At 53.4% G+C, this 57,671-nt stretch carries 55 protein-coding genes (2 of these 55 running past the window's edge); 48 read left to right on the top strand and 7 right to left on the bottom strand.

Annotated features, from left to right (window positions below; translation table 11 throughout):
- Positions 1–292, top strand: the end of a protein-coding gene (gene pheS / locus KNP81_RS00590) for a phenylalanine--tRNA ligase subunit alpha (protein WP_214717486.1). It extends 731 nt beyond the left edge of the window; the window shows 292 of its 1,023 coding nt (coding positions 732–1,023); its start codon lies off the left edge, out of view; its stop codon occupies positions 290–292.
- A gap of 12 nt (positions 293–304) precedes the next feature.
- Complete coding sequence (gene pheT / locus KNP81_RS00585; protein WP_214717481.1) at positions 305–2,680, top strand: phenylalanine--tRNA ligase subunit beta; 2,376 nt, start codon at positions 305–307, stop codon at positions 2,678–2,680.
- Positions 2,681–2,721: 41 nt separating this feature from the next.
- Here the strand turns inward: pheT and KNP81_RS00580 are convergent, their stop codons facing one another.
- The 3 genes from KNP81_RS00580 to rnhC form a co-directional block, all read right to left on the bottom strand.
- On the bottom strand, positions 2,722–3,744 hold the full coding sequence (locus KNP81_RS00580) for a PTS sugar transporter subunit IIC (RefSeq protein ID WP_034796886.1): 1,023 nt from the start codon (positions 3,742–3,744) through the stop codon (positions 2,722–2,724).
- A 327-nt stretch (positions 3,745–4,071) separates the two neighbouring features.
- Entirely contained in the window at positions 4,072–4,884 is an 813-nt protein-coding gene (locus KNP81_RS00575; protein ID WP_021065650.1) for an alpha/beta fold hydrolase, read from the bottom strand.
- Between the two features lie 72 nt (positions 4,885–4,956).
- Positions 4,957–5,868 carry a ribonuclease HIII gene (rnhC, locus tag KNP81_RS00570; RefSeq protein WP_214717479.1) on the bottom strand — a complete coding sequence of 304 codons (912 nt, stop codon included), beginning with the start codon at positions 5,866–5,868 and terminating at the stop codon, positions 4,957–4,959.
- A gap of 123 nt (positions 5,869–5,991) precedes the next feature.
- On the opposite strand from rnhC, the gene KNP81_RS00565 reads away from it, so the two are divergent.
- The 7 genes from KNP81_RS00565 to KNP81_RS00535 all read left to right on the top strand — a co-directional run bounded on the left by KNP81_RS00565 (position 5,992) and on the right by KNP81_RS00535 (position 14,049).
- Complete coding sequence (locus tag KNP81_RS00565; RefSeq protein ID WP_128122213.1) at positions 5,992–6,393, top strand: hypothetical protein; 402 nt, start codon at positions 5,992–5,994, stop codon at positions 6,391–6,393.
- On the top strand, positions 6,393–6,914 hold the full coding sequence (locus tag KNP81_RS00560; RefSeq protein ID WP_021065653.1) for an NfeD family membrane protein: 522 nt from the start codon (positions 6,393–6,395) through the stop codon (positions 6,912–6,914). Before KNP81_RS00565 ends, KNP81_RS00560 begins: the two co-directional genes overlap by 1 nt.
- A gap of 3 nt (positions 6,915–6,917) precedes the next feature.
- Positions 6,918–8,432: a flotillin lipid rafts scaffold protein FloT gene (locus KNP81_RS00555; protein WP_214717471.1), complete on the top strand. Its 1,515-nt coding sequence runs from the start codon at positions 6,918–6,920 to the stop codon at positions 8,430–8,432.
- A 143-nt stretch (positions 8,433–8,575) separates the two neighbouring features.
- Positions 8,576–9,547, top strand: a complete 972-nt coding sequence (locus tag KNP81_RS00550; protein ID WP_029595199.1) for a BMP family lipoprotein — start codon at positions 8,576–8,578, stop codon at positions 9,545–9,547.
- A complete protein-coding gene (locus KNP81_RS00545; RefSeq protein ID WP_214717469.1) occupies positions 9,544–11,187 on the top strand; it encodes a methyl-accepting chemotaxis protein in 1,644 nt (547 codons plus the stop codon). Before KNP81_RS00550 ends, KNP81_RS00545 begins: the two co-directional genes overlap by 4 nt.
- Before the next feature lie 155 nt (positions 11,188–11,342).
- Positions 11,343–11,912, top strand: coding sequence for a helix-hairpin-helix domain-containing protein (locus KNP81_RS00540; RefSeq protein WP_214717467.1), 570 nt, complete (start codon positions 11,343–11,345; stop codon positions 11,910–11,912).
- A 1-nt stretch (position 11,913) separates the two neighbouring features.
- Positions 11,914–14,049, top strand: coding sequence for a ComEC/Rec2 family competence protein (locus KNP81_RS00535; protein ID WP_214717462.1), 2,136 nt, complete (start codon positions 11,914–11,916; stop codon positions 14,047–14,049).
- Positions 14,050–14,108: 59 nt separating this feature from the next.
- Here the strand turns inward: KNP81_RS00535 and KNP81_RS00530 are convergent, their stop codons facing one another.
- Positions 14,109–14,273, bottom strand: a complete 165-nt coding sequence (locus KNP81_RS00530) for a YqzM family protein (RefSeq protein WP_016508105.1) — start codon at positions 14,271–14,273, stop codon at positions 14,109–14,111.
- Between the two features lie 90 nt (positions 14,274–14,363).
- Between KNP81_RS00530 and holA the strand changes: the two genes are divergently transcribed.
- Both holA and KNP81_RS00520 read left to right on the top strand, forming a co-directional pair.
- Positions 14,364–15,374, top strand: a complete 1,011-nt coding sequence (gene holA, locus KNP81_RS00525; RefSeq protein ID WP_286038505.1) for a DNA polymerase III subunit delta — start codon at positions 14,364–14,366, stop codon at positions 15,372–15,374.
- 9 nt (positions 15,375–15,383) lie between these two features.
- The gene (locus KNP81_RS00520; protein WP_214717460.1) at positions 15,384–15,818 is read left to right on the top strand and encodes a GNAT family N-acetyltransferase; all 435 of its coding nucleotides are present in this window, start codon (positions 15,384–15,386) and stop codon (positions 15,816–15,818) included.
- A 30-nt stretch (positions 15,819–15,848) separates the two neighbouring features.
- Here the strand turns inward: KNP81_RS00520 and rpsT are convergent, their stop codons facing one another.
- On the bottom strand, positions 15,849–16,109 hold the full coding sequence (gene rpsT / locus KNP81_RS00515) for a 30S ribosomal protein S20 (protein ID WP_021065661.1): 261 nt from the start codon (positions 16,107–16,109) through the stop codon (positions 15,849–15,851).
- A 220-nt stretch (positions 16,110–16,329) separates the two neighbouring features.
- Between rpsT and lepA the strand changes: the two genes are divergently transcribed.
- The 5 genes from lepA to hemW all read left to right on the top strand — a co-directional run bounded on the left by lepA (position 16,330) and on the right by hemW (position 22,904).
- Positions 16,330–18,153 (top strand): translation elongation factor 4, encoded by a 1,824-nt coding sequence (gene lepA / locus KNP81_RS00510; protein ID WP_214717459.1) that lies wholly within the window; start codon positions 16,330–16,332, stop codon positions 18,151–18,153.
- A 101-nt stretch (positions 18,154–18,254) separates the two neighbouring features.
- A complete protein-coding gene (gene serC / locus KNP81_RS00505; protein WP_214717450.1) occupies positions 18,255–19,331 on the top strand; it encodes a 3-phosphoserine/phosphohydroxythreonine transaminase in 1,077 nt (358 codons plus the stop codon).
- Complete coding sequence (locus KNP81_RS00500) at positions 19,309–20,472, top strand: 3-phosphoglycerate dehydrogenase family protein (protein WP_214717448.1); 1,164 nt, start codon at positions 19,309–19,311, stop codon at positions 20,470–20,472. The genes serC and KNP81_RS00500 overlap by 23 nt, the downstream gene beginning before the upstream one ends.
- A gap of 12 nt (positions 20,473–20,484) precedes the next feature.
- Positions 20,485–21,669: a DUF1015 domain-containing protein gene (locus KNP81_RS00495; protein ID WP_214717446.1), complete on the top strand. Its 1,185-nt coding sequence runs from the start codon at positions 20,485–20,487 to the stop codon at positions 21,667–21,669.
- 65 nt (positions 21,670–21,734) lie between these two features.
- Positions 21,735–22,904 (top strand): radical SAM family heme chaperone HemW, encoded by a 1,170-nt coding sequence (hemW, locus tag KNP81_RS00490; protein WP_214717444.1) that lies wholly within the window; start codon positions 21,735–21,737, stop codon positions 22,902–22,904.
- 38 nt (positions 22,905–22,942) lie between these two features.
- Here the strand turns inward: hemW and KNP81_RS00485 are convergent, their stop codons facing one another.
- Complete coding sequence (locus KNP81_RS00485) at positions 22,943–23,548, bottom strand: DUF1054 domain-containing protein (RefSeq protein ID WP_214717442.1); 606 nt, start codon at positions 23,546–23,548, stop codon at positions 22,943–22,945.
- 191 nt (positions 23,549–23,739) lie between these two features.
- On the opposite strand from KNP81_RS00485, the gene hrcA reads away from it, so the two are divergent.
- The 6 genes from hrcA (at position 23,740) to KNP81_RS00455 (ending at position 30,131) form a co-directional block, all read left to right on the top strand.
- Positions 23,740–24,762: a heat-inducible transcriptional repressor HrcA gene (hrcA, locus tag KNP81_RS00480; protein ID WP_214717440.1), complete on the top strand. Its 1,023-nt coding sequence runs from the start codon at positions 23,740–23,742 to the stop codon at positions 24,760–24,762.
- Between the two features lie 17 nt (positions 24,763–24,779).
- On the top strand, positions 24,780–25,352 hold the full coding sequence (gene grpE, locus KNP81_RS00475) for a nucleotide exchange factor GrpE (RefSeq protein ID WP_214717439.1): 573 nt from the start codon (positions 24,780–24,782) through the stop codon (positions 25,350–25,352).
- A 29-nt stretch (positions 25,353–25,381) separates the two neighbouring features.
- Entirely contained in the window at positions 25,382–27,205 is a 1,824-nt protein-coding gene (gene dnaK / locus KNP81_RS00470; RefSeq protein WP_029595211.1) for a molecular chaperone DnaK, read from the top strand.
- 109 nt (positions 27,206–27,314) lie between these two features.
- The gene (gene dnaJ, locus KNP81_RS00465) at positions 27,315–28,424 is read left to right on the top strand and encodes a molecular chaperone DnaJ (RefSeq protein WP_058763959.1); all 1,110 of its coding nucleotides are present in this window, start codon (positions 27,315–27,317) and stop codon (positions 28,422–28,424) included.
- Positions 28,425–28,442: 18 nt separating this feature from the next.
- Positions 28,443–29,381 carry a 50S ribosomal protein L11 methyltransferase gene (gene prmA / locus KNP81_RS00460; protein ID WP_214717438.1) on the top strand — a complete coding sequence of 313 codons (939 nt, stop codon included), beginning with the start codon at positions 28,443–28,445 and terminating at the stop codon, positions 29,379–29,381.
- A gap of 3 nt (positions 29,382–29,384) precedes the next feature.
- Positions 29,385–30,131, top strand: a complete 747-nt coding sequence (locus tag KNP81_RS00455) for a 16S rRNA (uracil(1498)-N(3))-methyltransferase (RefSeq protein ID WP_214717434.1) — start codon at positions 29,385–29,387, stop codon at positions 30,129–30,131.
- Positions 30,132–30,219: 88 nt separating this feature from the next.
- Here KNP81_RS00455 and KNP81_RS00450 read toward each other — a convergent pair whose 3' ends face one another.
- The gene (locus KNP81_RS00450; RefSeq protein WP_214717432.1) at positions 30,220–33,879 is read right to left on the bottom strand and encodes a S8 family serine peptidase; all 3,660 of its coding nucleotides are present in this window, start codon (positions 33,877–33,879) and stop codon (positions 30,220–30,222) included.
- Positions 33,880–34,218: 339 nt separating this feature from the next.
- On the opposite strand from KNP81_RS00450, the gene KNP81_RS00445 reads away from it, so the two are divergent.
- The 26 genes from KNP81_RS00445 to KNP81_RS00320 form a co-directional block, all read left to right on the top strand.
- A complete protein-coding gene (locus KNP81_RS00445) occupies positions 34,219–34,863 on the top strand; it encodes a class I SAM-dependent methyltransferase (protein ID WP_214717431.1) in 645 nt (214 codons plus the stop codon).
- Entirely contained in the window at positions 34,860–35,327 is a 468-nt protein-coding gene (locus KNP81_RS00440) for an S-ribosylhomocysteine lyase (RefSeq protein WP_021065678.1), read from the top strand. Before KNP81_RS00445 ends, KNP81_RS00440 begins: the two co-directional genes overlap by 4 nt.
- Positions 35,328–36,266, top strand: coding sequence for a PLP-dependent cysteine synthase family protein (locus tag KNP81_RS00435; RefSeq protein ID WP_214717429.1), 939 nt, complete (start codon positions 35,328–35,330; stop codon positions 36,264–36,266).
- Positions 36,232–37,389, top strand: coding sequence for a bifunctional cystathionine gamma-lyase/homocysteine desulfhydrase (locus KNP81_RS00430; RefSeq protein WP_214717427.1), 1,158 nt, complete (start codon positions 36,232–36,234; stop codon positions 37,387–37,389). The genes KNP81_RS00435 and KNP81_RS00430 overlap by 35 nt, the downstream gene beginning before the upstream one ends.
- A gap of 132 nt (positions 37,390–37,521) precedes the next feature.
- Positions 37,522–38,400, top strand: a complete 879-nt coding sequence (gene rarD / locus KNP81_RS00425) for an EamA family transporter RarD (RefSeq protein WP_021065681.1) — start codon at positions 37,522–37,524, stop codon at positions 38,398–38,400.
- 91 nt (positions 38,401–38,491) lie between these two features.
- Complete coding sequence (gene deoC / locus KNP81_RS00420) at positions 38,492–39,157, top strand: deoxyribose-phosphate aldolase (protein ID WP_029595219.1); 666 nt, start codon at positions 38,492–38,494, stop codon at positions 39,155–39,157.
- Between the two features lie 77 nt (positions 39,158–39,234).
- The gene (gene rpsU, locus KNP81_RS00415) at positions 39,235–39,429 is read left to right on the top strand and encodes a 30S ribosomal protein S21 (RefSeq protein WP_029334745.1); all 195 of its coding nucleotides are present in this window, start codon (positions 39,235–39,237) and stop codon (positions 39,427–39,429) included.
- Between the two features lie 33 nt (positions 39,430–39,462).
- The gene (locus KNP81_RS00410; RefSeq protein ID WP_021065683.1) at positions 39,463–39,912 is read left to right on the top strand and encodes a GatB/YqeY domain-containing protein; all 450 of its coding nucleotides are present in this window, start codon (positions 39,463–39,465) and stop codon (positions 39,910–39,912) included.
- Between the two features lie 136 nt (positions 39,913–40,048).
- A complete protein-coding gene (locus KNP81_RS00405) occupies positions 40,049–40,561 on the top strand; it encodes an NfeD family protein (protein WP_214717425.1) in 513 nt (170 codons plus the stop codon).
- The gene (floA, locus tag KNP81_RS00400) at positions 40,558–41,538 is read left to right on the top strand and encodes a flotillin-like protein FloA (RefSeq protein WP_214717423.1); all 981 of its coding nucleotides are present in this window, start codon (positions 40,558–40,560) and stop codon (positions 41,536–41,538) included. The genes KNP81_RS00405 and floA overlap by 4 nt, the downstream gene beginning before the upstream one ends.
- A gap of 5 nt (positions 41,539–41,543) precedes the next feature.
- Complete coding sequence (locus tag KNP81_RS00395) at positions 41,544–41,978, top strand: hypothetical protein (protein WP_214717414.1); 435 nt, start codon at positions 41,544–41,546, stop codon at positions 41,976–41,978.
- 134 nt (positions 41,979–42,112) lie between these two features.
- Positions 42,113–43,069: a PhoH family protein gene (locus tag KNP81_RS00390; RefSeq protein WP_031199860.1), complete on the top strand. Its 957-nt coding sequence runs from the start codon at positions 42,113–42,115 to the stop codon at positions 43,067–43,069.
- A gap of 18 nt (positions 43,070–43,087) precedes the next feature.
- Positions 43,088–45,169: an HD family phosphohydrolase gene (locus KNP81_RS00385; protein ID WP_021065688.1), complete on the top strand. Its 2,082-nt coding sequence runs from the start codon at positions 43,088–43,090 to the stop codon at positions 45,167–45,169.
- The gene (gene ybeY, locus KNP81_RS00380; protein WP_029595223.1) at positions 45,147–45,623 is read left to right on the top strand and encodes an rRNA maturation RNase YbeY; all 477 of its coding nucleotides are present in this window, start codon (positions 45,147–45,149) and stop codon (positions 45,621–45,623) included. Before KNP81_RS00385 ends, ybeY begins: the two co-directional genes overlap by 23 nt.
- Positions 45,620–45,970: a diacylglycerol kinase family protein gene (locus tag KNP81_RS00375; protein ID WP_214717412.1), complete on the top strand. Its 351-nt coding sequence runs from the start codon at positions 45,620–45,622 to the stop codon at positions 45,968–45,970. Before ybeY ends, KNP81_RS00375 begins: the two co-directional genes overlap by 4 nt.
- 35 nt (positions 45,971–46,005) lie before the next feature.
- Complete coding sequence (gene era, locus KNP81_RS00370) at positions 46,006–46,914, top strand: GTPase Era (RefSeq protein ID WP_029595225.1); 909 nt, start codon at positions 46,006–46,008, stop codon at positions 46,912–46,914.
- A gap of 3 nt (positions 46,915–46,917) precedes the next feature.
- Positions 46,918–47,667 carry a DNA repair protein RecO gene (gene recO, locus KNP81_RS00365; protein ID WP_021065692.1) on the top strand — a complete coding sequence of 250 codons (750 nt, stop codon included), beginning with the start codon at positions 46,918–46,920 and terminating at the stop codon, positions 47,665–47,667.
- Positions 47,668–47,955: 288 nt separating this feature from the next.
- A complete protein-coding gene (gene glyQ, locus KNP81_RS00360; RefSeq protein WP_370447070.1) occupies positions 47,956–48,849 on the top strand; it encodes a glycine--tRNA ligase subunit alpha in 894 nt (297 codons plus the stop codon).
- Positions 48,842–50,896: a glycine--tRNA ligase subunit beta gene (glyS, locus tag KNP81_RS00355; RefSeq protein WP_214717411.1), complete on the top strand. Its 2,055-nt coding sequence runs from the start codon at positions 48,842–48,844 to the stop codon at positions 50,894–50,896. Before glyQ ends, glyS begins: the two co-directional genes overlap by 8 nt.
- 21 nt (positions 50,897–50,917) lie before the next feature.
- Positions 50,918–51,547 carry a transcriptional regulator CcpN gene (gene ccpN / locus KNP81_RS00350; RefSeq protein WP_021065695.1) on the top strand — a complete coding sequence of 210 codons (630 nt, stop codon included), beginning with the start codon at positions 50,918–50,920 and terminating at the stop codon, positions 51,545–51,547.
- Positions 51,534–52,382: a pyruvate, water dikinase regulatory protein gene (locus KNP81_RS00345; protein WP_214717409.1), complete on the top strand. Its 849-nt coding sequence runs from the start codon at positions 51,534–51,536 to the stop codon at positions 52,380–52,382. The genes ccpN and KNP81_RS00345 overlap by 14 nt, the downstream gene beginning before the upstream one ends.
- Positions 52,383–52,489: 107 nt before the next feature.
- Positions 52,490–54,310 (top strand): DNA primase, encoded by a 1,821-nt coding sequence (gene dnaG, locus KNP81_RS00340; protein ID WP_353048062.1) that lies wholly within the window; start codon positions 52,490–52,492, stop codon positions 54,308–54,310.
- 35 nt (positions 54,311–54,345) lie between these two features.
- Positions 54,346–55,440: an RNA polymerase sigma factor RpoD gene (gene rpoD, locus KNP81_RS00335; protein ID WP_021065698.1), complete on the top strand. Its 1,095-nt coding sequence runs from the start codon at positions 54,346–54,348 to the stop codon at positions 55,438–55,440.
- A gap of 132 nt (positions 55,441–55,572) precedes the next feature.
- Positions 55,573–55,911 (top strand): cytochrome c550, encoded by a 339-nt coding sequence (gene cccA, locus KNP81_RS00330; RefSeq protein ID WP_021065699.1) that lies wholly within the window; start codon positions 55,573–55,575, stop codon positions 55,909–55,911.
- A gap of 97 nt (positions 55,912–56,008) precedes the next feature.
- On the top strand, positions 56,009–56,725 hold the full coding sequence (locus KNP81_RS00325) for a tRNA (adenine(22)-N(1))-methyltransferase (RefSeq protein WP_214717404.1): 717 nt from the start codon (positions 56,009–56,011) through the stop codon (positions 56,723–56,725).
- Positions 56,725–57,671: the 5' portion of a Nif3-like dinuclear metal center hexameric protein gene (locus KNP81_RS00320; RefSeq protein ID WP_214717402.1), read on the top strand. It continues 166 nt past the right edge of the window; only the first 947 of its 1,113 coding nucleotides appear in the window; it begins with the start codon at positions 56,725–56,727; its stop codon lies beyond the right edge, outside the window. Before KNP81_RS00325 ends, KNP81_RS00320 begins: the two co-directional genes overlap by 1 nt.

Here is a 57,671-nt window from a genome sequence, read left to right as displayed (position 1 = left end):
TCGTCTCCGTCCAAGTTTCTTCCCGTTCACGGAGCCGTCGGTCGAAGTCGACATCTCTTGTTTCAAGTGCGGCGGCAAAGGCTGCAACGTCTGTAAGAAGACAGGCTGGATTGAGATTCTTGGTAGCGGGATGGTGCATCCACGCGTGCTTGAGATGGCAGGCTATGATTCGACGAAGATGTCTGGATTCGCATTCGGAATCGGTGTCGAACGGATGGCGATGTTAAAACATGGGGTGGACGATATCCGTCACTTCTATACAAATGATTTACGCTTCATCGAGCAATTCTAAGGGGGATCACACATGTTATTATCAAAAAAATGGTTGAATCAATATATTGATGTATCCGATTTGAGCGGACAAACGCTCGGCGACTTAATTACAAAAAACGGGATTGAAGTGGAAAGCGTCGTCAGCCGGTCGGAAGGCTTGTCGGGACTCGTCGTCGGGCATGTCCTCGCTTGCGAGAAGCATCCTGAGGCCGACAAATTGAACGTGACGACGGTCGATATCGGTGCGGACAGCCCGGTTCAAATCGTCTGTGGCGCGCCGAACGTCGCCGCCGGTCAACACGTCATCGTGGCGACGGTCGGAGCTCGTCTCCCAGGACTAAAAATCAAGAAAGCGAAGCTGCGCGGCGTCGAGTCGCAAGGGATGATTTGCTCGCTCGAGGAACTCGGGTTCGAGAAAAAACAAATTCGCGAAGACGAGCAGGACGGCATTCACACGTTCCGCGAACCGGTCGAAGTCGGTGCGGACGTCATCCGCCTGTTAGACCTCGACGATGAAGTGATCGAGCTCGGATTGACACCGAACCGTTCGGATTGCTTGAGCCTTTATGGGATCATTCATGAAGTCGCGGCCATCCTCGAGCGTCCATACACATTACCGACTGCCGACGTGACGACAGATGTCGCGAACACGGTCAGCGTTCGTCTCGAGACAGATAACTGTCCGTACTATGCGACACGCCGTGTCGACGGAGTCGTCATCGGTGACTCGCCGCAATGGTTGAAAAACATCTTGATCGCAGAAGGTGTTCGCCCAATCAACAACGTCGTCGATGTGACGAACTACGTCATGCTCGAGCTCGGTCAACCGCTTCATGCGTTCGATACGGCGAAACTCGGAACGACGATTGCTGTTCGCCAAGCGCATGACGGGGAAGAAATCGTCACACTCGATGACGTGACGCGAACGCTCGATACCTCGATGATGGTCATCACGAACGGCGAGCAGCCTGTCGCCATCGCTGGCGTCATGGGGGGGGCGAACACCGAAGTCGATGCGACGACGTCGAGTATCATCCTCGAGTCGGCCTACTTCGCACCGGCATCGGTCCGTAAGACGAGCCGTACGCTCGGTTTACGCTCGGATTCGAGTGCCCGCTTTGAAAAAGGAGTCGACCCGGAACGGTTGCAATTGGCCCTTGACCGTGCGGCCGAACTCATCGTCGAAGTGAGCGGTGGCACAATTAGCGACATCGTCGTCGCTGGGGACAAAGAATCTGCGGCTCGGACGATTGATGTCTCGGTCGCTTATATCAACCATCGACTCGGAATGGACCTCGAGCAAGCGACGATTGTCCGCATCTTGGAACGTCTCGGTCTCGATGTGACCGGGGACGAGACGTTGACGGTCCACGTACCGTCGCGTCGCCCGGACTTGGAGTTGCCGGCTGACATCACGGAAGAAGTGGCACGCCTCTACGGCTATGACAGTCTTCCGTCGAGCCTTCCGGCGTCACACTCGAAAGGTTACCTCCCGAAAGAAAACGTGTTGCGCCGTCGCGTCCGTCGCGTCCTCCAAGGCGCAGGGTTGTCGCAAGCGATCACGTACTCGCTCACGAGCGTCGGGAACGCCTCGCGCTTCAGTGGAGCCGACTTGACGCAAGTGAACTTGGCAATGCCGATGAGCGAAGAGCGTTCGGTACTCCGGACATCGCTCATCCCAGGTCTGTTGGAGGCGGCTCGTTACAATACGTCGCGTCAACAAGCGAACGTGCGATTGTATGAGACAGGGCGCGTCTATGTCGAACAAGGCGAGACGTTGCCACGTGAAACGGAACGCGTCGCCGGCGTATTGACAGGACTTTGGTACGATCACCGTTCACAAGGTACACGTGTCCCGGTCGACTATTTCGTCGCCAAAGGAGCCGTTGAGACGCTCTTATCTGCGCTACGTGTCGAAGCGACGTATGAGGCGGCCGTGATTGCGGATATGCACCCAGGTCGTACCGCAAACGTGCTCATCGATGGACGTGTCATCGGTTACGTCGGACAAGTCCACCCAGGCGTATCCAAAGACGTGTATGGATTGAAAGAAGTGTACGTGTTCGAACTCGACTTGGACGTGTTGCAACAGTCAGCCGAGCTCATCTATGAAGACGTCCCACGTTTCCCATCCATCACACGTGATTTGGCGCTCGTGTTGAAACGGGACATCCCGGCCGGTCAAGTCGAAGCGACCATCAAACAGGCGGCAGGACCGCTCTTGATTGACCTCGCCTTGTTCGATGTCTATATCGGGGAGAACGTAGGAGTCGATGAGAAATCAATCGCCTTCTCGCTCAAGTATCAAGATCCGACCCGCACCCTTCAAGATGAAGAAGTGACGGCGTCGTATGAAGCGATTCTCACTGCCGTTCAAGCGGCGCACGGTGCGGAAGTTCGCGCATAACCTAAAAAGGTGTCCAACACGTGTGGACACCTTTTTTGAGTTTACTGGACTTCAAGCGCCAAGTCGCCAAACTTTGTCCAACCGACGAGGCATGTCACTTTATACAAGACGAGCGTGATGACGGCTGGAAGGACGACTCCCGTTCCAACGAAGATGAGAAACGCGTCCATTCCTTGCGCGGCAAGGATGTTGAGCGGCGCAATCAATGAGTTGAGCCCAAGTCCCGCTATTTCATAAGGGACTTCGAGTGAGAAGACGAGCGTCGCAATCGGCGCGCTGATCATCGCCGCGATGAAAGGCGGCATGACGACGCGAGGGTTTTTGACGACGTTCGGGAACTGGACTTTCGGTGTGACGAAGAACGAGGCTACCAAACCGCCCGGATCTGTTTGACGATATGCCATGAGCGTGAAGCCGACGAACTGGGCCGTACATCCGATCAACGCGGCGGCACTGGCGACCGGGTCGAGTTGAAGCGCGATGGCGAGTGCGGCCGATGAAGCAGGTGACATGAGCATGACACTAAATACGAGCGCGATGACGAGTGATGTCGCGATTGGTGACGTATTGACCGAAGCGGTGATGCTGGCGCTGATTGAGTTGATGAGCGGTGTCGTGACGGCTGCTGCGCCGACTCCGACGATGCCGCCTCCAAGGACAGCCGTGACCGGGACGACCATCATATCAAATTTCGTTTTCCCGAGGACACGTTTGCCTAACCAGACCGCAGCCGCTGCTGCAATCAAGGCGCTGATCGGTTGACCGGGCACGAGGACGAGCCCGCTCTCGGTCGCTTGGAGCGCCGCACCACCAACGGTTGCCGCAATCATCGAGCTGAACAAAATGAGCGTATTGCCGCCGAGCTGATAAGCGACACCGGCACCGAGTGCCGGGGCGAGCAATGATTTCGCGACTTGCCCGATCAAGACGAGTGTCTCGATGCCGGCCATCTTCCCAATCGTTTCAATCAAGAGTCCAACCCCGAGCGTGACGAGGACGGCGCTTGCCATTCCTGCTGATATTTTGATCATTCGGTCCATTGCGTACTGTTTCACTTCCATCATCTCCTCTATGTGTGTCAATCCAATAAAAAAACCTATCCGGATGGGATAGGCGCGTCGGTCATACCATGAGCGCCTCGTCCGAAACCATCGAAACAAGGGCCCAAAAATTCGTCTCGGTCATCGAGTCGATTTTCAGTCCCTCAGTCGAATAATAATCAGTAGGCCGTGTTGCGCATGGGTTTTCATCATTGCCAGCTCCTCCGTTTGTTAAGATTTGTCTAAGAGTAACACTATATTTTTCAATAATCAATATTTTCTGAAAATTAATTTGAAAAAAATTGAAAACCGCTCAAAAAGAAAGACGACCCAATGAAGGATCGTCTCGTATTAAGACGTGCTGGCTGCAAGTGAGCCAACTTGTTGATCGATGAATGCCATCGAGATTGAATTGAAATGATCGGGTTGGTCGACGTTGACGACATGGCCCGAGTCAGTGACGACTTGGACACGAGCCGTCGGCTGATGTTTCGCGGTCCGTTCGACGGCTTCGAGGAACATGTAGTCCTCGTCACCCATAATATAGAGAATCGGTACGTTCGTCTCGATCGAAGAGAAATGACGAAGCAACGGATTCATATTCTCGGTCATCTTGAACCAGCGGATGAACTCGCGTTGACACAGGTTGGCCGCATCGCGGACGAACATCATGCGTGATTTCTTATGACGCTTCTTCGGTAATAAAATCCACGCGAACAGCTGATATAGCCACATGTACGGCACGAAGCTCTGTACGAGGCTACCGAGGCGAATCAACAACGTCGAGCGGACGTTGAACTTGACGATGGCCCCGCCGAGCACGACTGAAGCGATTCGTTCCGGATGGTGCTCGAACATCGCTTGAATGACAATCGTCCCGAGCGATAGGCCGACCATGTGGCCTTTTTCAATCTGTAAGTGATCCATGACCTCGACGACGTCTTCGACAACGACATCGAGCGTATACGCGTTCAGCGGTTGATTCAACGACTGTTCTGCGTTGTAAGAGCCCCCATGTCCGCGTAGGTCGAGCAGGAGCACGTTATATTTCTTTTTGAACGGCCGAATTTGCCGATACCAATGCGACAGACTTCCACCCGCGCCATGGATGAAGATGACCCAAGGGTGGTCGTCGCTTAATGTGTACGTTTTATAATGCAACATGAACGCTATCCTCCAAAAATTTTTAAGTTCATTAAACCCTAAAAACAATATACCATATCTACAAATGTAGAACTATCGTTTCAACTCGCTCAACCGGATTGCTTTTTTCGTGTTGGCGAAGTGAACTTTCGCGACCTCGTTCAAACAGGATTGACCATAACGAAGAATCAAATCGGCCGCGACTTGGTCGACTTTGGCGCCGGCGCCTTTCGGTAACGTGACCCCGAGTGTCGCACTTAACTTGTCCATTTCTTTTAAGAACAAGGCGCGAGCGAGAATCGAGGCGGCGGCCACGGCGACATGCAGTCCTTCCGCTTTCGTCGAGAAATAGACGTCGTCTTTGACGACTGCTTTTTCGGACCGAAGGTGGTTATAGTAGATGTTCTTTTCAGCGAACTGATCGATTAAAATGGCGTCCGGTGTCGCATCGAGCTTCTGTAATAAGGCCGACAAGGCGGCGTTATGGGCGATGGCCGTCATTTTGCCTTGTGTCATCGTCCGTTGCATTTTATTATACGCCGGATTGTGTAACGTCGCCTTCTGATAGGTGATGGTGACGTGCAAGTCTTTGGCGATTCGGACGATCTCTGTGTCCGACAGCAGTTTGGAGTCTTTGACCCCGAGCTCTTTGACGAGAGCGATTTTCTCTTTTGGCACGTAGGCGGCGACGACGACGAGCGGTCCGAAATAATCACCTTTTCCGACTTCGTCGCTCCCGATGACAGACCAGTCCGAAAAGCCTTCCGGCAGAACATTTTTCGGAACGCTCGGTTCTTTTTTAATGCTCGTTCCCCATTTGGCGGCTTCCGTGTCGGCATCGCGTCCCTGGAACATGACTTTACCCGAATTGTAGACCGTAATCACACACTGAGGTGTTTTGGCACTGAATCGTGCGTGTGGCGGAGGATTGACTGAATGGGCCCGATAACTCGCGATGAGTTCCTCCTGGGCGGTAGCTGATAATTTAATGACTTGATTGCCCAATGTGAGCACTTCCTTTCTAACGCTAGCAAATCAATCTTACATTTTTTTTAGATATTTTGAAACCAAAGTTTCGCTCTAAACGTATAGACAAGTGAGTAAAGAAAGAAGCGAGGTGAGTCGGAGATGTGGTGGCGCGATGACACGGATGAAGATGAGGCAGAATCTCTCTATAAACATATTCTCGAGCTAGAAGCTCGGATTGCAAAACTGATCGCCCATCAAGTCAGGGTGCGTCGCTTGCTCATGCAGGATTCGTCGGAAGCGGCGACCGAGCAAATCATTGCGTTACAAGCGGAAGTCGATCACTATTTGTCACTTCTGCGACAAGAACGGATGGAGGCGGTCGACCGCTATGATCGCTTACGTCTCGAGCAGACGTTAGGACGGGTCCGACAGTCGGTCGATCAGCCGACCCGACCGTTGGCAGAGTGGGACACGATTGAACAGGCGCTCGCGCTCGAAGTCGAACATTTGCGCCGCGTCCTTTCGTACGAACGACAGCGTCGCGCCGAGGAGGAGTGGTAATGGAATCGTTAGATCAGCTGTATTGGTGGGTACTCATCATCGCGGGTCTCGGTACATTCGTGTACATGATTTTTTCAGATGCATTCGATGTATTTGATGGTTGGTTCAATCCCGCCGTCATCTTATCCTTTTTAGCACTCGGTGCGGGAATCGGATTGATTTTAAATGCGCTTGCCCACGTGTCGCCGATGATAGGGCTTGCCGTCGCCCTCGTCGGTTCATTCGCGCTCACGACGCTCCTGTACTTATTCGTCCTCTTGCCGCTATCGAACGCGGAAGAATCAATCGGGATGACCGATGAATCCCTCGTCGGCCTGATTGGTCGCTTGACGGTCCCGGTCCCAGAAGGTGGGTTTGGAGAAGTGCTCGTCGAATCGGTGACGGGATCCGTACTGAAAACGGCCAAGAGTGTCGACGGAAAAGCCATCGATACGACACAACGCGTCGTCATCATCGAAGTCGAACGAAACATTGCGGTCGTCATGGAGTATGACGAACCGACAATCCGAAAGGAGTTTTAACGTATGAACACAGCCATTTTAGCCAGTATTATCGTCGGGGTGATTTTGCTCGCCTTGATTTTCGTCTTCGTGTTGAAGTATCGCACGGTCGGACCAGATGAGGCGCTCATCGTCACCGGCAGCTATTTAGGAAAAAAGAACGTCCATAGCGACGCTTCGGGCAACCGCGTGAAGATTATCCGTGGGGGCGGAACGTTCGTCTTGCCGGTGTTCCAGCAGGCTGAACCACTCAGTCTTCTCTCGAGCAAGCTCGAAGTGACGACGCCGGAAGTGTATACCGAGCAAGGTGTACCGGTCATGGCGGACGGGACGGCCATCATCAAAATCGGCGGCTCGATCAGTGAGATTGCCACGGCGGCCGAACAATTCCTCGGCAAACCGAAAATCGAACGCGAGAACGAGGCGAAAGAAGTGCTCGAAGGTCACCTCCGTTCAATCCTCGGTTCAATGACAGTTGAAGAGATTTATAAGAACCGTGATAAGTTCTCACAAGAAGTGCAACGCGTCGCCTCACAAGACTTGGCCAAGATGGGTCTCGTTATCGTCTCGTTCACCATCAAAGATGTTCGTGACAAGAACGGCTATCTTGAATCACTCGGGAAGCCGCGAATCGCGCAAGTGAAACGAGATGCCGATATCGCCACGGCCGAAGCGGACAAAGAGACGCGCATCAAACAAGCAGAAGCGATGAAGGACGCGAAGAAAGCAGAACTTGAACGTGCTTCAGAAATCGCGGAAGCCGAGAAAGAGAATCAGCTTCGCATCGCGGCGTATCGCCGTGAACAAGACGTCGCCAAGGCCCGCGCCGACCAAGCGTATGAACTTGAAGAGGCCCGCGCCAAACAAGAAGTCACCGAGCAACAGATGCAGGTCCAAATCATCGAACGTCAAAAGCAAATCGAGCTCGAAGAGAAAGAAATCATGCGTCGTGAGAAGCAGTACGATTCAGAAGTGAAGAAGAAAGCCGACGCCGACCGTTACGCAATCGAGCAGTCAGCCGAAGCCGACAAGGCACGTCAAATCGCCGCAGCCGACGCCGAGAAGTACCGCATCGAAGCGGAAGCGAAAGCCGACGCCGAACGGGTCCGCCTCGCCGGTGTGGCCGAGGCCGATTCGGAACGGGCCAAAGGGGAAGCTGAAGCCGATATTATCCGCTTGACGGGTCTCGCTGAAGCCGAAGCGAAACAAAAGATTGCCGAAGCTTTCGAGCAGTATGGTCAAGCCGCCATCCTCGACATGGTCGTCAAGATGCTTCCGGATTATGCGAAACAAATCGCAGCACCGCTTGGCAATATCGACAAGATTACGGTCGTCGATACGGGCAGCGGCAAAGACGGCGGAGCCGGCAAAGTCACGGGTTACGCCACCGACTTGATGGCATCGCTGCAACAGACGCTCAAAGCGTCGTCAGGAATCGATATGAAAGATTTACTCGACAACTTTGCTGGAAAAGGCAACGTTCAGCCGAGTGCGAATCGCGAGTTGAGCGAGTCAACGTTCGCCGCGACGGAAGAATAAGTAGGGAGCCACAGACAAGTCATCGTCTGTGGCTTTTTTTGTTTCACTCAAATTCCCCTAAATTTGAAACGAAAGGCTTCAAACTCAATCGGTTTCTGACGATAAGTGAGATGTCAGACCATTATAGAGAGGAAGTAGCGATTATGAAGAAATCACTCATCATCGGCTTGTTGGCCGCATGTGTGACTTGGTTGCCAGGTTGTCAGTCTGTGATTGACCAACCGGAAGCAACCGTTGAAACCCGTCAATCGATGGGCGTCGTCTTGTCTGATGTTGGTCTCGGGGACCAGTCATTCAGCGATGCTGCGATGCGCGGCATGGGACAACTCCGTGAGACGGGGGAATGGTTCGTCGATTACCGTGAGTTGGATGAGACGGAAACGTACAAGGCCGGGTTCGAACAGCTCGTCGCCGACGGACATGACGTCATCATCGGGCTCGGGTTCGCTTGTCAAGAGGACTTGGAAGCGGTAGCGGCCGAACATCCGGAGCAACAGTTTGCGTTGATTGATGCCGTATCGACGTTACCGAACGTCATGTCCGTGACGTTCAAAGAGACGGAAGGCAGTGCGCTAGCCGGGGCAGTCGCGGGGCTCGAGACGGAATCGAACAAAATCGGATTTATCGGGGGCGTTGACAACGAACTAATTCAAAAGTTTGGGACTGGCTTCGAACTCGGAGCGAAAAGTGTCAACGATGACGTGACGATGCTCGTCGACTATGCGAACGATTTTGCCTCACCTGAAATCGGGCGCGAATTGGCAGAGAAACAGATTGAAGCCGGAGCGGACGTGTTATACGCCGCTGCAGGACTGACAGGGGTCGGAGTTCTAGAGGCAGCTGAGCGGAACGGTGTGAAGGCCATCGGTGTCGACAGTGATCAATCGATGATTGCACCGGACGCGGTCATCACGTCGATGTTGAAACAAGTTGATTTGGCCATCGTTGAAATCGCGAATCGACTCGAGAACGAGGCATTCAACACCCACGTCGAACTCGGAATCGATCAAGGCGGTGTCGGTTTGGCCGCTCTTCGTCGTGTCCAGTGGGATGACGAAGAGACAAAACAGTTTGAGGCGTTTCAGAAACAGTTGATGGAGGGGACGCTGAAATGAGTTTACGGAAACGGTTTATCTTTTCGACCGTGTTCACGGTCTTGTTGATTGTGTTGATGATGAGTTACGTTTTGACGACACTCAATCGTCTACAGACGTACAATGAACAATACGGCACGCAAATGATTGAGATGTCACAGCTCGAGACGTCGCTCTTGCAGGAACAGTCGCTTTGGACATCGCTCGGTGAGCAGATGAGTCAATCGACGCTGACGCAACTCGAGCGCATCCGGGCGACGAACGGAGAAACGTTTGCGATGCTCGAACAAACATATCTGATTCCGGAGTTCGCGACGCACCTTGAACGGGCGACGACGAAGTATGAACGGATTGAAGCTGAAGTGGAGACGGCCGAGGCTGGCGGAATTGCGGCCCGGATTCAAGCCGCCAAACTCGAAGGGGTATTGAACGATGTGAACACACTCCTCTTGAAAAATGGCACGTTCTATGAGGCGCTTCAGGCCGAGGCGGCGAGCGAGACGAAACGTCTCTTGCTCGTATCGGTATTGTTGACGGTCTTCGTCATCGGCGCACTCAGTGTCTATAACTTCTTCTTCGCTCGCTCAATCACCCATCCGCTCGAGCGAAACGTTGAGGCGGCGGAAGCGATCGCGGCCGGCCGGTTAATTACGTTGCCGGATTCGACGCGCCGTGATGAAATCGGACGGTTAGAGCGGGCTATGCAAGAGATGACGATGTCACTCCAGACGGTCATCGGGTCCATTCGCGTCACGTCGATGAAAGTGAACGATATGACGGAGACAGCGGCCGCCGAGAACGAGGCCGTGGTCAGCACGACGTCGAACATCACGAATGCGGTCGATGAGATGGCGAACGGGGCGCAGTCGATTGCAACGGAACTGCAAGAGACGCTCGAATCGGTCGGCATCATGGCGACCTCGTTCGAGACGAGTTTGAACCAGACGAAGCAGACGACTGAACAGACGACCGAGATGACTCGTGAAGTCGCGGCCGGTATCGAGACGCTGACGGACCAGGAAGCGATTCTAGAGCGCTCGAGCGCGCGCAACGCATCACTCGTCAATCGGATGGATGACTTCGCCCGGAAGACTGAAGAGATTGAAAAAATGGCAAAACTCGTGGAAGACGTCGCCGCCCAGACGAACCTGCTCGCTTTGAACGCCGCCATCGAGGCTGCACGGGCTGGGGAGGCCGGACGAGGGTTTGCAGTCGTCGCCAGCGAAGTCAAGAAACTGGCTGAAGAAAGTAACGTGGCGACACGTTCGATTTTCGGGGTCGTCCAGACGATTCGCGATGAGGTCGCCCGCTTGACGGACATGGTCGAAGAGTCGAGTCGTGAGCAGACGGCACAGCTAGAGGCGTTCGGATTGACGAAGCAGGCGTTCAGTCGAATCCATGACCGGACCGACCACGTCGCCTCGTTCGTCGGGACGATCGAGCGCGAGATGGTCGCATCGAGCACGGAAGTCACGAACGTCTTGAAACGGGTCGAGGAAGTGAGCGGCGTAACCGAGGAACTCGCGGCGGGCAATGAAGAAGTCGCGGCCTCGATGAAAGAGCAACAAGCGAGCTTCGATCAAATTTTCGCCTTGATGCAGGAGTTAGAAGGGCAGGCCGCCGCACTCGCGAGTCAAGTCCAACATTTTGAAGAGCACTGAGACAAGTTTCGGCTTGTCTCTTTTTTGTCGTCTCGAAGCGGATGAGACACACGTCCATCAGGGTCATAAGCGCGTCAGAAACGTCAAAGGCGGAACGGGCGCACCGGTGTCTATTTGCTCATACTAGAGGGAAGACTCACGCGAGGAGGAGACGTATGGAAAAGTGGAGACGGTATGTCGTCGTGCTGCTCGTCGGATTATTCATTGGGGTGGGCTATATGTTTTACTCGAAAGAACCGGAGAGGCCGGTGGTCGAACAGTTCGTGGCGACACCCGAGCCGGAAATCGAGCCGAGCGTCCCGACCGAAATCGTCGTCTATGTGACCGGGGCGGTTGAGGCGCCCGATATGTATACGATGCCGCAAGGGGCCCGTGTCGGGGATGTGTTGTCTCTCGCCGTCTTGACGGCCGAGGCTGATCCCGAACAATTGAATTTGGCCCAATTGCTCGTCGATGGGACGAAAGTGAGCGTCCCGAAAAAAGGGGAGACGGTCGTTGTGCCGGCCGCTGAAGAAGCGGGCGGGGGGACGAACGGGGTCCATGTCAACAGTGCGACGAAGGACGAATTGATGACCGTACCGGGCATCGGTCCGGCCAAAGCCGAGGCGATTCTCAATCATTTGAAACAGCATGGACCGTTCAAGTCATATGAAGAGATCGGCAACGTCAAAGGGTTCGGAGAGAAGACGTTAGAAAGCATGGAAGGTTATCTCTTGGTTCCATGACATGCCACTGTATCCATTGTTGCCAATCAGCCTATTTATTGCCGGGATACACGGATCAGTCGCCCTCTGCCTCATGTTGTCTGTAGCCATCGCATTCACTTGGCGTGGTCAATCCGTCTATGCGCACGTCGGTGCCGTCCTGCTCGTCCTGTTCGTGTTCGTACGTTCTGACGCCGAACCGTTGCCGGCGGAGGACGGACCCTCTCTGTTCGCCATCGAGAGCCGGCGGGACAATGGCCAATCGGCGCGGCTGTATGGACAAATCGACGAAAAGAAGGGTGTATTAACCGGTCGTGACCTCTCGCTTGGTCGTCCCGGAGAGACGTGCCTCGTCACGTTCACGCAGATCCCGTTCGCACCGTTGCGCAATACGGGTGGGTTCGACGAGGCGGCTTGGGCGTACGGGGCCGGACTTGCGTTCAAAGGGAGTGACGTCGCCATCGAGGCGTGTCGTCCGAGTGACGGCATGAGTGGACGGATGCTCCGTTGGAAGGAACGACAGCTCGCGAGAATCGAGACGACGTATCGGCCGGATGTGGCGCTTTATATGGAGGCGTTATTGTTCGGAGAGAGTCGGTTACTCGATGAGGATACCTCGTTCTCTTACCGGGTGACCGGCCTGCTCCATCTGCTCGTCATCTCCGGGTCACATATCGCGCTCCTCGTGCTCGGATTGCGTTGGACGACGCGGCCGTTGCCGTTGCGACGTGAGACGAAGACAATGTTGATTCTCGTTGTGGTCACGTTGTTCGGATGGTTGACCGGGTTTTCGCCGCCAGTGGCGCGGGCCGTGCTCGTCGCCGACGTGTTGCTCGGGCTGTCACTGTTCGGTTACCGTGTCCGCGACCCGATTCGGTTGCTCAGTTGGTGCGCGGCGTTCTTGCTCGTCTTGCAACCGTACTTGCTATGGAATTTAGGATTTCAGTTGACGGTTGCGATGACGTTGTTCTTGCTCGTGACTCGTTCGATTTGGACAGGACCGTTTGGGCTGGCCGTATATGCTCAATGGTTCGGGCTCATCTTGTTATGGCCTGTTCAACCGATTATATCGGTGTTGGCACCCGTGTATAACGTCGTCGGCGCTTTCTTAATTTCCTGGATCGTCATTCCGCTCGCCCTGTTCGCGTATATCGTGCCGACCGCTGAACCACTCCTGCATCCGATCCTCGATGGCCTGAATGGGACGTTCGCCCTGCATCACGACTGGCGACCTTGGCTCCCGTTGCATGAGTTTACGTTTTGGCACGCTCTTGGCCTCGCTGTCGTCCTGTGGGGCGGATTGATGCTCCTTGAGTGGAAACGATGGAGTGGTTGGGGGCTTGCCGTGATTGCGCTCTTGCTCATGCATGGCGTCCTTGAATGGATCGAAGAGCCGCGCGTCACGTTTTTAGACGTCGGACAAGGCGATGCCGTCGTCGTCGAGTACGGCGAGGTCACGGGCGTCATCGATGTCGGCGGAGTGTTTCAAGACCCGAAAGAATCGAAACGGTCCACCTATGACCCGGGAGCGGACGTCGTCGCCCCGTACATATGGAAGCGAGGGGAGACGCGCCTCAACTTCTTGTTGCTTACCCATGCCGATCATGATCACGTCGGCGGACTGTCCGGTTTGCTCTCGTCCATCGAAGTCGATGAGGTGTGGCTCTCGGCGGAAGTAGCGGATCAAGGCAAACGAGACGAGTTACTGGCCGAGCTGGAGACCTATCAAGTCCCCATCCGGCTCCTGTCGAGCGGGGACAGGCCGTACCCGTGGATGTGGATCGTCGCACCGGATGAGGCGGGCGAGGACGAGAATGCGAACTCGGTGTCGCTGTTCATGCAGGTCGGGGCGCTCACGTATTTATTGACAGGGGATTTGCCGGACACGCGGGAAGATATGATTCCGACCGTTGACGTCGATGTGTTCAAACTAGGGCATCATGGGTCGAACACATCGTCAAGTGAGGCGCTGTTGAACCGAATCAATCCGGAGTGGATCATCATCAGTGTCGGAAGGAACAATCGTTATGGACATCCGCATCTTGACACGCTGCAACGTCTCGAGGGAAAGCGGGTATTACGGACGGACGAGGACGGGATGGTCATCTGTGAACGAAATCGGTGTCGTGGGATTGTGACGAAGGCAGTACCGCCATGAAAAACTATGATAAACTAAAAAAGCGATTGCTCCCCCGGGGCAATCGCTTTCTGACTGACTTATAAGCTCAAGAACTTGATGAGGACACCAATCGCGAAGATGGTGAAGAAAAAGCCGAACGGGACGATGAAGCCGATTGCTGAATCGATGGCATCGTTACGTTTGCACTGTACGTCGTTCTCGAACGGGTTTTCGCTTTGTGGGCGAACAGAGTTAATATGCATAGTGAGTCCCTCCTTGAAATGGTTCCGTCCTAAGTATAGCGAATCAGTGAAAGATAATCTATGTTTAGATAAGAATAAATTGTGAAAGTGGTGTGTGTTTTGAATGAACCGTGGCTGCATAACGGAAAGTTGTCAAACGTGTACGTCCTGTTTGGGACAGAAAAATATTTGCTAGAGACGTGGGAGCGGGCCATCATCAAAGCGGCCAACCCATCTGGTGACCACTTTGATGTCATGCAGCTCGACTTGCACGAGACGTCACTCGACACGGCGCTCGATGAGGCGGAGACGGTGCCGTTCTTTAGCGAGTATCGGACCGTCATCGTCAAACAAGCGCAGTTCTTGACGGGGGCAAAAGAGAAGCAAAAGCAAAACGTCGAGCGATTGACTGAATACGCGTTACAACCGGCGCCTTATTCCGTACTCGTCTTTATTATCGAAGCGGAGAAGCTCGACGAACGGAAAAAAGTCGTCAAGCGCTTGAAAGAGCGGGCCATCGTGCTCGAAGCGAAAAAGCCGAGCCAGTCGGAGCTGATGCGCTACGTAGGCGACGAATTGAACCGGCGCGGCCAAAAGATGGAGCGGGCGACCGTCGAACGGCTGTTATTCCTCTGTCAGGATGATTGGGGCAAACTCGTCCGCGAGCTCGAGAAGTTGCAACTGTACGCGAGTGAAGGGGCAGAGATTCCGATTGAGATCGTCAACGACCTTGTCCCGCGGACACTCGAAGACAACGTGTTCCAACTGTCCGAATTCTTAGTGGCTCGGCGTGCGGATGCGGCGCTTCGGCTCGTCCGTGATTTAGAGAAGCAAGGTCAAGAGCTGATCGGTTTGTTAGCACTCCTCGCGCGACAGTATCGGAATATGTATCTCGCGAAACAGCTGACGGAGAAGGGGTATGGCGAGAAGCAAATCGCCTCGAAAATCGGGGCGCATCCGTATACGGTGAAACTGGCCTCGCAAGCGAGCCGAAATTTCTCCGAGGCTCAGCTCGGACGGGCACTGACATTGATTGCCGACGCGGATGAGGCGATGAAGACGGGACGGGGTGACAAGCAGATCGTGTTTGATACGCTCGTCTGCCAATTGACATTACTGTGAGGTGAGGACATGGGGTTACAGGAAGTAGGGTTAGAAGCGGTGATTCCGCTTCGGCATGAAGTGTTGCGGCCGGGGTTGCCGGTAGAGACGTGTTATTTTGAAGGGGATGACGCGGAGACGACGCGTCACTTCGCCTGGGTCGAAGATGGTCGTGTCGTGTCGATTGCGACCGTCATGCGGCAAAGCCGTGAGTTTGCGGGCGACCGCGTGCCGTTTCAATTGCGCGGCATGGCGACCGCTCCCGATGTCGCCGGGAGGGGCATCGGCTCTGCCTTCTTGCAGGCGCTCCATCGTGAGCTCGATGCCGACTGGTGGTGTAACGCCCGAGCCATCGCGGTCCGGTTTTATGAACGGAACGGATTGGAGACGGTCGGTGACGCTTTTGACATCCCAGGCATTGGCGACCATTACGTCATGCGGACCCAAAAAACAGCCGGCTCCTAATGGAGGCGGCTGTTTCGTTTTAGTCTCTAATTAGAGAGCTGCGATGCGAGCTGCAAGACGTGATTTGTCACGGCCAGCTTTGTTTTGGTGGATAAGACCTTTTGCTGCAGCTTTGTCGATTTTCTTCGTAGCGAGGACGAAAGCTTCTTGAGCAGCTTCTTTGTTTCCTTCGAGTACGAGAGCGTCAACACGTTTCACTGCTGTACGCATTGCTGCTTTCTCTTGCGAGTTCGCGACGCGACGCTTTTCAGAAGTTTTTGCACGTTTGATTGCTGATTTGATGTTTGCCATTGTTTTGTCACCCCCTGAAACAAGAAAGTGTATGTTCTTATTACTTCAAGTAATCATTCAACAGAACAAGCACAATTGTAGCAAACGCTTATTCGAAAAGCAACCACTTGATGATTATTCTGAAAACTATATGTGGTATTGTTGAAGTAGGTCGTACACATTAACTTAGGATTTTGATATAATGACACGGTATGCATGAGAAGGATAGGTGAACCCATATATGAATAAACAAGAATTAGAGAATCGTCAGAAGAAGATTCGGAACTTTTCTATCATCGCTCACATCGATCATGGGAAGTCGACGCTCGCTGACCGGATTCTCGAAAGAACTGGTGCGCTCACGGCGCGTGAAATGAAAGAACAGACGCTCGATGCGATGGATCTCGAACGGGAACGTGGGATTACAATCAAGTTGAACGCCGTTAAATTGAACTATACCGCAAAAGACGGAGAAGAGTACATCCTTCACTTGATCGATACACCGGGACACGTCGACTTCACGTATGAAGTGTCACGTTCACTCGCAGCATGTGAAGGGGCTGTCCTCGTCGTCGATGCGGCGCAAGGCATCGAGGCCCAGACGCTCGCGAACGTTTATCTCGCGCTTGATAACGACCTTGAAATCATCCCGGTCATTAACAAGATCGACTTGCCATCTGCGGACGTCGAACGCGTCCGTCAAGAGATTGAGGACGTCATCGGTCTGGATGCGAGTGATGCCGTACCGGCTTCGGCCAAAGCGGGAATCGGGATTGAAGAGATTCTCGAACAGATCGTCGAACTCGTCCCGGCACCGACGGGAGATCCGTCAGCGCCACTTCAGGCGTTGATTTTCGACTCGTATTATGACGCTTATCGCGGCGTCGTCGCTTCGATTCGAATCGTCAATGGTTCGGTCAAAGTCGGAGATAAGGTACAAATGATGTCGACGGGTAAATCGTTTGAAGTCACGGACCTCGGCGTCTCGACACCGAAACCGTTATCGGTGAAAGAATTGAATGTCGGCGACGTTGGGACGCTCTCGGCGTCGATTAAAACGGTCGGCGACGTTCGTGTCGGTGATACGATCACACTCGCCAAAAACCCTTCGACGGAACAACTCCCGGGTTACCGGAAGATGAACCCGATGGTATACTGCGGTCTCTATCCGATTGACGCGGCGAAGTACAACGATTTGCGTGAAGCGCTTGAACGGCTTCAGTTGTCGGACGCGGCGCTCGAGTTCGAGCCGGAGACGTCACAGGCACTCGGATTCGGATTCCGGAGCGGATTCCTCGGCATGCTCCACATGGAAATCATTCAAGAGCGAATCGAGCGCGAATTCGGCATTGATTTGATTACGACGGCACCGTCGGTTATCTATCACGTCACGACGACAGCAGGGGACGTCATCCACGTCGACAACCCATCGAAGATGCCAGAACAGCAAAAAATTGAATCGATTGAAGAACCATACGTCAAAGCGGCCATCATGACACCGAACGATTATGTCGGTGCCATCATGGAGCTCTGTCAGAAGAAACGCGGTAGCTTCATCGATATGCAGTATATCGACACGACCCGCGTCAAAATCACGTACGACATCCCGCTCAGTGAGATCGTCTACGACTTCTTCGACCAGTTGAAGTCGAGCACGAAAGGGTATGCGTCGCTTGATTACGATTTGATCGGCTATCGTCCGTCGCGACTCGTCAAGATGGATATCCTCCTCAACAACGAGCTCGTCGATGCCTTGAGCTTCATCGTGCACCGTGATTTCGCCTACGAACGTGGGAAAGTCATCGTTGAGAAGCTGAAAGCACTCATCCCGCGGATGCAGTTCGAAGTGCCGATTCAAGCAGCAGTCGGAACGAAGATTGTGGCCCGCTCGACAATTAAGGCACTCCGTAAGAACGTTCTCGCCAAATGTTACGGTGGTGACATCTCGCGGAAACGTAAATTGCTCGAGAAGCAAAAAGAAGGTAAAAAGCGCATGAAGATGGTTGGTTCCGTCGAAGTGCCGCAAGAAGCGTTCATGTCCGTCTTGTCGATGGACGAAGAATAATCGTTCGCCCTTATCTCCGGATAAGGGCGTTTTTTGTCATTTGGCAGGATTCGGCACATCAGGCACGGAATAGTACGTACTTACAGAGAAATAGAGGAGGAGTGGCAGTGATCTATAATTTTTCAGCCGGGCCGGGCGTCTTGCCGGAACCGGTCTTACGTGAAGTGCAAGCCGAGTTTCTTTCCTATAAACAAGGGGTGTCCATCGTCGAGATGAGTCACCGTTCCGACACGTTCGCCACAATCGTCGAGCAGCTCGAGGCGAGACTGCGGCGGTTGATGCAGATTCCTGACGACTATGCCGTCCTGTTTCTACAAGGCGGTGCCACCCTACAATTCTCGATGGTGCCGATGAACCTGCGCGAGTCGGGGCGCTTCGTCTATCTCGACAGCGGGATTTGGTCGAAAAAGGCGATTGCTGATGCGAAACACTACGGTGACGTCGTCGTCGCCGGCAGTTCGGCAGCGGTCAAGTATCGAGACCTTCCCGCATGGCCGAAGACGATTTCAGACGTCGACTATCTTCATGTGACGTTGAACAACACGATTGAAGGGACGCGCTATACGAAACTGCCGGACACGGGAGTCCCGATCGTCGCCGACGTCTCGTCGAACATCTTGGCGGAAGCGATTGACGTCAAGCGCTATGGGTTATTATATGCCGGTGCCCAAAAAAATATCGGGCCGGCTGGATTGACGCTCGTCATCATCCGTCGCGATTTGATTGTCGACCGTGACTTGCCGTCATACCTCGCGTATAGCAAGCACGTTGATACGCTGCTCAACACGCCATCGACGTTCAGTCTATACGTCGCCGAGCGCGTGCTCGCCTGGGTCGAGGGAGAAGGCGGGGTCGAGGCGATGGAACGTCGCAACGTCGAGAAGAGTGGTCTATTTTACGACGCCTTGGATGCATCGCCACTGTTTCATGCCGTCGTCTCGGGCAAGCAGCGGTCGCTGACGAACATCCCGTTCACGACCGGGGATGCCGAGACGGACCGGGCGTTTCAACGATTCGCCGAGGCACGCGGGTTAATCGAGCTCGGGGGTCACCGTTCGGTCGGCGGCCTGCGAGCCAGTCTATACAACGCGATGCCGCTCGAAGGCGTGAAGCGTCTCATCGATGTGATGCATGAGTTTGAACAGGAGGGACAAGATGTTTCATATAAAAACGTATAATCAAATCGCAGAAGACGGGTTACGGCGTTTCAAGCCGAACGAGTATGCCGTCAATGACGCCGAACAAGCGGACGCCTGGGTCATTCGGAGCCATGACGTCCATCAGGCGGACATCCCGCCTTACTTGCTCGCCATCGCCCGGGCCGGTGCCGGCGTGAACAATATCCCGCTCGACCGGCTCGCCCGTCAAGGGGTCGTCGTGTTCCATACGCCGGGCGCGAATGCGAACGCGGTCAAAGAACTCGTGCTCGCCAGCATGCTGTTATCGGTCCGTCCGATTTTGGAAGGGGCGAACTGGGTCAACAATCACACGTTTGCCGATCAGACATCGCTCGAAGAAGCCATGGAACAACAGAAACGGCGTTTCGTCGGATCCGAACTGCGAGGCAAGCGCGTCGGCATCGTCGGTCTCGGTGCAATCGGGGCGTCACTCGCGAACGATTTGCTCCATCTCGGCATCGACGTCATCGGGTACGACCCGCACTTATCGGTCGACGGGGCCTGGAATATCTCACAACAAGTAAAACGGGCGAAGCAGTTGAGCGAGTTGCTCGCCGACGTCGACATCCTGACGATTCATATGCCGCTCACGGATGACACGCGCCACATGATTGATGCGACATGGTTCAAGCAGATGAAACCGGGCGCTACCGTTTTGAATTTCGCGCGGGGTGAACTCGTGAATGACGCCGATTTGTTAGAAGCGCTCGATGACAACGTGGCGACATACATCACCGACTTCCCGAAACAAGTGCTGCTTGGACATCCGCAAGTCGTCGCGTTTCCGCATCTCGGCGCCTCGACCCACGAGTCTGAGGTGAACTGTGCAATCCAAGCCGTCGATACGCTCAAACTGTATCTCGAGACCGGTAGCATCCGAAACTCGGCCAATTTCCCGAACACGGAGCTCCCTTATGTCGGCAAGCGGCGTTTGGCCGTGCTCCATTTGAACGTCCCGAACATGGTCGGTCAAATCGCGAGCCGGCTCGCCGAGAACGGAATCAATATCGACAACATGGTCAACCGGAGCCGCAACGACGTGGCCTATACGTTAATCGACATCGACAACCATAAACATGAGACGCTATCTGTGAACGCCTTGTACGACATCGAGGGCGTCATGCGCGTCCGCGAATTTTAAGGAGGAATGATCATGGTCGTATTCAAACCATTTGCCCCATACATGCCAATCCATCCCGAGAACGTCGCCGCCGACCCGTACGATATCGTCAGCGTCGAACAAGCACGTGAGGACGTCAAACTGCGTCCCGACTCGTTCCTTACGGTCGATAAACCAGAAGTGTTCACGGCGGACATGCCGCTCGAAGCGTGGGGACAACGGGCCCGTCATGAGCTCGAACGGCTTTATGAGAGCGAGTTGACCGAACGGACCCACGGGTTTTATGTTTACCGGCTCACCGATCAAGGGCGTATCCAGACAGGGCTCGTCGCCACATTCTCGATGACCGATTATGAGGCCGGTCGCATCAAGATTCATGAGCACACCCGTGCCGCGAAAGAACGCGAACGCGTCGAGCACGTATCGGCGACGAAAGCGCACACGGGCCCGATTTTGATGAGCCACGCGCCGGACGAAGGGTTGCGTCGCATCTTGGACGACGCGACGACAGGAGAGGCGTTGTTTGCCTTCACGGACAGTGAAGGTGTCATCCATGAAGGCTATGCCGTGCCATCCAAGCATCAAGCACGCATCATCATGCTCGGGGCCAGCATTCCGGCTATCTATATCGCCGATGGGCATCACCGGGCCAAAGCCGCAGCCGTCGTCGCACGGAGCCCGATTCATGAAGGGGAATCGAAACAAGAGCGGGACCACTTCCTCGGCGTCTTGTTCCCGAGTGATGAGCTGACGATTTTACCGTATCACCGGATTTTGAATCAAGTGGCCCCGGAAGAAGTGATTGCGCTACTCGATGGTCTCGCTTTCTCATATGACATCGAACCAGTGGCTGAGTTGCAAGTGCCGAATGAACGAGGCACGTTCGGCTTGTCGTATCGCGGTGAACATCACGTGCTCAAAAAACGACAGACGACGACGGTACTCGATGTCGCGACGTTGCAACGGGATGTGCTCGAACCATATTTTCACGTCACGGACGTTCGCACTGATCATCGAATCGATTTCATCGGCGGCAAGGACGCACCGAAACGACTCGCCGACTTGGCTGAACGTGATGACGTCGTCGTATTGACGTGCTACGCCACAACGATGGAAGAGCTGATGCGCGTCGCCGACGAGAACGGTCAAATGCCGCCAAAATCGACGTGGTTCGAACCGAAACTGAAGAGCGGTCTGTTCATTCATCGGTTCGATTGAACTTGCAGAGTGGCGTCCCGGCGTGAAAAGCGTTATAAATGGAAGAGAAGAAAGGGGTGGCCGCCATGGCTAAAGCCGTATATCTTCACATTCCATTTTGTGAACATATTTGTTATTACTGTGATTTCAACAAGGTGTTCTTAAAGAACCAACCGGTTGATGACTATTTAGATGCACTTGAACGGGAAATCATCCTCTCGCTCGAACAATATCCGACCGATACGATCGAGACGATCTTTATCGGCGGTGGGACACCGACGGCGCTCAATGAGGCGCAGATGAAACGACTCATGGACATGGTCGCGCGTCATCTGCTCCCGCTCGCGTCTCCGAATTTGGAGTATTCGGTCGAGGCGAACCCGAACTTCGTCAGTGCGGAGAAACTCGACACGATGAAGCAAGGAGGGGTCAACCGCGTCAGTTTCGGCGTCCAAACGTTCGACGACGGCGGACTCGAGCGCATCGGACGGACGCACCGGGCCGATGACGTGTTTGCGACCGTGACGGAAGCTGCGAAGCGATTCGATAACATCTCGATCGACTTGATGTTCGGGTTGCCGGAACAGACGCTCGAGCAGATTGAGCGCGACCTCGACTTGGCGTTCCAGCTCCCGATTCAACACGTGTCTTCCTATTCGTTGATTCTCGAGCCGCACACCGTGTTCGCGATTCAAGAGCGAAAAGGGAAGCTGCGCCTTCCGGGCGAGGACATTGAAGTCGCGATGTATTTGAAAGTGATGGAGACGCTCGAACGGCGTGGATTGAAACAATATGAGATTTCAAACTATAGCCTCGAAGGACGGGAGAGCCGTCATAACCAAGTGTACTGGCGCAATGAAGAGTATTACGGCTTCGGCGCCGGCGCGCACAGTTATTTGAACGGGGAACGTCGGGCGAACATCGCCCCGATTCCGCACTATATCAAAGCGGAAGGGTTACCGGTCCGCAATACGACGACGCTCGAGACGTTCGAGAAGATGGAAGAAGAGCTGTTCCTCGGACTCCGGATGCGCCAGGGCGTGTCGTTTGCGACGTTCGAGTCGAAGTACGGTGTATCGATGCGTTCGGTGTTCGGGCACGTCTTGACGGATCTCGAGGCGAAGCGGTTGATTGAGACGACGGAGACGCACGTCCGCTTGACCGAGTCGGGACTCCCGCTCGCCAATGAGGCGTTCGCGGCCTTCATCGGTGAAGCGCGTGTGAATGACGCGCACGATCAACCTTCCTTGTCATAAAAATAGGGCGGACCCGACTTGGGTCCGCCCTTGATTGTTTATAAGACGAGGTCGCGATAAATCGGCATGAGTCGGCTGAACGTATCCTCGACGAGCGCCAGGAAGGCGGCTTCGTTTTGAAGGATGGACGCATCGGCCGGAAGTTGGCGGCCGATTAAGAAGTCAGCCTTCTTCACGGTCGCGAAGCGTTCCGTAATCGTCTCAATCGATTCGGCTGACATATCCTCGATTAAAAACGCGTCTTTCTTCATATGGTCCCCGGCGATATGGAAGTCAGGGAAATCCGATTTGAAGTCGAGTGCCATAAGCCGGCGGCCGATTGCTTCCTTGTTCGGCATCTCATAGATGAAGGCGAGCCAGACGAAGACGCGGTCGTCGAATAAGCCGACCTGGAAATGGGGATGCTTCTTATAGCCGCGTTTGTCATGGCAGATCGCCATCCACGTGTCCTTCGGCGGATTGACCGTCCGGCGGGCATGCTTGGCGACATGTAAATAGAGCGGGATGCCGACGTCGGCTTCGAGCTGAGGCCCGACCTCGTCATAAATCCGGTGAAACAGTGGTTGAATCTCTGAGCGGATCCCGGCCATCCGGGCATCGAGTCCGTCTTGCGTGAATACGTCGAATTGTTGTGTTGTAAACATCTAATCACCTCATTTCGTATCATACCGAATGTTGACGAAACATGCATATTTGAACGCTTGAACGGACTGGAAAAAATGAGCCAAATGAATTGACAAATAAGGAGAACATGATAATATTTGAAGTGTGATTAGCACTCGGTAAATATGAGTGCTAATAAAGCGAGGCCAATCCTTCAGAGAGGAGTGATGTTGTGCTGACAGAGAGACAATTGCTCATTTTACGAGCGATCATCGATGATTATATTCAGACGGCCCAACCGGTCGGGTCGCGGACGTTATCGAAGCGGGATGATTTATCATTCAGTTCGGCGACGATCCGTAACGACATGGCCGATTTAGAAGACATGGGTTTGATTGAAAAGCCGCATACGTCGGCCGGACGAATCCCGTCCGAAATCGGCTATCGGTATTATGTCGACCATCTCGTCGAGACGAAAATCATCGACGAGCGCGAGACGTATCGTCTCGGTGAACGACTGCGCGCTTCGGCCCAAAAGTCGGAAGTGCTCATCCGTCAAGCCGCTGACCTGCTCTCTGATTTGACCAACTATACGACGGTGGCACTCGGTCCGAACAGCCAGATGAATCGTCTGGCCCGAATCGACTTGATGCCGCTCGACGAACGGCGCGGCGTCGTCTTGATCGTGACCGATCAAGGCCACGTCGAACATCGGACGGTCGTTTTCGACTCTCCGATGGCGCCTGACTTGGTCGAACAGACGATTCGTTTCTTGAACGATCGTCTCAAAGGGACTCCACTCGGTCAGCTAAAGTTCCGAATCGGGGAAGAAGTGGCCAAACTTCGACTCGCGCACCAGGAACAATTTGAGTTCATGATGCAACTCATTCAATCGACCGTCGAAGTCCAACATCCTGCTTCGCTATATCTAGGCGGGAAGAAGAACATCTTCAACCAACCTGAGTTTCAGACGCTCGACACGTTGCGTCCGTTCCTCGAATGGATTGATGAACAGGAACGGTTGACCGACTGGCTCGAATCGTTGCCAAACCGCGAGATTTATGTGAGCATTGGTAGCGAGAATGGCATCGTCGCGCTTCAAAATTGTAGCGTCATCACGTCCGACTATACGCTCGACGGGAAGACGTTCGGGACAATCGCCATGATTGGACCGACCCGGATGGACTATCGACACGGTGTCCAAATGATGGGACAAATCATTGAGGCGTTAAGGCGAACGAAATTAGAAGAGTGATGGAAAGGAGCCTCATTATGACAACTGACAAACAAAACGGGCTTGAACCAGAAGAAGTGCTCGAAGAAAAAGATTTTGATCCGAAACAGACAGAGGCTGTCGAAGCAGAAGAGGTTTCAAATGTTGAGTTTGTGGAAGAAACTTCTGAAGGGACGGATTTACAAAAAGAAATCGACGCACTCAAAGCGAGCGAGCTCCGCATTCGTGCGGACTTTGATAACTTCCGTCGTCGGACGAACGAAGAGAACGCGAAACGCGTGAAGTTCGCGTCACAGACGGTCATCGAGAAGTTGATTCCGCTCATCGATAACTTCGAGCGCGCGCTCCAAGTCGAGGCGACTTCAGACGACGCCAAGCAGATTCAAGCGGGCGTCGACATGATTCACCGCCAGTTACTCGACGTCTTGAACGGTGAGAACGTCGAAGTGATTGAAGCGGTTGGCCAACCGTTCGACCCGAACTATCATCAAGCGGTCATGCAAGAGCCGAGCGATGAGTTCGAATCGGGCATCGTGACGATGGAGCTTCAAAAAGGGTACACGATGCACGGACGAGTCATTCGTCCGAGCATGGTAAAAGTCTCAGAATAACATTAAATAATTAGATGGAGGAATAGACAATGGGTAAAATTATTGGAATTGACTTAGGTACAACGAACTCATGTGTGGCAGTCATGGAAGGTGGCGAAGCAGTCGTCATCTCGAACGCAGAAGGGAACCGTACGACACCATCTGTCGTCGCATTCAAAGGCGAAGAGCGTCAAGTTGGAGAAGTAGCGAAACGTCAGGCCATCACGAACCCGAACACGATTCAATCGATTAAGCGTCACATGGGAACGTCGCATACGGTCGAAGTTGACGGCAAGAAATTCACACCGCAAGAAATCTCAGCAATCATTTTGCAAAAATTGAAAAAAGATGCAGAAGACTACCTCGGTGAAACGGTAACAGAAGCAGTCATCACTGTACCTGCCTACTTCAACGATGCGGAGCGTCAAGCGACGAAAGATGCAGGGAAAATCGCTGGTCTCGACGTCAAACGAATCATCAACGAGCCGACGGCAGCTGCACTCGCTTACGGTCTCGATAAAGGTGAAGACCACACGATCTTGATTTATGACCTCGGTGGCGGTACGTTCGACGTTTCGATTCTCGAACTTGGCGACGGCGTATTCGAAGTTGTCGCAACAGCAGGGGACAACCGTCTCGGTGGGGACGACTTTGACCAAAAAGTCATCGACTATCTCGTAGCTGAATTCAAAAAAGAGAACGGCATCGACCTCGCTCAAGACAAGATGGCGCTTCAACGTTTGAAAGATGCAGCCGAGAAAGCGAAGAAAGACCTTTCAGGTGTGACGAGCGCGCACATCAGCCTTCCGTTCATCACGGCCGGAGCAGCTGGTCCGCTTCACCTTGAAACGACACTCACACGTGCGAAATTCGAAGAGTTGACAGCTGACCTCGTCGAGCGCACGATGGAGCCGACACGCCGCGCGTTGAAAGACTCGGGTCTCACACCGTCTGACCTCGACAAGATCATCCTCGTCGGTGGTTCGACACGAATCCCAGCGGTTCAAAAAGCGATTCACGATTTCACGAAGAAAGAGCCGTTCAAAGGCGTGAACCCGGATGAAGTCGTCGCCCTCGGTGCCGCCATCCAAGGTGGCGTCCTTGCCGGTGACGTCAAAGACGTTGTCCTTCTAGATGTGACTCCGCTCTCGCTCGGTATCGAGACGATGGGTGGCGTGATGACGAAGTTGATCGATCGCAACACGACAATCCCGACTTCGAAATCACAAGTCTTCTCGACGGCGGCTGACAGCCAGCCAGCGGTAGACATCCACGTCCTCCAAGGGGAACGCCCGATGGCACCAGACAACAAGACACTCGGTCGCTTCCAATTGACGGACATTCCGCCAGCACCACGTGGTGTGCCACAAATCGAAGTCAAATTCGACATCGATGCGAACGGAATCGTTCACGTATCGGCGAAAGACCTCGGTACGAACAAAGAGCAGTCGATTACGATTCAATCGTCTTCAGGGATCGACGAGGCTGAAATCGAGCGTATGGTGAAAGAAGCGGAAGCGAACGCGGAAGCTGACAAACAACGTAAAGAAGAAGCTGAACTCCGCAACGAGACAGACCAACTCGTCTTCGCAACGGACAAAGCCATTAAAGACCTCGGCGACAAAGTCGATGCTACGGACAAAGAGCGCGCTGAAGCTGCGAAAGAAAAAGCGAAAACGGCACTCGAAGGCACAGACCTCGAAGCCCTCCGTACGGCGAAAGACGAATTGTCGAATGTCGTGCAAGAGTTGACGCAAAAAGTATATGCGAACATGGCTGAACAGCAAGGTGCTGAAGGTGCAGAGACGCAGACGGAAGCGAAAGACGACAACGTCGTCGACGCTGAGTTTGAAGATCTCGACGATCGCAAATAAGGCAACCGATAGAGAGGAGAGCGCCAAAGCAGGTTTCTGCTTTGGCTCTTTCCATGTTAAGGTAGATTCGGTAGAATTTTAGTTTAGACAGTGTAGAGGAGAGAGTAACGTGGCGAAACGAGATTATTATGAAGTGCTTGGCCTAGATAAATCGGCCTCGGCACAAGACATCAAACGTGCCTATCGCAAGCTGGCACGCCAGTATCACCCTGACATCAACCAAGAGCCGGATGCGGCCGACAAGTTCAAAGAGCTCGGTGAAGCGTACGAAGTATTGTCAGACGAACAGAAACGGGCCCAATACGACCGTTTCGGTTTTGAAGGGGCCAGCCAATTCGGCGGCGGTGGCGACTTCCAAGGCGGCTTCGGTGACATCTTCGACATGTTCTTCGGTGGCGGTGGGGGACGTCGTCAAGACCCGAACGCTCCACGACGCGGGGAAGACTATCAATACGTCGTCGACCTCGATTTCATGGAGAGTGTGACCGGCAAGACGGAAATCATCGACCTTGAGATCGAAGTTGAATGCGACACATGCATGGGCAGCGGCGCCAAACCGGGAACAAAACCGGATACGTGCGGCCGTTGTGGCGGCAGCGGTGTCGAGACGGTCGAACAGAACACGATTCTCGGCCGGATGGTCAATCAACGGACCTGTAGCCAATGTCACGGTAGCGGGAAGACGATTAAAGAAAAATGTGAAACGTGTCACGGCTCTGGCCATGTGAAGAAACAGAAGCAAGTCGAAGTCAAAATTCCAGCCGGGATTGACAACGGCCAACAAATCCGTCTATCAGGCAAAGGTGGTCCTGGCTTTAACGGCGGCCCAGCCGGCGACCTGTATATCGTCGTTCGGGTCCGGGCGCATGAAATCTTTGAACGGGTCGACCAACATATCACGATGGAGATGCCGGTCACGTTCGCTCAGGCCGCACTCGGTGCGGAACTCGAAGTTCCGACCGTCCACGGTAAAGTGAGTTTGAAAGTTCCTGCCGGGACGCAGACCGGTTCGCGATTCCGGTTGCGCGGTAAAGGAATGCCGAGCGTCCGCGGCGGCGGCAACGGCGACCAGTACGTCAATATCGTCATCATGACGCCGACGAATATGACCGACCGTCAAAAAGAATTGCTCCGTGAATTCGAAGAGATTAGCGGAGAAGCAGGCGTCGAAGAACAACATGGCCTGTTTCAAAAGATGAAGAAGTTTTTTAGCCAGTAAAAGGAGCGTGTTCAAACAATGAAATGGTCTGAAATTTGTGTCCACACGACACAACAGGCAGTCGAAGCCGTATCGAATTTACTACATGAAGTGGGGGCACAAGGGGTCGTCATCGAGGACGTTGAAGATTACGACCAGATGATGGCTGAAGACCATTTCGGCGAGATTTGGGACGTGTCGGGTCGCGAATCGTACCCGACGTCGGGTGTGTATGTGAAAGCATACGTCCCGGCTTCAGGTGATTTCCAAGACACGCTCGCCGCGTTCAAAAAAGAAGTGGCAGGCTTGCGCCATGTGCTCGATATCGGCACTGGTGACGTGACGGTCGTCGAGATGGATGAAGAGGACTGGGCCCATTCGTGGAAGCAGTACTACAAGCCCGTTAAAATCTCGCAACATCTGACAATCGTCCCGCTTTGGGAAGATTACGAGCCACAACCGGAAGAGAACGTCATCTTGCTCGATCCGGGCATGGCGTTCGGGACGGGGACGCATCCCACGACGATGCTCTGCATTCAGGCGATCGAGAACTATATCCGACCGGGTGACCGATTGATTGACGTCGGTACGGGGTCGGGCGTCCTTGCCATCGCCGCTGCGAAGCTCGGGGCCGAACGGGTCGAGGCGCTCGATTTGGATGCGGTCGCCGTCGAATCGGCACGCCAAAACGTCGAGACGAACGGTGTCGGCAACGTCATCGACGTGAAGACGGGTGACTTGTTGAAAGGGATGACGGGCGAGTACGACCTCGTCGTCGCCAATATTTTGGCCGATGTCATCATGCTATTCATCGATGACGCATACGCACGCGTCAAGCCAGGCGGTTATTTCATCACGTCGGGCATCATCGGACAGAAGCGGGCCGAGGTGACGGAAGCGCTCAAGGCGTCTGGATTCGTGATTGAAGAGACACGGGTCATGGAAGACTGGGTCGCCATCATCGCGAAGAAGGACTAAGCCATGCAACGTTATTTCTTACCGCGCGAATCATTTGTCAATGACACGGCCACGTTACCGGCCGACGTCGTCCATCATATCGGAACCGTGCTCCGGGAGACGCCCGGTTATCGCATGGTACTCTTAGATGGTACCGGTCTTGAATATGAGGCCGAGGTCGTGACGCTCGAGAAGAAGACGGGAACGGCCCGTGTCCTCGAACGTCGTCAAGCGACGACCGAACTTCCCGTCGACGTGACGCTCGCCTATGCGCTCCCGAAAGGTGATAAAGTCGAACTTGTCGCCCAAAAAGGGACCGAGCTCGGCATGCATCACTTTTGGGTATTCGAGTCGAAGCGCTCGGTCGCCAAGTGGGACGCCAAAAAGGCACCCAAAAAAGTCGAACGGCTCCAAAAAATCATGCAGGAAGCGGCCGAACAGTCGTACCGCGCCGTCGTTCCGATGTGCCAACACATCACACCTCGGGAATTGACGGACCGCATCGATGCGTTCGATGCCGTCGTCATCGCCTATGAGGAACAAGCGAAGCAAGGGGAGCAAGCAGCGTTTGCGACGGTGTTACAAGCACTTCGACCTGGAGCGAAGCTACTGCTCATCGTCGGGCCAGAAGGCGGCTTTGACGAAAGTGAAGTGAAGGAGTGGACGGAACGCGGGGCAAAGGCCTGTGCATTCGGACCGCGCATCTTGCGTTCTGAAACCGCGCCGCTCTATGCGCTCGCCGCTGTCTCTTATGCGCTCGAATTGAATTGACACATCAAACGGCTCTCGCATCCGCGAGAGCCGTTTTTGTATTTAGAAAAAAACAGGCTCGCGATTTGGGCGCGAGCCTGTCGAATTATTATTTGACGAGTGTGATCGTCTTCGTCGTCACGTTGCCGGCGAGGTCGGTCGCCTCGAATGTGAACGTGTTCTCTCCTGACGTCACAGGAAGCGTGACTGTCTGTGTTTTCGCAAATGAACGCATCTCATACGGTGCTTTCAGCGCTTGGCTGAATTTCAAGTCGCCGTTGACGACGAGTTTCACTTCGTCGAAGTTGTCTTTCACCGTCACCGCGACGTCGACCGATGTTTGTTTTTTACCAATTTTCTTCGGCAGTTTTCCAAGTTCGATGCTGGCTGGTGTCGTGTCCACGAAAATCGCACGTTGGAAGTTGGCGACGTTTCCAGCCGCATCCTCGGCGACGAACCGTAACTTATGGACACCGTCCGCGAACGTCCGCGTCGTGTCGAAGATGTGTTCTTTCTTCGCATCGTCCCATGTGAGCGGAACGTCAACACCGTCGACTTGGAACGACTGGATCGCAGATGCATCTTGAATCGTTCCAGTCACCGGGATGACCGATGTCGCGTATGGCGTCAAAGCGAGCGGGGCGTTCACGAATACGCCAGGCTTATCCGCGTCTGTCGAGTAAGCGACCGTCTTCGTCGTGCTGTTGCCGGCGTGATCGACGACGCGAACGCTGACTTGATCGGCGTCACTGACGCCTGTGAACGTATAGGCCTTGCCATCAGCTTGCTTGGCGACGGATTTTCCGTTCAAGAAATATTCGACCGAATGAACTCCAGAGAATTCATCTTTCGCTTGGACCGCCAAGCTCTCCCCTTGCCATTTCGTCGTGAACGTCGGGTCCGTGTAATCGACTTTGACTGGGAAGCGAAGCGTCTGAGCTTGTTTTTTCATGTAATCGATGCTTCCTTCGATTTCATAGAAGTATTTGCCGGCCGGCGCTGGTTTGCCGTTCAACTGACCATCCCATGTGTAAGCGGCCGAGTAGTAATAAGGTGTGTTGGCACCGCCGTCAAAGTAGTTCTTGCGAAGCTCTTCGTCTTGGAACAACGTCCGGACGACATTGCCGGCCTCGTCGACGATGCGATACTTGACGTCCTTGGCGTTACGGAGCAACGAGAACACCGGTACAGCGACATCTTTTGAGCCATCTTTGTCTGGTGAGAAGGCGATTGCGTCGGCATCGACGGATTGGTCAAGGTTCGAACCGAGATAGTTCCCTGTTTGATCGACCATACCTGCTACTTCGTAGAACGAGCCGTCTTCATAGATGGAGGCATCGAATATTGGGGCCTTGCCCCAGTCGCCTTCGAAACCGACGAACGGTACAACGAGTGACGGGTTGCCCTCAGCACCGTTGACGTCCGTCAAACGGACGAATCCATCGACGAAGTAACCGTTCTCGAAGACGTCTTTCGCCGGTACGAGACCTTCGAGCGTTTTCGGATTGAGCACTTGCGCTTTCGAGACGTCGAGTGCGACTTTGAGTTCTACTTTCGCGTTCGGTTTTACTTTGACCGTACTGACTTTCTTCCCGTTGACCGTCACTTTTGCATTCTCGAGCGCTTGGGCTTCCATCGCGTTCTGAACGAGTCCGGCCGTCTTCTCGATAGCGAGATCGGTCTGGAGTGACGAAGACACGTTATACGATACGGCCTTGTCCGACAAGTTCTCGACGACAAGCGTGAACGTCGCCTTGCTGCGGTTCAATTCCTTAAGCGCGACTTGCGCTTCTTTCGTCTTCTTCTCGTACGCGATTGCCGGTGTCGAGACGGCAGCATGTAATTGCATGAGACCAGCTCCACCACGACGTGGCGTGTAAGGGAGGTTTTGTTGTAACTGTTTGTTGAGCGGTCCGATATCCGTGACAGCTTTTGATGTGTTGATGAGCAAGTTCTTCGCCATCGTGACGCGTGCTGTGCCTGTCAAATTGAAGTCGCGGTCGACGCGCTCGAGCACGAGAGCAGCTCCGCCGGCCACGTGTGGGGCTGCCATCGATGTACCGCTCATCAAGCCGTACTGGTTATCGTTCAACGTCGAGAAGATCTGTCCGCCCGGTGCTGAAATTTCTGGCTTGAAGTCGAGGTTTGGCGTCATGCCCCACGACGTGAAGTTCGAGAGCTGACCGGCCGCGCCGTTGACAACGCTGAGGCGATCGCCGGCAAAGCCGATTGTCATCTGTTCAACAGCGAGGAGACGTTGTTGCAACGTATTGCCGTCTTTGATGCTGAGCGAGGCCATCGGGATTTTCGGGTTGGCTAATGCCATACTCACATAATCGCCGTGACCGACGGCACCGCGGACGATAACACCGGCCGCGCCGTTCGCTTCGGCTGTCTGTTGAATATTTGAATAGAAGTAACTGCCGTCACGGACCGCGAGGACGATTTTTCCTTTAACGTCTTTTCCGACGTATTGGCTCGGTTGGCCGTCGCCGACGTAGACGAGGTCGTAGTTGCCTTGCGTGAAGGCAGGTCCGTCTTGTTTTTTCCAACCGATTTTGTCAGTTGCGTCACCCGACTTGACCGAGAACGCGTCCAATTGAATTTGATCGTTCTCGAGCGAAGCGACAGATGTCGACGCCGAGCTGACACTCGGGGCACCGACGACGCCCGTGTCCGGATTATCGGCGTACGGAAGGTCGTACCCGTTGCCAAAGTAGGCCGAGTTTCCAGCCGAGATTGACATGAAGACACCGTTATCGACGGCACGTTGGACGGCTTGTTGTTCCGGCGAGTCGGCATCGACGAATCCGGCCGTTGAGCCGAGACTCATGTTGATGACATCCGCACCGAGTTTGATGGCGTCATCGATGGCTTTGATGTAGATATCGCCATATGTCGAAGCGTAGTTCGGATCGTTACTGAATACTTTGAGTCCGAGCACTTGTGCCTCAGGAGCGACACCTTTCAAGCCACCGGTCGCTTCATCGCCGTTGGCGGCAACTGTACCCGAGACGTGCATCCCGTGCATCGAGGCGCCAGGAGAATCGTCACGGATATCATCGTTCTCATCATAATAGTTATAAGCGTATGGGACTTTCTCGTTTATGTAAGCTCCAGGCATGCCGAACGTGCTGACGGCCGTCTCGACTTCAGTTTGAGACAACTCGGCTTTTGAATCATCCGTAAGACGGAAGTCACGGTGGTCGGCGTCAACGCCTGTATCGATGACAGCGACGATCGTCCCTTCACCCGTGAACCCGTAATCGCCCCACGTCTGCTGTGATTGGACCATGCCATTACTCGTGACCATGTCCGGTTTGACTTCTGGACGTTCGTACTCGTTGACGACGTGGACGCTTGCGACTTCAGGCAACGCCTCGACCTTTTTGACGTCGGTTGCTGTGAGCATCGTACTGAAACCGTTGAAGACGGTCGTGAACTCTTCGAGCGTCACGGCCTTGACGCCTTTTTTCGAGATGGCAGCTTTCGCTTTCTTTTGTTCGGCTTTGACGAGCTTTTGAGCGCCGTCTTTCTCCGTTTTTGTCAACTCGTTAAACTTTTTACCCTTTTTCTTTGCTTGTTCGATTGCTGGGGCACCGACGAGTTCGACGACGACGCGTAATTTCTCATGTTTGTCGGTCGAGCTCACGCTTTGTTTGACAGATGGCTTGGCTAGGACAGGTTCTGCGCCGAGGCCGAGTAGGCCGGGCGTCAACGCGAGGCAAGTCGCGAGGGAGACGTTCAAATAAAATTTCGGTTGTGGCAATTTAGTATCCTCCAATCGTTTTTTGAAAAAATAAATCCATTTGTGGAAAATGATAGCGGATTTCAAACCAGAATTCTTCCTATTTTTTAAACGATAGGGTAATGAATTTGAACAAATTAAAAGATTCTGACAATTACTTTGGACCTATCCACGTTGAAATGTGGATAGGTCTTTTCTCATTTCCTGACTCTTTCATCGGATTAACAATAAATAATTCATCTCTCTCAAACAATATGGGCAATTCGCTTGAGATTTTAATCTAAAGTTGGTAAAGTCTGTAGTAGATAAATCATATAAAACTTATCGATATAGTCGGAATAAAGATGATGGGGTGACAACATGGGATTACAATTCATGGACATTTTTAAGGAATGGGCGACAGAATATGACGCGACCGTGACCGGACATGACGAACAGTATCGTGAAGTGTTCGCCGGGTACGAGACGATGCTCAACGAGGTCGTGGACCAATTAGAAGGCCGGGTCATGGAATTCGGAAGCGGGACAGGAAACTTGAGTGCAAAAATCTTGGAGCGCCACGAATTGATTTCGGTCGAACCGTCTCCGGAAATGCGGGCCGTCGCGGCCGAGAAGTTACAGCTCGATATCGTCGACGGTGACTTTCTCAACTATCCGACAGATCAACAGGTCGATACAATCGTGTCATCCTATGCGTTCCATCATTTGACGGATGATGAGAAACGGACGGCGATTCGAAGTTACGTCGAACACCTCGACGCCCCGCGCTTCGTCTTGCTCGATACGATGTTCGCCTCGCAAACAGCGAAACGGGACATCTTGGACTGGGCCGAAGCGAACGGCTATACCGATTTACTCGAGGATTTGAATCGAGAGTTTTATCCATATACCCAGACGATTCAAGCGATGCTCGAAGCAAACGGCTATACGGTTACGCTCACGCAAAAAAATAAATTCGTCTGGCTCGTCGTGGCCACGAAACAATCAGGAGGGACTCAATCATGAAAAGTTATAAAGTCGAAAGCTTTAATTTAGACCATACAAAAGTACAAGCGCCTTACGTCCGTTTAGCTGGAGTGAAGAAAGGGACGGCCGATACGATTTATAAATATGACATTCGCTTCATTCAACCGAACGAAGGGCTTATGCCGATGCGCGCCGTCCATTCGCTCGAGCACTTGATTGCTGAAAACAGCCGTAGCCACTCGAATCAAATCATCGATGTCTCGCCGATGGGTTGCCAGACAGGCTTCTATTGGACGATGTTGAACGACGGGGATTACGAAGCGATGCTCGACCTCGTCGAAGCGACACTCCGCGACGCAGCGAATGCGACAGAACTTCCAGCGCAAAACCCGATTCAATGCGGGAGTGCGAACCATCACGATTTCGAGGGCGCGAAGAAGCTCGCGGCCGACATGCTTGCTAAGCGTGACGAGTGGCACATCATCTTCAAGGACGAAGCGTAAATGATTGTCCAAAGCGTCTATGAATTGATCGGGGAGACGCCTCTTCTCGAATTGCGGACGTTACCGGTTCCTCCTGGTGTCAAAGTGTACGGCAAGCTCGAGATGATGAACCCGGGCGGAAGTGTCAAGGATCGGCTCGGTCTGCAATTGATTGAACGGGCGCTTGAACGTGGACAACTTGAACGCGGGGGAACGGTCGTCGAACCGACGGCCGGGAACACCGGAATCGGGCTCGCGCTCGCCTGTCAACGTCACGGCATCAAGTTGATGACCGTCACTCCGGAGAAGTTCAGTCAAGAGAAGCAAGCGCTCATGGCGCTCCTCGGGGCGACCGTCGTCAACACGCCGACGGAGCTCGGGATGAAAGGTGCCATCGCGCGGGCGAAAGAGCTTGCCATCGAACATGACGCCTATGTGCCGGAACAGTTCTCGAATCCGGATAATCCGGACGCATACGTCGACACGCTCGCGCTCGAGCTTCAGGCCGACCTGCCGAACATCGATGTGTTCGTCGCCGGGGCCGGCTCAGGGGGGACGTTTACAGGTGTCGCGAGCAAGTTGCGGCCGAACGGGACGAAGACGATCGTCGTCGAGCCGAAAGGGTCGATTTTGAACGGTGGAGCACCAGGGCCGCACAAGACAGAAGGCATCGGCGTCGAGGCGTGGCCGGCATTCTTGCCGCGCGACCTCGTCGACGGGATTTACACGATTACGGACGAAGAGGCGTTCTATTATGTCGCCCACCTCGCCAAACAAGAAGGTTTGCTCGTCGGAAGTTCATCCGGAGCGGCCATCGCGGCATGCGTACAAGAAGCGGCCCAGATGACAGAAGGCGTCATCGTGACGATTTTACCGGACAGCGTCGAACGTTATTTAAGTCAAGGAATAGTCAAGGAGGCAGAATATGCGTACAAAAACAGCACTCATTCACGGCGGTAAAACAACGGACCCGTTGACGGGAGCCGTCACACCACCGATTTATCAGACGAGCACGTATAAGCAGGACGGCATCGGCAATCTCCGCGAAGGGTATGAATATTCCCGGACGGCCAACCCGACACGGACGGCACTTGAGACGCTCATCGCCGATATCGAGGGCGGTGCTAGCGGGTTTGCGTTCGGTTCTGGGATGGCAGCCATCTCGACGATTTTAATGTTAATGAAATCAGGGGACCACGTTATCGTCGGTTCTGACGTATATGGGGGAACATACCGTGTATTCAATCGAGTATTTCAATCACTTGGCTTGGAGGCAACTTTTGTCGATACGGCCGATACGCAAGCGGTCCGTGAAGCGCTCCAGCCGAACACGAAAATGATTTACGTCGAGACACCGACGAACCCGTTGTTGAACGTGACCGACATGCGCCTCATCCGCGCCATCGCTGACGAGGCGGACGTCCTGTTCGTCGTCGACAACACGTTCATGACACCGTACTTCCAAAACCCGATCGAACTCGGGGCGGACTACGTGCTTCATAGCGCCACAAAATATTTAGGCGGCCATAGCGATGTCGTCGCCGGTCTCGTCGTCGCCCGCACGGAAGAGCTTGGGGAGCGTTTGGCGTTTCTTCAAAACTCAATCGGCGCGGTACTCGGTCCACAAGACAGCTTCCTCGTTGTTCGCGGCATCAAGACGCTCGCGGTCCGCATGGAAGCGATTGAAGCGAACGCGCTCGCGCTCGTCGACTACTTGACGAAGCATGAAGCAGTCAGCCGTGTCTTGCATCCGAGTGTCGGTAGCGAAGAAGCGAAGCGGGTCCACTTGTCGCAGGCACGTGGTTTCGGTGGCATGCTCGCCTTCGATGTCGGTTCAGCCGAGGCGGCCGAACTCGTCGTCGCGAAGACGAAGTACTTCACGCTCGCCGAGAGTCTCGGTGCGGTCGAGAGCTTGATTAGCGTCCCGGCCCGAATGACGCATGCATCAATTCCAGCAGAGCGTCGTCTCGAACTCGGGATTACGGACGGACTCGTCCGCATCTCGGTCGGTCTTGAAGATGTACAAGATTTGATTGAAGATTTGGAGCAGGCGCTCGCAACCGTGGCGACGATTCCGAACTAAGTTGCATAGCGATACGAGGTGCGCTCGCGAGCGTGCCTTTTTTTGTCGTGTGCAAGGTGAAAGAATTCGCTTGAATGTCCTAATCGCATCGACTACACTGACGATAATTGATTACGAGAGCGGGTGAACAGAGTGAACAAAGGCGTCATGCCAACGGTCGGAGCCTACGTCATGTGGGGCGTCCTACCGATTTATTGGAAGTTTTTGCAGGAAATACCGAGCGGTCAAATCTTGGCCCATCGCATCGTCTGGTCGTTTCTCTTCATCTTACTTGTCTTGAAATGGACGAAACAGTGGACCGAGTTCAACTATGCGCTCCGGCACCGGGCGACAAGGAACGCCTTTATGTTGAACGGATTTATCGTCAGTGCCAACTGGTTCGTCTACATATGGGCGGTCAATCACGGCTATATCATCGAAGCGTCACTCGGCTATTACATCAATCCGCTCGTGAGCATGGTGTTAGGTGTGCTTGTTTTTCGGGAATCATTAAATCGAGTACAATGGCTGGCGGTGACCGTGGCGGCGATCGGCGTGCTCGTCTTGACGTTCGGCTATGGGTCGTTCCCATGGATCGCGTTCATTTTGGCCAGTACGTTCGGGTTTTACGGGATGGTGAAGAAACGCCGTCCACTTGCCTCGACGGTTAGCCTCGGCATTGAAACGCTCGCGGTCGTGCCGGTCGCTATCATTTTCTTGGGTTGGCAGACGTCTCAGGGAGGATTGACGATGACGACCGAACCGGTCATTTGGGTCGCGTTGGTCGGGACAGGCGTGATGACGGCGCTACCCCTTCTTTTGTTCGGGTATGGGGCCCAACATATCCCGTTCACGTTAGTCGGGTTTCTTCAGTTCATCGCACCGACGCTCAGTCTAGCAATCGGGGTCATTCTCTATAATGAACCGTTCACGGGCTATCACGTTTTTGCGTTCACATGTATATGGATTGCCATTTTCTTCTTTAGTTGGAACAGTTGGATCCAGACGCGGAAACGCCGTCAACTCGTCTGAATTGAAAGCTGTTACATTTCAAGAAAACGTGATAATATGTTAGATGTCAGACCTATATGTCAGACCGATACATCAGAGGAGGAATTTTACGATGGAATTAGCACGTTATATCGACCACACAGCCTTGAAGGCAGAAACAACGAAAGATCAAGTCACAAAACTTTGTGCCGAGGCTCTCGAATACAAATTTGCAAGCGTCTGTGTTAACCCGACATGGGTGAAGTATGCGGCGGAACAACTCAAATCAGATGACGACGTCAAAGTATGCACGGTCATCGGCTTCCCACTCGGAGCTAACACGCCAGAAGTGAAAGCGTTCGAAACTAAAGACGCGATTGCAAACGGTGCAGACGAAATCGATATGGTCATCAATATCGGTGCTATGAAAGACGGCGACTTCGATCTCGTTGAGCGCGATATCCGCGCTGTCGTCGAAGCGGCAAACGGGACGCTCGTTAAAGTTATCTTTGAGACGTGCCTCCTTACGAAAGAAGAAATCAAAAAAGCGGCTGAGCTTTCAGTCAAAGCAGGCGCAGACTTCGTGAAAACGTCGACTGGCTTCTCGACAGGCGGCGCGACAGTAGAAGATATCCGCCTCATGCGTGAGACGGTCGGACCAGATCTCGGTGTTAAAGCTTCAGGCGGCGTACGTGATTTTGAAGGCGCACAAGCGATGATCGATGCAGGCGCGACGCGCATCGGCGCATCAGCTGGAATCGCCATCGTTACAGGCGGACGTTCAGACAGCGACTATTAATAACTAGTGGTTGACCGCACGACTTACTTTCACTATAATATGTTATGACGTGTGAAACACGTTTCCTTAGTCGTGTAATTCGGAGGGAGGGAAAACTAGTGGAAACTCGTGTCCGTAAAAACGAATCGCTTGAAGACGCTCTTCGTCGTTTCAAACGCGGTGTTTCGAAAGATGGCACTCTTGCCGAAGTTCGCAAACGTCGTCACTACGAAAAGCCAAGCGTAAAACGTAAATTGAAATCAGAAGCTGCGCGTAAGCGTAAGAAATTCTAATTTCAGTTTCATTTGTAGAGAGGGTGTTAGCTCATGAGTCTTCAAGAACGCTTGACGGACGACATGAAGCAAGCCATGCGCGCGAAACAGAAAGATCGTCTCACGACGATCCGGATGGTCAAAGCGTCGCTCCAAAATGAGGCCATCAAATTTGGTCGACAAGATCTAACTGAGGAAGAGGAACTCACGGTGCTCAACCGAGAGATGAAACAGCGCAGAGACTCCCTCCGAGAATTCGAAAGCGCTGGTCGTGAAGACCTTGCTTCTAAAGTAGCTGACGAGATTGTCGTACTAGAGGCCTATATGCCTGAACAACTTTCTGAAGATGAAGTCACGGCAATCGTGAAAGCAGCTATTGCTCAAACGAATGCTACAGGCCCGTCGGATATGGGTAAGGTGATGGGCGTCGTCATGCCTCAAGTTAAAGGCAAGGCAGACGGTGGTCTTGTGAACCGCATTGTCAAACAACAATTGACGAATTAATGAGAGAGACAGAGATTTTTGGGTCAAACCAAAAGTTTCTGTCTTTTTTTGCGTATTCCGAAACCAAAAGCGAACTTGTTTCGTATACACTAGAGATAAGAGGTAGCTTGTGAACTCGGAAGGGGGTTGCAATACGATGACATTTGGTCTCGGAGTGATTCTGACGGTGTTTTTTGTCGGAATCGTCCTTCTAGGAATTGAAGTGTTCGTTGCCGGTTTTGGATTGTTCGGCGTGCTAGGGATTGGGGCGGTCGTCGCCAGTTTGATTATGGCGGGTGCCACAATCGGACAATTATGGTTGTCAATCGGATTGGCCACGGCCATCGTCGCCGGGCTCGGATTTTGGGCATATCGTCGCCTTCAGTCCAATCGTTCGCTCATGTACAAAGGGTTGATTTTGACCGATTCGACGTCAACAGATAAAGGGTATCTGTCCCACGATGACCGCAAACGGTTGCTCGGGAAAGTCGGGGTTACGTTGACGCCGCTTCGCCCGGCGGGTACCGCTGAGATTGATGGAGAACGGATTGATGTCGTGACAGAAGGTAGCTATCTCGATTCGCAAACGAAAATTCAGGTGTATAAAGTCGATTCAGGACGCGTTGTCGTCCGTAGCTTTATAGAGCCGAAGGAGGATGTAACAGAATGACACCAGAAATATTATCCGCGTTACTCATCTCAGGTGGAGGATTAATTGCGCTCGCCATATTCTTCACGTTCGTACCGGTCGGGCTGTGGATCAGTTCGTTCGCCGCTGGCGTCCACGTCTCAATCTTCACACTGGTCGGGATGCGACTCCGTCGCGTCGTCCCGTCGAAAATCGTCAACCCGCTCATCAAAGCGGTCAAAGCCGGCATCGGCTTGAACACGAACCAGCTCGAGAGTCACTTCTTGGCCGGGGGTAACGTCGACCGTGTCGTCAACGCCTTGATTGCGGCCCACCGTGCCGATATCGAATTATCGTTTGAACGTGCCGCAGCAATCGATCTTGCCGGTCGTAACGTGTTAGAGGCGGTTCAAATGTCCGTTAACCCGAAAGTCATCGAAACGCCGTTCATCGCCGGTGTGGCCATGGATGGGATTGAAGTGAAGGCGAAAGCCCGCATCACAGTCCGTGCCAACATCGACCGTCTTGTCGGGGGTGCCGGGGAAGAGACGATTATCGCCCGTGTCGGTGAAGGGGTCGTCTCGACAATCGGTTCACAACACAACCATAAGCACGTCTTGGAGAACCCGGATATGATTTCACGTACCGTATTGACGAAAGGTCTTGATTCAGGGACCGCGTTTGAAATCCTATCCATCGATATCGCTGACATTGATATCGGTAAAAACATCGGGGCGGTCCTCCAGACCGACCAAGCCGAAGCTGATAAGAAAATCGCGCAAGCGAAAGCGGAAGAACGCCGCGCGATGGCGATTGCCCGTGAGCAAGAGATGAAATCGTCGGTCGAAGAGATGCGCGCCAAAGTCGTCGCGGCCGAGGCGGAAGTTCCGCTCGCGATGGCCGATGCCCTGCGTCATGGCAAACTCGGTGTCATGGACTACGTCAACTACTTGAACGTCCAAGCCGATACGGAAATGCGCAAAGCCATCGGTCACCCTGTCGAATCTGACAAAGAGTGACCGGAATGGATGGATTATGGGTACTACTCCTCGCCGCCTTCGGGATCGCCTCGGCGGTCATGAAGCGGATGGAGAAATCATCATCTACTGGAGAACGGCCACCGAGCACGGATTTGAAGCGGTATCTCGATACGGTCGGTGACATGATGAAAGAAGTCGAGGCGACGTTCGACGAGCCGCGCAACAATCAAGACAAACCGGCTCCTCAGAAACTGCGTCGCCGTGTCGCCGCACCAGCCGAAACGACAGACCGACAGGCGCCGCGTCGACGTGAAGAACTGCCGCACGTGAGTGCCCAGTTCGAACAGTCAGTCAAGATTCCACCGATTACCGAGGTGACCGAGTCACGGCCACAGCCGCGCATGTCGATGAAGCAAGTTCGACAAGCGGTCGTATGGAGTGAAATTTTGCAACCGCCGGTGTCGAAACGCCGTCGGTAAACCTGAGGCAGTGACTCCGTGTCACTGCTTCTTTTTGTTGGAAGAATGGGCGGTCTTTCTTTCACGAACGGCTTGATAGTGCTAAAGTAAAGAAGGAACAATCTACTGATGGGGAGGAGAAACAACCATTGATTATGACTGATAAAATTCCGTTCGTCATGGAACATGCGAACGAAGCGCAGGCGCTCCTCGGACCGAAGGACGAAGTATTTCAAGCCATCGAGGCAGAACTCGCGGTCGCACTCACTCCTCGTGGAGAAGAATTGATCATTCAGGCCGATACAGCCGATACGCTCGAATTGACGAAGGCCGTCATCAAGACGTTGCAACAACTCGTTAAAAAAGGGGCTCGCTTGAACGAGAGCGATGCCATCAGTGTGATTCAACACATCAAAGTCGGTAAAGGCGACGAATTGCTCGAGCATTATGAGCGGGTCGTCTTCACGACAAACAAAGGGAAACCGATTCGGGCGAAGACGGTCGGGCAGAGCCGTTACGTCCGGGCCATCGAAAAACGTGACCTCGTGTTCGGAATCGGACCGGCGGGGACCGGGAAGACATACTTGGCCGTCGTCTTGGCGGCACGGGCGCTGAAAGAAGGGCAAGTCAAACGGATTATTTTGACGCGTCCGGCGGTCGAAGCGGGGGAGAACTTGGGCTTCTTGCCTGGGGATTTGAAAGAGAAGGTCGACCCGTACTTGCGTCCGTTGTACGATGCCTTGTTTGACGTCTATGGCGTCGAACAGACGAACCGGTTGCTCGAACGCGGCACGATCGAAGTCGCGCCGCTCGCCTATATGCGCGGTCGGACGCTTGAAGATGCGTTCGTCATTTTAGACGAGGCACAGAACACGACGAAAGAACAGATGAAGATGTTTTTGACGCGACTCGGGTTCGGCTCGAAAATGGTCGTCACCGGCGATTTGACGCAAGTCGATTTGCCAAAAGGCAAGGCGTCAGGATTGCAAGAGGCGCTTCACCTGCTCGAAGGGGTCGATGGAATCCACTTCGAACACTTTACATCGTCCGACGTCGTTCGCCATCCGCTCGTCAAGAAAATCATTAACGCCTATAGTACTGAACTCACATAACCAAAAGGGGGGGCACTGATGCAGCAAGCACGTCATTGGACGGTCGCGACAATCTCCGTCCTCTTTTTTCTCATTTTAGGCGCGATTCTATACTTTACGGTGCGCCCATCCATCATTAGTGTCGAGCCGCTCGGGATTGCCGAACAGGACATTCGCTCGCCGGTCACGATTGAAGACCGGACGGCGACAGAGCGGTTACGACAAGATGCGATCAATAGCGTCGGCAGTCAGTTCTCGTTGCGGCGCGAGTTTGCCGATCAACAGATCGCCAAAGTTGAGCAACTGTTCGCAGCGTTCGAAGAGACGGAAGATGACACCGAGCTATCAGACATCAAAAATCGCTTGAACTCGACCGAGGTGAACGGATTCCTCGGCGATGATGAACTGAACCTTCTGCTCGAGGCGAGCGAGAACACCCGTCGTACGGTCGAAGACGTCACCGTGACGGCGCTCCAAGAAGTGATGGGTAACCGCATCGACACGAGCTCACAGTCCATCTCAGAAGCGAGAGATCGGGCTGAGACACTTGTCGACCAATCACCGCTCTCACTCGAGTTCCGGGCGATCGCTAACAGCCTGAGCGATCAATTGATCGTACCGAACTACGTGTTCGACTCTGAAGCGACACGTGAGAAAGAACAGCAGGCGGTCGATGCGGTCGAACCGGTCATCATTCAAGAAGGCCAGTTGCTCGTCAACCAAGGCGAGGTCGTGACGCGCGAAATCTACCGCAAACTCGAATTGACAGGGGCTATCGATCCAAATCGTTCGTTCGCACCGCTGTTCGGGGCTTACTTACTGAGCGGACTGTTGACGATCGGTTTTCTGTTCATGTTAATCCGTTCGAAAATTCAACAACTGTTACTCCGCCCTAAAATCTTGATTACTGTCTATGGATTATTATTGTTACAGCTCGGCATTTTCTTTGGTGTCGGTTATATCGGTATCGAGTTCACGACATATGCGTACGTGCTCGCACCGACGGCATTCGTCGTCCTGTTGCTGCGTATCCTCGTCGATGAACGGGTCGCGCTTGCCTCGGCGTTGATCACGATGATTGCCGGGTCGATTGTGGCGAGTTTCGGGCAAAACACGAGCTTCATGACGGTCGTCTATTTCGCGACCGGAAGTTTCTTGGCCGTCTTCCTCGTCGAACCGAAGATTCAGCGCAAACGACTATTCTTGTCCGGTGTGTTGCTCGGCATTATCAATATCATCATGGTGCTCGCGCTCTTGTTCTTGCGCAACACGCAAGTGACGTGGGAGATGGTCGCCTACTTATCCGGTTTCGCCATCACGAGCGCGCTGTTGTCCATCGTGCTCACGTTCGGCTTCTTGCCGTTCCTCGAACCGTGGTTCGGCGTCCTATCGTCGGGTCGCCTCATCGAATTGATGAGTCCGACGCATCCGCTGTTACGTAAGTTGTTGATGGAGGCTCCGGGGACGTATCACCACAGCATGATGGTCGCCAACTTGGCCGAATCGGCTTGCGAGGCGATTGGTGCCGACGGACTGCTCGCCCGGGTCGCCAGTTATTATCATGACCTCGGTAAGACCGAGCGTCCGCTGCATTTCATCGAGAATCAGCAGAACGGCGTCAACCCGCACGACCGGCTCACACCGGAGGAATCAGCCGACATCATCATGGCCCATCCATATGACGGGGCCGATCTGTTGAGTCGTTATAAGTTGCCAAAAGAGATTATCGATATCGCCGAGCAACATCACGGCACATCGCTCTTGAAGTTCTTTTATGTGAAAGCGAAAGAGACGCGTGACGTCAATGAATCACGGTTCCGCTACCCGGGACCGAAGCCGCAGACACGCGAGGCGGCGGTCGTCATGATCGTCGATTCGATCGAGGCGGCGGTCCGGTCACAGAAGCAACCGACACCAGAACGGATTCGCCAGCTCGTCAGTGCGATTATTCGTGATAAGCTACAAGACGGGCAATTCGAAGACTGCGAGTTGACGACGAAAGAAGTATGGCGCGTCGGGGAAAGCGCGTGTGAGACGCTGACCGGCCTGTTCCATGAACGAATCGAGTATCCAGAACTGAAGAAAGAAGGAGACTTACATGCAAATCATTTCGAACGATGAGCACGGCTTATTGTCGGATGCTCAAATCGAGCTCGTTGAATCCATATTGGTCCATGCGGCGATGGAAGAAGACGTCGAAGAACCGAGTGAGCTATCGGTCACGTTCTTGACGAACGATGAGATTCAAGCCATCAACCGCGAATGGCGCGGGAAAGATACGGCGACCGACGTCATCAGTTTCGCCTTCGATGAGATGGGAGAAGACGAGATGGACTTCATGCTCGATGAAGACGAGCCCCGTCTCTTAGGGGACTTGCTCATCTCGGTCGAACGTTGTCGCGAACAGGCTGCCGATTATGGCCACTCGTTCGAACGGGAACTCGGGTTCTTGGCGATTCACGGATTCCTCCACTTGCTCGGGTATGACCATATGACGCCCGAGGAAGAAGCGGAGATGACGGCGCGCCAAGAACAAGTGCTCGCTCACTTCGAGCTGAAACGAGGCGAAGTGTGAAACCGTTCTGGTTCGCCGTGCACGGCATCGTGCACGCAGTGCGGACCGAACGCAACATGCTGATTCATCTCGTATCGAGCCTGCTCGTCGTCGTGTTTGCCTGGTGGCTCCCGACGACGAAACTCGAGAACTTGATTCTGTTCGGCTGGGTCGTGCTCGTCATCGCGCTCGAGCTGATGAACACGGCGGTCGAACGCACGGTCGACCTCGTCACGAAAGACATCCATCCGCTCGCGAAACGAGCGAAAGATGTCGCGGCCGGGTCGGTCCTCGTCTCAGCGATCGGGGCCGCCATCACGGCACTATTCATTTTTGGACCTTATATAATCGACAAATTCGTTATATGATTGAACGTATTGGAAATTTAGAAAGCAGGTGCACTATGTATCAAGAAGATTTTAAATCAGGTTTTGTGTCCATCATCGGTCGTCCGAACGTCGGAAAATCGACGTTCTTGAATCGGGTCATCGGACAAAAGATTGCTATCATGTCAGATAAGCCCCAGACGACGCGCAACAAGGTCCAAGGTGTATATACAACGGATGATTCACAAATCATCTTTATCGACACGCCAGGGATTCATAAGCCGAAACACCGTCTCGGCGATTTCATGATGAAAGTCGCGACGAACGCACTCCGTGAAGTCGACGCGATCCTCTTCATGGTCAACGTCACGGAACCGCGCGGCGCCGGCGATGAGTTCATCATCGAGAAGTTGAAAGGGCTCGATACGCCAATCATTCTCGTCATGAACAAAATCGACTTGATTCATCCGGACGAGATTCCGGCTGTCATCGAGCAGTATACGAATCAACTCGATTTCGCGGCGTACGTCCCGATTTCGGCACTTCAAGGCAACAACGTCGAACCGCTCCTTAAAGAAATCAAAAAGTTGCTCCCGGAAGGACCGATGTATTATCCGGCCGACCAAGTGACCGACCACCCGGAACGGTTCATCATTTCTGAATTGATTCGCGAGAAAGTGCTCCATAAGACGCGTGATGAAGTGCCGCACTCAATCGCGGTCGCCATCGAGTCAATCAAGAAACGGGAAAACTCGGAAATGATTGATGTCGAGGCCGTGATCATGGTCGAGCGTGATTCTCAAAAAGGAATCGTCATCGGCAAAAAAGGGGCGATGCTTCGCGAAATCGGGACAGAAGCGCGCCACGACATCGAGGCGCTCCTCGGGACGAAAGTGTATTTGAACCTATGGGTGAAAGTGCAAAAAGATTGGCGTAACAAGATGGGCCAACTCCGCGACCTCGGATTCCGCGACGACGAGTATTAAGCCATGTTGCAAAAGGTCACGGGAATCGTCATTCGGACCGTCAATTACGGAGAGTCGAACAAAGTCGTCACCTTGTTCACCGAAGAGCTCGGAAAAGTTGCCGTCATGGCACGAGGGGCGAAAAAGCCGGGCAGCCGTCTGCATTCGTCGAGTCAGCCGTTCGTCGAGGCGGTATATATTTTTCCGGCGAGTCGTGGCCTCGGCCAATTGAAATCGTCGGATGTGATCACGTCTTATCCGGAAATCCGAAAAGACGTCGAGCGGATGGCATACGCCATGTATTGGCTCGAACTCGTCGACCGGACAGTAGAGGACCGCGTCCCGAACCGTCCGCTCTATCGCATCTTGAACGACGCCCTGCAGGCGCTCAATGCAGGGATGGATCCGGAAGTGATCACGCATCACTTCGAACTTCGCATTTTGCACTTGCTCGGGGTCGCACCGGTCTTGACCGGTTGCATCCGGTGCAACGATGTGACCGACCCGATGTACTTCTCGGTGACGGCCGGCGGCTTCCTCTGCGCCCGGCACCAAGAAGAAGGATCGATTCGCATGAGCGAGCGTCTGGCGAAGTTGCTCTATTTGATGAGCCGGCACGAACTATCCGAATTCAGTAACGTTCCGCTCACGAAAGAGACACGAATTCTGCTCAGACAGCTGTTCGATGCGTATATGGACTCCTATAGTGGTCTGCGGCTGAAGACGAAACGGGTCCTCGACCAAATGCAGCGATTGTACTTGAACGATGATTGACTTTTTCGACAAGATTCGATACCATAATCTACGATTAGACAAATGAAATAGCGTGCGCAATGAAGGAAAACAAGTAGCTTTTATACCGTGGGTGCAGCGAGTTCGGGAAGGTGGGAGCCGAACGCCAGGTTGAAGTGAATGGCAATTCCAGAGCGCCCACAATCCAAAGAGTGGCCTCATCTCGAGGCAAGTAGGGTGGAACCGCGGGTAATCCCGTCCCTATGTGCATGGCACATAGGGGCGTTTTTTGTCGTTTCAATACTTTTGGAGGTGTCACATATGAAGCACATGACCGTGCAAGAAATTATTTTGACGTTACAAAATTTCTGGGCGTCGAAAGGCTGTTTGACAATGCAAGCGTATGACGTTGAGAAAGGGGCCGGCACGATGAACCCGATGACGTTCCTACGGAGTCTCGGACCCGAGCCATGGAACGTCTGTTACACAGAGCCATCACGTCGTCCGGCGGATGGACGGTACGGAGAAAACCCGAACCGCTTGTATCAGCATCACCAATTCCAAGTCATCATGAAGCCGTCGCCAAGCAACATCCAAGAGCTTTACTTAGAGAGCTTAGAGTTGATCGGGATCAACCCGCTCGAGCACGACATCCGTTTCGTCGAAGACAACTGGGAGAACCCGACGTTCGGTGCGGCCGGACTCGGTTGGGAAGTCTGGTTGAACGGGATGGAAATCACTCAGTTCACGTATTTCCAACAAGTCGGTGGCATCGAGTGCGATCCGATTGCCGTCGAGATTACGTACGGTCTTGAACGTCTTGCGTCATATATCCAAGAAGTCGAAAGCGTGTTTGACCTCGTCTGGACAGACGGATTCAAATATGGCGATATCTTCTATCAGCCGGAATTCGAACATTCAAAATATACGTTCGAGCTCTCGGACGTCGATATGTTGTTCACATTGTTCGATACGTATGAAAAAGAAGCGAAGCGTGCCTTGGACGAAAACCTCGTCTTCCCGGCTTACGACTATATCCTTAAATGTTCGCATACGTTCAACCTTCTCGATGCGAAAGGTGCCATCTCGGTGACAGAACGGACCGGTTTCATCCAACGCGTCCGTAACATGTCCCGTGCATGTGCCGCCAAATTTATCGAAGAGCGGGAACGTCTCGGTTTCCCACTTTTGAACCAACAGAAAGCAGGTGCCCTTGATGCGTGACCTTTTATTAGAAATCGGACTTGAAGAATTACCAGCCCAATACGTCCTCCGTTCAGAGAAACAATTGGCGGAACGCGTAACTACCTTCTTGACGGAAGCCCGTGTCCAATTCGGTGCAATCACCGTTTATTCGACACCACGCCGCCTCGCCGTTCTCGTCAAAGACGTGGAAGAGAACCAACAAGACTTGACGGAGACGCTTCGCGGACCGGCGAAAAAGATTGCCCAAGACGCTGAAGGAAACTGGTCGAAAGCAGCCGCCGGCTTTGCCCGTGGCCGCGGCCTATCGGTCGACGACTTGTACTTCGCCGAAGAAAAAGGTGTCGAGTACGTCTTCGCCGACCGTCATGAATCAGGTCAACCGACGAGCACGTTGCTCCCGGCACTCGAAGACGTCGTCCGAGGCATGACGTTCCCGAAAAACATGAAATGGGGCACGAGCAGCCTACGCTATATGCGTCCGATTCGTTGGCTCGTCGCCTTGTTCGGTGCCGAACAAATCGATTTCGAAATCGAAGGCGTGAAGACGGGGAACGTGACGCGTGGTCACCGTTTCTTGAGTAAGGGTGACGTCGTCATCACGGAACCGGCTGCCTACGCTGAGACGCTTGAACGCGAGTTCGTTGTCGCTTCGTACGAAGACCGTAAAGGACGCATCGAACGTCAAATCGAGGAGTTGGCTTCAGAACAGGGCTGGACCGTTCCACTCGATGCCTCGTTGCTCGAAGAAGTGACGAACCTCGTCGAATGGCCGACAGCACTATTCGGTGAATTCGATGCCCGTTATCTCGAACTTCCGGAAGAAGTCTTGATTACGACGATGAAAGAACATCAGCGCTATTTCCCGGTTTATATCGGTGAAACGCTCAAAAACTATTTCGTGACCGTCCGGAACGGAAATGCCAAATACCTTCAAAACGTCGCTAAGGGGAACGAGAAGGTCATCCGGGCCCGCTTGGCAGATGCCGTCTTCTTTTATGAGGAAGACCAAAAGACGAAGATTGACGAACAACTCGTCCGTCTCGACCGCATCGTCTTCCATGAGAAGTTGGGTACGACAGGAGACAAGGTCCGTCGCGTCGAACAGCTCGCAGGAACGCTTGCGCCATTGTTCAATGCGGATGCAGCCAAAGTGGCGCGTGCCGGTGCCATCCATAAATTCGACCTCGTCAGCCAAATGGTATATGAGTTCACAGAACTCCAAGGAGTGATGGGTGAGAAGTATGCGCTCCAACAAGGTGAGGACGCGGAAGTGGCCGCGGCAATCCGTGAGCACTACATGCCGCGCTTTGCTGGTGATGCCTCGCCGGCGACATCGACGGGTGCTGTACTCGCACTCGCCGATAAACTGGATTCGATTGCTGCCTTCTTCGGAATCGGCATGATTCCGAGCGGTTCACAAGATCCGTTTGCGCTCCGTCGCCAAGCCCAAGGGGTCGTTCAAATTTTGGCGGATTGGAAGATTGCCTTGCCACTCGACAAGTTACTTTCACAAGTTGTCGATTCGCAACTTCAGGCAGGACTTTACGATGCCGATAAAGAACAAGTCAAGGCGCAACTCGAGGACTTCTTCATGCTTCGCTTGAAGTATCGTCTGCAAGAGCGACAAGTCCGTTATGACGTCATTGACGCCGTCTTGACGACTGGCCTTGCGATCGACCGACTCGATGCGAGAGCGGATGCGGTTCAAGCCATGCTCGCGAGCGAGGCGAAACTGCTCATCGAACAATTGACACGCGTCGTCAACATCGCTAAAAAAGGCGAGGCCGGGGACGTCGATCCGTCATTGTTTGAAAATACGGAGGAGAAAGAACTCCACGCTGCCATCGAAGCGACGTTACCGGAGACGGAACGCGCGGTCGAGGCGGGCGACTATCATCAAGCAATCACATCATTGCGCGCCCTAGAACATCCGATTAGCGCTTATTTTGAAAATACAATGGTCATGAGCGATGTCGAGGCGATTCGCGAGAACCGTCTGCGCGAGATGAAGCGACTCGCTGCGACAATCGAGAATGTCGCCGATTTTAGCGCGCTCGTACTCTGACCAAACTTGAGGGGGTTGGCTATGCAGCTGAATGAACGCCAACAGAAGATCGTTGAAATCGTAAGGGTCAACGGACCAATCACGGGGGAGCAGATCGCCCAAGAGCTATCGCTCACCCGGGCCACGCTCCGACCGGACCTTGCCATTTTGACGATGACTGGAATACTAGAAGCCCGACCGCGTGTCGGCTACACGTTCGTCGGCAAACGAAACTCATCCCTGCTTCGGGAAAAGCTTGACTCGTTGACGGTCGGAGACTTCATGTCGTCGGCGAAAGTCGTCAGTAACGAGATGACGGTGTATGACGCTGTCGTGACGTTGTTCTTGGAAGACGTCGGCTCGCTGTTTGTCGTCGGGAAAGACAATGAGCTCGTCGGCGTCCTATCGCGTAAAGACTTACTCCGGGCTGCCATCGGTAATCAAGATCTCGATCAATTGCCGGTCAACGTCATCATGACCCGGATGCCGAACATCACGGTATGCGAGAAGGGTGAGACGTTGATTCGGGCCGGAATGAAGTTGATCGAGAAGCAAATCGATGCCATGCCGGTCGTTGAAGAGAAGGATGGCAAGCTGATCGTTCTCGGTCGCATGACGAAGACGAACATGACGAAAGTATTGATCGCGCTCGCTAACGATGAGTCGTTCTGAGGAGGAATCTGGTTTGACACTGACACAAAAACAACTCGTATTTGTCGTGAGCGATTCAGTCGGCGAGACGTGTGAACTCGTCGTCCGGGCCGCGAGCATCCAATTCCATGAGAATGCGATTGAGACGCTTCGTATCCCGTTCGTCGAAGATGGACAGACGATTCACGACGTCGTGACTCAAGCGCGTGCCCAAGGAGCAATCATCGCCTTCACGTTGGTCAATGAAGAACACCGGTCGTTACTCGTCCGTCTCGGACAAGAGTACGGTGTGAAGACGGTCGATTTGCTCGGGGATTTGCTCGATGTGCTCGCTGGTAAACTCGGTGAGAGTCCGCGCGAAAAACCAGGACTCATCTATCGTTTGGACGAAGATTATTTTCGGAAAATCGAAGCGATGGAGTTCGCGGTCAAGTACGATGACGGACGTGATCCGCGCGGGTTGAAAAAGGCGGACATCGTCCTCGTCGGCGTCTCACGGACGTCGAAGACACCGCTCTCGCAGTATTTGGCCCTGAAGCGCTATAAGGTCGCGAACGTGCCGCTCGTGCCGGAGTCACGCCCGCCGGAAGAACTGTTTGAATTGCCGCCTGACAAGTGTGTCGGCTTGATTATCTCACCTGACAAATTGATTTCGATTCGGATGGAACGGTTGAAATCGCTCGGATTAAAACCCGAGGCCGATTACGCCCAACTCGAACGGATTAACCGGGAGCTCGAATACGCCCGTGGGATTTACGAGCGGATCGGTTGTGAGGTCATCGATGTGACGAACAAGGCCGTCGAAGAGACGGCTGGCATCATTTTACGGATGCTCGATCAATCAAAAGAGGATTGAGCACTCGGATTAGTAATCGACTGGTGATAACGGTATAATAGAGTACTGACATGACATTGAAACGGAACGTGGTGAACGTTCCGTTTCGTTGCGAGTTTGGATAGGGAGTGGTCAAGTTGCCGCGCATACCGGATGAAGTCATTGCGGAAGTAAAACAAGCCACAGATATCGTTGATTTAATTAGTGAACGCGTTGAATTGAAGAAGCAAGGACATCGTCTCGTCGGGCTTTGCCCGTTCCACTCGGAGAACAGCCCATCGTTCTCCGTGTCCCCGGAGAAAGGGATGTATCACTGTTTCGGATGCGGCGCCGGCGGGAACGTGTTCACGTTCGTCATGGAGACGGAAGGACTATCGTTTCCAGAGACGATTGAACGCCTCGCCACGCGAGCGAATATCGCAATCGAAGGTGGCGTGTCGGGCGACGAGGAATTGTCGCGTGACCAAGTCCTCCGTAAACAGATGCGCGATGCGCATCGGGTCGTGGCCGACTTGTATCACGAGGTGTTGATGAAGACCGAGGCGGGCGAAGTCGGATTGACGTATTTGCAGCAGCGTGGTTTAGAGGAGTCGACGATCGGTCAGTATAAGATCGGTTACGCGCCCGACCATCGCCGATTCACCGTGGATTCATTAGAACGAAGAGGTTTCGACCTTGAGGTCATGGTAGAAGCGGGATTGATTTCTAAGTCTAGATCCGGTGAATATTTCGACCGGTTCGAAGGCAGAGTCGTCTTTCCGATTGCGGATCGAGACGGCACCATCGTCGGATTTAGCGGACGGGCGATCGATGAGCGACAGCCAAAGTACGTCAATACGGCGGATACTCCGTTATTCAATAAGAGTGAACTCTTATTCGGGTTCTCACAGGCCCGCGCCACGATGCGCAAACAAAAACGTGTCTTGCTCGTCGAAGGAAACGTCGACGTCTTACAAGTCGCGCAAGCCGGGACGAAAGAAGTCGTCGCCTCGCTCGGGACGGCGTTCTCGTCCCAACATGCCCGCGCCTTGGCCCGCATGGTCGAAGAAGTCATTATCTGTTACGACGGCGATACGGCCGGACAGGAAGCGACGATGAAAGTCGTCCGCTTGCTCGAAGGCTATCCGCTCGACGTGCAAGTGTTGATGTTACCTGAGAAGACCGACCCGGACGATTACATTCGGACGAACGGGGCGGAACAGTGGCGTAAATTGGTCGAATCGGAACGGTTGTCCGTCCTCGATTTCATGAACCGCACGCTCCGGCGTGGGAAAAACATGAATCGAGAAGGAGAACGGATACGGTTTATTGAATCTATGCTTGTGGAAATTAGTAAAACGGATAACTCGATTCGCCGTGACCTGTACGTGAAGAAGCTGGCCAACGAATTTGAGATTCCGGTCGAGACGTTATTGTCGCGGATGCCGAAGACGTCTTCGAAAGAAGCCGTCCCACAGCCCGTCCGCGAACCGGAGCCGGTCCGCCGGCGTTCGTCTAAAGCGAACGAGCCACGCTACGTCAAAGCGGAGAAGTTATTGCTGCGGGCAATGTTGAGTGGACCGGAACGGGTTCGTTTCGTCCGGGACCGTCTCGGCCTGTCCTATCAGGACGAGGTGCACCGGATGTTGGCGACGGCATTGTATGAAATCGTCTCCGAGGACATGACACACGAGGAGTTCGAACAAGTCGCCCCCCCGTTCATGGAACGATATTGTGACCAACGTCCGGACTTTGCGAATCGTTATGCCGAGATTCGACTCATGGCCGCACCGGATGAACTGACCGAAGAGGTTTTAGATGAATACATTAAGGTCATAAACAGTTATGAGGAACAGCGTCAAATCGAGCGGGCGAAAAGGGAAATCGGACAAGATGCCGAAAGTATAGTAGACCAGGCATCCAAGTTACAAGAATTGATTACCCGGAGTCGTCGGCTTCGTGAACGATGAACGTGGAGGAAGTTTGGAAGGAGTTGAACTGCTAGATGGCAGAGAAGAAAAAAGAGGATTTATTTAACGCCATAGAGGAACTTGAGAAATTAGGGAAGAAAAAAGGCGTCGTATCGATGCAGGAGATTCAAGATCGCCTCAGCCATTTTGAGGTAGACTCAGACTTTATCGATAACTTCATCGAAGATTTAGAAGGTAAAGATATCCGCGTCACAGAAGATGCGGCCGATGCCGAAGAGACGCCATCGAAAAAAGAAGACGAAGAGGTCGATTTGAACGACCTATCTGTCCCACCGGGCATTAAAATCAATGACCCGGTCCGCATGTACTTGAAAGAAATCGGACGCGTCGATCTTCTTAGCGCGAAAGATGAGACTGAACTCGCGAAGCGGATTGAACAAGGCGATGAAGAGGCGAAGAAACGCCTCGCCGAAGCCAACCTCCGTCTCGTTGTCTCGATTGCGAAACGTTATGTCGGGCGCGGCATGCTCTTCCTCGACTTGATTCAAGAAGGAAACATGGGCCTCATTAAAGCCGTCGAGAAGTTCGACTATATGAAAGGGTTCAAGTTCTCGACATATGCGACGTGGTGGATTCGTCAAGCAATCACACGAGCCATCGCGGACCAAGCCCGTACAATCCGGATTCCGGTTCACATGGTCGAAACGATTAATAAATTGATTCGTGTTCAACGTCAATTGTTGCAAGACCTCGGACGCGAACCGTCGCCTGAAGAGATTGCCAAAGAGATGGAGCTCACACCTGAGAAGGTGCGTGAAATCTTGAAAATCGCTCAAGAGCCGGTGTCGCTTGAGACTCCGATTGGTGAAGAAGACGATTCACACCTCGGTGATTTCATTGAAGACCAAGATGCGATGGCTCCACAAGATGCCGCCGCGTATGAATTGCTTAAAGAACAACTCGAAGACGTGCTCGACACGCTCACGGACCGTGAAGAGAACGTACTCCGTCTCCGCTTCGGTCTCGATGACGGCCGTACGCGTACGCTTGAAGAAGTAGGTAAAGTGTTCGGTGTCACTCGTGAGCGGATTCGTCAAATCGAGGCGAAGGCACTTCGGAAACTTCGTCACCCGAGCCGTTCGAAACGCTTGAAAGACTTCCTCGATTAATTGTGTTTTTGAATAAAGTGTGAAGTTTTAGAAGAAAGGAAGGAAAATGAGTGATTTTCCTTCCTTCTTTATTATTTTTTGAGTAAAATAGTGATGGGTAGAAATTTGGAATGAACATGAGGGGGAAATGCAATGCGTAATCCATTGTTACCGTTTGCAGCGATTGCGATCGTCGCAATCATTGCCATGGTCTCATTATCGTATTTTGGCGTAAACCAAGCACAACAAGCTGCTGAAGGTCCGTCTGTCACTGAGATGAACCCAGAAGACTTGTATGCAGCTAAAGGTTGCACAGGTTGCCACGGTGGAAATCTCGAAGGAGGCGTCGGTCCTGCCTTGACTGGTGTCGGCGAACGTTTATCGGCTGAAGAGATCACGAACATCATCGTCAACGGTAAAGGTGCGATGCCAGCTGGCCTCGCCACTGCCGAAGAGGCGGACGTGCTCGCGACTTGGTTGCTCGAACAATAAGAGGGAAACGTACTCCTAGCGGGGTACGTTTTTTATTGTCCTGACTATCAATATTCGTTACCCTAATAGTGAAGAAGTAGAAAAAGGAGTTGTCCCTATGCAAGAACAAGTGACGTTAGACCGGCGGCTGAAGCAAGTCGTCGATTTCATCCCGAAAGGTAGCGTGGTGGCGGACATTGGATCTGACCACGCTTACGTGCCATGTTACCTCGTCCAACAAGGCATCGTCAATCGAGCCATCGCCGGCGAAGTGAACCGCGGACCGATGGAGGCGGCAAAAGCGCAAGTCGCGTTGATTGGCGCGACTGAACAGATTGACGTCCGTCTCGGTGACGGACTAGCCGTTCTCGAAGCAGATGAGGCGACTTGTATCTCAATCTGCGGGATGGGAGGAAGTTTGATTCGATCGATTTTAGAGAGTGGCCGAGACAAGTTAGGCGCGGTCGAACGGCTCGTCTTGCAACCGAATGTAGATGGACAACACGTCCGCGAATGGTTGCTCGACGCAGGCTTCGTGTTGATTGCCGAGTCCATCGTCGAAGAGAACGATAAAGTATATGAGATTCTCGTCGGCGAACGTGGTACGGAGACCCGCTATAGTTCGGATGAAGCGGAACGGGCTTGGCAGCTCATGTTCGGTCCTTACTTGCTCGAGACACGGCCTGAGGCGTTCAAGCTGAAATGGGGACGTGAAGCGGACAAGCTCGATTACGTGCTTGGTCAAATGGCTGAGGGGGCACAGACCGAGGCGCTCATCCAGAAGCAGGAGGAGTTCAAGACGTTACGTGACAAAATGAGAGAGGTGAGCAACTAATGGCGAACGGAAACCATGTCATCCAATTGTTTGACGAGTTTGCCCAGAAACATCTTGCCGTCGAGGGCGATAAAATCGGTCTCCAAATCGGTACGCTGAATAAGCCCATACATCGGGTCATGGTGACGCTCGACGTGCTCGAATCGGTCGTCGATGAGGCCATCGAACGGGACGTCGACTTGATTATCGCCCATCATCCACCGATTTTCAGTGCCCTAGAACAAGTGAACGACCGCAGTGCGGCAGGGCGCATCGTCATGAAATGCATTCGGCATGACATCGCTGTCTATGTGGCCCACACGAACTTGGACGTCTGCGAGGGCGGGGTCAACGACTGGATGAGTGAGGCACTCGGGTTGGTCAATCCGACGGTGCTCATCCCGACGTATGAAGAACCGGTATATAAACTGTCCGTGTTCGTCCCGACGACGCATCGGCAAGCCGTGTCGGATGCGCTCGGCCGGGCCGGAGCCGGTCGTCTCGGAGATTATGGGGACTGTCAGTTCACCGTCTCGGGAGAGGGTCAGTTCACGCCATTCGAAGGGTCGGACCCGTATCTAGGCCAACACGGCAAGACGGAACATGTCGAGGAAGTGAAAATCGAGACGATTGTCACGGAGAGCCAAAAGAAACGAGTACTCAAGGCAATGAGGGACGCACATCCATATGAAGAGGTCGCCTACGATTTGATTCGGGACGACATAGAGGGGCGTGTGTTCGGTCTCGGGCGCATTGGTCGTCTATCGACCCCGCTCACACTCGCTGCGTTCGCAGAGCACGTCAAGGCGAGTTTTGGCGTCGAAGCGGTGCGTATCGTTGGCGATCCGAACCGGACAATCGAGAAAGTGGCCGTCCTCGGTGGTGATGGGAACAAATACGTGTCGGCCGCCCATTTCAAAGGCGCGGACGTGTATGTGACGGGTGACTTGTATTTCCATGTGGCGCA

It is taken from the genome of Exiguobacterium sp. s149, from assembly GCF_018618395.1.
GTDB lineage: Bacteria > Bacillota > Bacilli > Exiguobacteriales > Exiguobacteriaceae > Exiguobacterium > Exiguobacterium chiriqhucha.
Note: the sequence above shows the minus strand (reverse complement) of the source record. Positions and strands in the feature narration are given on the sequence as shown.

Coding starts and splice junctions, on each gene's coding strand:
- KNP81_RS00530 (WP_016508105.1), bottom strand. CDS start 14,273: ATGCATATTAACTCTGTTCGCCCACAAAGCGAAAACCCGTTCGAGAAC.
- KNP81_RS00390 (WP_031199860.1), top strand. CDS start 42,113: ATGACTGATAAAATTCCGTTCGTCATGGAACATGCGAACGAAGCGCAG.
- KNP81_RS00540 (WP_214717467.1), top strand. CDS start 11,343: ATGGAAAAGTGGAGACGGTATGTCGTCGTGCTGCTCGTCGGATTATTC.
- KNP81_RS00535 (WP_214717462.1), top strand. CDS start 11,914: ATGCCACTGTATCCATTGTTGCCAATCAGCCTATTTATTGCCGGGATA.
- dnaK (WP_029595211.1), top strand. CDS start 25,382: ATGGGTAAAATTATTGGAATTGACTTAGGTACAACGAACTCATGTGTG.
- KNP81_RS00395 (WP_214717414.1), top strand. CDS start 41,544: ATGGATGGATTATGGGTACTACTCCTCGCCGCCTTCGGGATCGCCTCG.
- era (WP_029595225.1), top strand. CDS start 46,006: ATGTATCAAGAAGATTTTAAATCAGGTTTTGTGTCCATCATCGGTCGT.
- KNP81_RS00550 (WP_029595199.1), top strand. CDS start 8,576: ATGAAGAAATCACTCATCATCGGCTTGTTGGCCGCATGTGTGACTTGG.
- pheT (WP_214717481.1), top strand. CDS start 305: ATGTTATTATCAAAAAAATGGTTGAATCAATATATTGATGTATCCGAT.
- glyS (WP_214717411.1), top strand. CDS start 48,842: ATGCGTGACCTTTTATTAGAAATCGGACTTGAAGAATTACCAGCCCAA.
- KNP81_RS00500 (WP_214717448.1), top strand. CDS start 19,309: ATGTTTCATATAAAAACGTATAATCAAATCGCAGAAGACGGGTTACGG.
- KNP81_RS00560 (WP_021065653.1), top strand. CDS start 6,393: ATGGAATCGTTAGATCAGCTGTATTGGTGGGTACTCATCATCGCGGGT.
- deoC (WP_029595219.1), top strand. CDS start 38,492: ATGGAATTAGCACGTTATATCGACCACACAGCCTTGAAGGCAGAAACA.
- prmA (WP_214717438.1), top strand. CDS start 28,443: ATGAAATGGTCTGAAATTTGTGTCCACACGACACAACAGGCAGTCGAA.
- KNP81_RS00485 (WP_214717442.1), bottom strand. CDS start 23,548: ATGTTTACAACACAACAATTCGACGTATTCACGCAAGACGGACTCGAT.
- rpsT (WP_021065661.1), bottom strand. CDS start 16,109: ATGGCAAACATCAAATCAGCAATCAAACGTGCAAAAACTTCTGAAAAG.
- KNP81_RS00565 (WP_128122213.1), top strand. CDS start 5,992: ATGTGGTGGCGCGATGACACGGATGAAGATGAGGCAGAATCTCTCTAT.
- KNP81_RS00545 (WP_214717469.1), top strand. CDS start 9,544: ATGAGTTTACGGAAACGGTTTATCTTTTCGACCGTGTTCACGGTCTTG.
- KNP81_RS00495 (WP_214717446.1), top strand. CDS start 20,485: ATGGTCGTATTCAAACCATTTGCCCCATACATGCCAATCCATCCCGAG.
- KNP81_RS00440 (WP_021065678.1), top strand. CDS start 34,860: ATGAAAAGTTATAAAGTCGAAAGCTTTAATTTAGACCATACAAAAGTA.
- KNP81_RS00445 (WP_214717431.1), top strand. CDS start 34,219: ATGGGATTACAATTCATGGACATTTTTAAGGAATGGGCGACAGAATAT.
- cccA (WP_021065699.1), top strand. CDS start 55,573: ATGCGTAATCCATTGTTACCGTTTGCAGCGATTGCGATCGTCGCAATC.
- lepA (WP_214717459.1), top strand. CDS start 16,330: ATGAATAAACAAGAATTAGAGAATCGTCAGAAGAAGATTCGGAACTTT.
- recO (WP_021065692.1), top strand. CDS start 46,918: ATGTTGCAAAAGGTCACGGGAATCGTCATTCGGACCGTCAATTACGGA.
- KNP81_RS00410 (WP_021065683.1), top strand. CDS start 39,463: ATGAGTCTTCAAGAACGCTTGACGGACGACATGAAGCAAGCCATGCGC.
- KNP81_RS00575 (WP_021065650.1), bottom strand. CDS start 4,884: ATGTTGCATTATAAAACGTACACATTAAGCGACGACCACCCTTGGGTC.
- floA (WP_214717423.1), top strand. CDS start 40,558: ATGACACCAGAAATATTATCCGCGTTACTCATCTCAGGTGGAGGATTA.
- KNP81_RS00385 (WP_021065688.1), top strand. CDS start 43,088: ATGCAGCAAGCACGTCATTGGACGGTCGCGACAATCTCCGTCCTCTTT.
- KNP81_RS00325 (WP_214717404.1), top strand. CDS start 56,009: ATGCAAGAACAAGTGACGTTAGACCGGCGGCTGAAGCAAGTCGTCGAT.
- KNP81_RS00405 (WP_214717425.1), top strand. CDS start 40,049: ATGACATTTGGTCTCGGAGTGATTCTGACGGTGTTTTTTGTCGGAATC.
- KNP81_RS00580 (WP_034796886.1), bottom strand. CDS start 3,744: ATGATGGAAGTGAAACAGTACGCAATGGACCGAATGATCAAAATATCA.
- grpE (WP_214717439.1), top strand. CDS start 24,780: ATGACAACTGACAAACAAAACGGGCTTGAACCAGAAGAAGTGCTCGAA.
- KNP81_RS00345 (WP_214717409.1), top strand. CDS start 51,534: ATGAGTCGTTCTGAGGAGGAATCTGGTTTGACACTGACACAAAAACAA.
- ccpN (WP_021065695.1), top strand. CDS start 50,918: ATGCAGCTGAATGAACGCCAACAGAAGATCGTTGAAATCGTAAGGGTC.
- KNP81_RS00455 (WP_214717434.1), top strand. CDS start 29,385: ATGCAACGTTATTTCTTACCGCGCGAATCATTTGTCAATGACACGGCC.
- glyQ (WP_370447070.1), top strand. CDS start 47,956: ATGACCGTGCAAGAAATTATTTTGACGTTACAAAATTTCTGGGCGTCG.
- ybeY (WP_029595223.1), top strand. CDS start 45,147: ATGCAAATCATTTCGAACGATGAGCACGGCTTATTGTCGGATGCTCAA.
- KNP81_RS00430 (WP_214717427.1), top strand. CDS start 36,232: ATGCGTACAAAAACAGCACTCATTCACGGCGGTAAAACAACGGACCCG.
- KNP81_RS00555 (WP_214717471.1), top strand. CDS start 6,918: ATGAACACAGCCATTTTAGCCAGTATTATCGTCGGGGTGATTTTGCTC.
- hemW (WP_214717444.1), top strand. CDS start 21,735: ATGGCTAAAGCCGTATATCTTCACATTCCATTTTGTGAACATATTTGT.
- KNP81_RS00435 (WP_214717429.1), top strand. CDS start 35,328: ATGATTGTCCAAAGCGTCTATGAATTGATCGGGGAGACGCCTCTTCTC.
- KNP81_RS00520 (WP_214717460.1), top strand. CDS start 15,384: ATGGGGTTACAGGAAGTAGGGTTAGAAGCGGTGATTCCGCTTCGGCAT.
- rpoD (WP_021065698.1), top strand. CDS start 54,346: ATGGCAGAGAAGAAAAAAGAGGATTTATTTAACGCCATAGAGGAACTT.